Below are 56689 nucleotides of genomic sequence, written 5' to 3' on the forward strand. Positions count from 1 at the left end.
GGCGGCCTTTTGACCTGCAACGCAGCGACCAAAGCAATTGATGACAGGCCCTAGCGGCGCGCCTGGTCGAGCAGGCTGCAGACCTGCTCGATGCCGTCGAGCAGGCGCGGACCGGCGCGGGCCAGCCGGTCGGCGTCGATCGGATACAGCGCGCCGTGCCGGGCAGCCGGCGTCGAACCGAGCCGCGACCAGTAGGCACGGATGTCGGCCGCGTTCTCCTCGCCGCCGTACAGCACCACCTCCGGCGCGGCGGCCAGCATCGCTTCGGCCCCGACGGCGGCCGCCAGCGTCGGCAGCGTCGCGAACACGTTGACGCCGCCGCAGACCGCCATCGCCTCGGAGATCGGGCTTTTCGCGTTGACCGTGTAGGCCGGCGCGGTCTCGATCTGGTAAACGACGCGGATCGGCCGGTCATTCCGGTGCGCCGCCCGCAGCGCGGTCAGCCGCTGGCGGTAGGCGCTGGCGGCGGTGGCCGCCGCCGGGCCGGTGCCGAGCCAGCCGCCGACGGTTTCCAGCGCATCGGCCACGCCGTCGAGCGAGCTGATCGGCAGCGCCTCGACTCTGAGCCCGAGCTGGCGCAGCCGCGTGATGTTGGCGACCGGCGTGCCGCCGTCCCAGGCAATGATCAGGTCCGGCCGCTGGGCCAGCACCGCTTCCAGGTTCACCTGCCAGCCGTCGCCGATCACCGGCCGTTTCGCCAGCTGCGGCGGGAAATCGCTGTGCGCGGAAACCGCCACCAGCCGATCGCAGCCGCCGGCGGCACAGACCAGTTCGGCCAGATGCGGTGCCAGCGTCACCACGCGGCGCGCCTCGCCGTGCGCCACCCCGGTGGCCAGCAGCGTTGCCGCGATCAGCAGCGCGCTCCAGCGCATCCGGTTCACGACACCCAGGCGCCGGCGCTGAACATCGCCACCAGCGCCAGCAGGATCAGAGTCGCGCGGGTTTCCATGCGCAGCACCTCGGCCAGCGTAGCGTCGAGCGAGGAGGCGATCATCGGCCCGCTGTCCGGCGCGTCTTCCCAGTCGAGCGCGGCATTGGCGGTTTCCGCCAGCAGGCTCCAGCTGCGTCGCTGCCAGCCGTCGGTGCCGCTGACCGGTTCCCGCTGCACGCGACCGAACGCGTCGAGCGCGTCGTCCATGCTGCCGGCCATGCCGTAGAGCAGCGCCGTGATCCGCGCCGGCAGCCAGGCCATCAGGCCGTGCAGCAGCGCCGCTTGCCGCTGGGCGGCGGAGTCCTCGATCAGCACCGCCAGACGGCTGGCCACCCGGTACAGCACGGCGCCGGCCGGGCCCAGCACGATGAACCACAGGCAGGCGCCGAAGCGCCGCTCGTGGCTCTGGATGAACAGCGCGCCGAGCAGCGAGCGGTGATCGGCATCCGGCATCGGGCCCAGCTGCAGCACCCGGCTCAGCCGGGCGACGGTGGCGGCGTCGCCGGCGCTGCGGGCAGCGCGCAGCCGCTGCACGTCGTCGGCGAGATCGCGCGGGCCGAAGCAGATCAGCAGCACGGCGGCCGAGAACAGCATTTCCAGCAGCGCCGGCTGCAGCTGCCAGGCCAGCGCGGCCGTGACGGCGGCGGCGGCCAGCGCCAGCAGCCACGGCGCGCCGGCGACGTGGCGGACGGCCGCCGGCAGGCGCGGCCACAACCGCGCCAGTACCGGATCGGCCGAGCCGCTGCGGCGGCGCGACGACAGCAGCCGCTCGGCGCCCAGCGCCAGCAGCATCGCCAGCAGGATCATGCCGGGCTCCCGAGCGCTGCCCGCAGGCGCGGCCAGTCGAAATGCGGGCCGGGATCGGTCTTGCGGCCGGGGGCGATGTCGCTGTGGCCGGTGATCGCCGCCGGATGCAGGGTCGGATAGGCCGCCTGCAGCGCGCCGAGGGTGGCGATCAGCGCGGCGTACTGTGCTTCGCTGAACGGCCGGACATCGCTGCCTTCCAGTTCGATGCCGATCGAGAAATCGTTGGCGCGCGTGCGGCCGCGCCATTCGCTGACGCCGGCGTGCCAGGCGCGGCGGTCGAACGGCACGTACTGGGTGATCCGGCCGTCGCGGAAGATGCACAGGTGCGCCGATACCCGCAGGGCCGCGATGCCGGCGAAGTAGGGATCGGCCGCCGGATCGAGCCTGTTCAGGAACAGGTCGTCGATATAGCTGCCGTCCGGCGCCTCCGGGTGGGCGCCGTAGGTGTCCGGCGGCAGCGAGATGTTGTGGATCACGATCAGGCTCAGGTCGCGCGGATCGGGCCGCTCGTCGCAGTTCGGCGAGGCGCGATAGGCTGCGCCCGACAGGCGATGATCGAGCACCCGCAGCGGCGACGGAACGTCGGAGCTGACGCTGCGGTCAGACACGCGGATCGGCGTCGTCATCGGCCTTCCAGAACCACATCAACAAGGGCTTTTCCATGCGCGTGATTGTCACACTGGCTGCGGCGTTCTGCCTCGGCCTCGGGGCTGCTGCCGCTGCCGAACCGGTCAAGCCGGGCAAGACCGAAGCGGCCGGCCGCGCGGCGGCGCTGCCGTCGATCGACGTGCCGTACCAGAAATTCCGCCTCGCCAACGGTCTGACGGTGATCGTGCACGAGGATCACAAGGCGCCGCTGGTGGCGGTCAGCGTCTGGTACCACATCGGCTCCAAGGACGAGCCGGAGCGCCGCCACGGCTTCGCCCACCTGTTCGAGCACCTGATGTTCAACGGCTCCGAGCACTTCAACGACGAATTCTTCCGGGCGCTGGAACCGGCCGGCGCCACCGGCATCAACGGCACCACCAACCGCGACCGCACCAACTATTTCGAAACGGTGCCGACCGCCGCGCTCGATCTGGCGCTGTTCCTGGAATCCGATCGCATGGGCCACCTGCTCGGCGCGGTCGACCAGGCCAAGCTCGATGAGCAGCGCGGTGTTGTGCTCAACGAGAAGCGCCAGGGCGAGAACCAGCCGTACGGCAGCCTGCGGGAAATCCTGTCGAAGGAGGCCTACCCGCCCGGCCATCCGTATTCGTGGACCACGATCGGCTCCGACGAGGACCTCAACGCCGCCACGCTCGACGACGTGCGCGCCTGGTTCAAGCGCTACTACGGGCCCAACAACGCCACGCTGGTGCTGGCCGGCGACATCACCGTTGCCGAAGCCAGGGCCAAGGCGGAAGCCTATTTCGGCGCCATCCCGGCCAGCGAGCCGGTGTCCCACGCCAAGGCCTGGCCGGCGCCGATGGCCGGCGAGAAGCGGCTGGAGATCAACGATCAGGTGCCGCTGCCGCGGCTGTACGCGATCTGGAACGTGCCCGGCGATGGCGACCGCGACGTCGTGCTGCTCGGCCTGTTCGCCGATCTGCTGACCAACGGCAAGACCGGCCGGCTGTCCGAGCGGCTGGTCTATCGCGACCAGAGCGCCAGCGGCATCAGCGCCTCGGTCGACGCCGACGAGATCGCCGGCCAGTTCACCATCGTCGCCAGCGCCCGGCCGAGCGCCGATCCGAAAGCCAGCCTCGCCGTGATCGAAGCGAGCGTGCGCGAGGAACTGCAGCGTGCGCTCGAACAGGGTCCGACCGAAGCCGAGCTGGCGCGAATCAAGACCCAGCGCTACGCCGGGCTGCTGCCGGCCTTCGACGGCGTTGGCGCCAAGGGCCAGCTGCTGGCCGCCAACGAGGTCTTCCATGGCGATCCGGCCCATTACCAGCGCGAACTGCAGTGGGAGCGCGAGGCCACCGTCGCCGATGTCCGCGACGCGGCGCGGCGCTGGCTGGGCAACGGCAAGCTGGTGCTGCAGGTGCTGCCCGAGAACGGCCTGAAGGCGAGTGCCGAGACCGTCGACCGCACGAAGCTGCCGGTGCCGGCCGCATCGGCGGCGCTGCAGTTGCCGCCGATGGTCCGCGCCACGCTGGCCAACGGCCTGAAGCTGGCGGTGATCGAGCGCCGCGGCGTGCCGCTGGTCGAAATGGCGCTGATCGTCGATGCCGGCCGCGCTGCCGATGCGCCGGGTAAGACCGGCATTTCGGCGATGACCTTCGGCCAGCTCGACGAGGGCGCCGGCAATCTCGATTCGCTGGCGATCGCCCGCCGGCAGGCCGAGCTGGGCATCGAGATCGGCGCCTCGTCCGGCCGCGAGGCTTCAATGGTGACGCTGTCGGCGATCAAGCCGAGCCTGGGCGCGGCACTGGATCTGTACGCCACCATCATCCGCAAGCCGACCTTCCCGCAGGCCGATCTCGATCGCAGCAAGCAGAACCTGCTGTCGGCCATCGTCCAGGAAAAGGCGGCGCCGGGCGGACTGCTGCGGCGCGTGCTGTCGACCCAGATTTACGGCGCCGGCCATCCCTATGCCTATGTCGGCAGCGGCGAGGAAGCGGTGATCGCCGCCACCACGCGCGACGACCTGATCGCCTTCCACCGCCGCTGGCTGCGGCCGGACAACGCCACCCTGCTGGTGGTCGGCGACACCACACTGGCCGAGATCCGGCCGCAGATCGAAGCCCGCTTCGGCGACTGGAAGGCGCCGGCCGAGGCGAAGCCGGTGAAGGCCGTTCCGCCGGTGGCCCCTGCCACCGCGCCGCGCCTGTTCCTGCTCGACAAGCCGGGCGCCACGCAGTCGATCATCGCGGCGGCCAACATCGCGCCGGACGGCAAGAGCGCCGGCCAGGAGCCGATGTCGACCGCCAACACCGTGCTCGGCGGCCAGTTCATCTCGCGGCTGAACCTGAACCTGCGCGAAGACAAGCACTGGAGCTACGGCGCCAGTTCCAGCATCACCCGCACGCGCGGCCCGCAGGTGTTCCTGGCGCAGGCCCAGGTCGAGCGTGACCGCACGGCCGATTCGATCGTCGAGATGCAGAAAGAGCTGCGCGACATCGTTGCCAAGCGTCCGCCGTCGGCCGCCGAGATCGACGACGCCAAGCGCGCCGACCTGCTGGCCCTGCCCGGCAGCTTCGAGACCGCCGGCCAGGTCGCGTCGGCCTTCGCCAGCCTGATCGAACTGGAGCAGCCGGACGACTACTACAACCGGCTGCCGGCCCTGATCGCCGCGCAGACGCCGGACGCGGTGGCGGCGGCCGCGAAGGCGCTGGTCCGGCCGGACGCGCTGAGCTGGTTCGTGGTCGGCGACCTCGCGAAGATCGAGCCGGCGGTGCGCAAGCTCAAGCTCGGCGAGGTCAAGGTGCTCGATGCGGACGGGAAGGTGCTGCGCTGACCCAAGCAAAACCCCTGATTCCGGGGTTCGGAATCAGGGGTTTCCTGGGCTTGCTCCGGGTTCCGGCTTGCGCCGGGATGACCCGCCTTCGTCGGGTCAGTTCACGCCTTCGCCCAGCGGCCGCACGAAGGTGAACGCCGCCGGTTCGGTGACCAGCTTGTGGGCCGGGTCGGACACGTTGCCGGCCAGCGCCTGGAACGGCAGCGAGGCGACGAACACCACGGTGCCGATCACCGTCGCGGCCAGCCCCAGCGGCCGGGCGACCAGCAGGTCGACGGCCATCGCTGCCGCCGAAGGGGCACCGCCCGTGGTGGCTTCGTAGCCGGTGCCGTCCTGGGCACTCGCGGAGGCCGCCGCCAGCGACAATACGGCACCGGCCAACAACGACAGACCGCGTGTAGTCAGCGACATGACAAACCTCGAAGCAGATGGAAAACAGGGTGGCGGGAGCCTATGCGGGGGTCCCGGTGGCGTCAACCGAACGAGGGGGCGCGGCGACCGATGATCCACGTCGCGCTTTACCAGCCGGAAATCCCGCCGAACACCGGCAATGTCATCCGCCTGTGCGCCAACAGCGGCGCGCAGCTGCACCTGATCCGCCCGCTCGGCTTCGATCTCGACGACAAGAAATTGCGCCGTGCCGGGCTCGACTATCACGAGTACGCCAGGATGCAGGTCCACGCCAGCCTCGCGTCGCTGCAGGCAGCCTTGCCGGCGGCCCGCCTGTTCGCCTTCACCACCAAGGGCGCGTCGCGTTTCGACCAGGTGCGCTGGCAGGCCGGCGATCTGCTGCTGTTCGGCCCGGAATCGCGCGGCCTGCCGCAGGAGGTGCTTGACGCCATCCCGCCGGCGCGGCAGGTCTACCTGCCGCAGCAGCCCGGCATGCGCAGCCTGAACCTGTCGAACGCGGTGGCGGTGGCGGTCTACGAAGCCTGGCGGCAGTCGGGCTTCGTCGGCGCTGCCGCGCCTTGCTAGGCTGCGCGTTGTCCTTCCGTTGCCTTCCGCGCCGCCCAGGCTGCCTTGTCCCGTCTGTGCCGTGCAGCCCGAGCCGGCGTTCACGGCGCTGGAGATCGACCCGGCGCGCTACCGGCGGCTGGCGCGTCGCCCGCGGCCCTGGTAGCGCTGGCAGGCCGAGCGGGCGTTGCGCTCGCTGACCCAGCAGGATTTCGCGCGGATGATCGCCGGCGTCGGTGGTGCCGGCTCAGCCGCCGAGCAGCAGCCGCGACAAGCGCCATGACCAGGCGGCGGCGTTCGGTCGGCCATCGTCGAGATAGCTGATCAGCGCCGGCACGCTGGCCCGCCAGCGGGCATGCCCGGTGACGACATCGCGCAGCGCCTGTTCGCGCAGCTGCCGCAGTGCCGAGAAGTCCAGCGGAGTCGGGGCGTCCGGGTCGTACAGCCAGCCGTTCTCGCCGTGCCGGAGGTACTCGTTCATGGTCGCCCGGTCCGGCGCGATCACCGCCTGCCCAAGTGCCATCGCATCGAGCACCGACAGGCCAATGCCTTCGAGCAGGCGCGGCGCCATGAAGGCATTGCAGCCGCTGAGCAGGCGCAGGTAGTCGGCCTTCTCGAGCCAGTCCGGTACCTGCTCGATGCGGTATTCGGCACGCTCGGCCTCGGTCGGCAGCGCCAGCGTTTCGCCGGGATCGGCGACCGTGCGCAGCACGATCCGCTCCGGCCGGTGATCGCCGAGCAGCGCCTTCAGCGTCGGCCAGCCGGGCGTGCCGCGGCGCATCCAGAAGAACAGCCGCAGCGGTTCCTCGACGATCGCTGGCACGTCGTCGAGCGGCGCCGGCCAGTACTGCACGGCCTGCGATTCCAGCCCGGCGGCGCTGCAGTAGTCGTGCGCTTCGCGACAGAAACTGATCAGCCGCAGCCCGCTCGGCTTCAGCCGCCGCCACGGCCCGGGTGCCAGGCGGATGCCGTCGCGCATCGGTGCCCAGAACAAGCGCCGGCAGCGCAGCCGACGCAGCACGGCGCGCTTCGGCAAGGTCTGCCAGAACAGGATCAGGTCCGCCTCGTGGCGGTTCAGCTGATCGGCGGACAGCGGCGCACCGCCGGCCTGCCAGCTGTCGTCCCAGACCGTGCGCACCGCGAAGTGCGGGGCCAGAAGGTCGAGCAGGAAGCGGCTGCTGCCGGTCTTCAGGTGGAAGCTGTGGCCGACGAACAGCAGCTTCGGCAGGCTCATGCGCCAGCACCGTCGATGGCCGCGAGCACCCGTGCAGCCGGCAGTTCGTCGAGGCAGGCGGCGCGGCTGTCCTTGTGGCGGTCGCAACCTTCCAGCGAGCACGGCACGCAGGCTTTCAAGCCCTGCACGATCCGGACATTGCCCTGCTGCTGCAGCGGCGCGACGCGCTGCCAGGGCGTTTCGCCGCGCCCCGTCCGGCCGACTGGCCAGGGCCCCCAGACCTCCGGGTTGGTCGGTCCGAACAGCGTCACCACCGGCACGCCGCAGGCCGCCGCCAGATGGGTGACCGAGGTATCGGGGCCGACGAACAGCGCCGCGCCGCGAATCAGGTTGGCGAGGTCGCCGAGCTTCAGCTGCCCGATGACGTCGACCAGCGCAGCGTCGCCGTCCGGCGGCAGCAGTGCGCGCAGCGCATCGCCGAGTGCGCGGTCGCTGGCCGCCGGCCCGCCGCTGATCACCACACGCAGGCGGCGCTGCCGGAGCTGCGACGCCAATTCCGCCCAGTGCGCGGTCGGCCAGGCCTTGTAGCGGAACATCGGCGCCAGATGCAGCACGGCATAGGCGCCCTGGTCCGCACGGATCGGCAGCGCGGCGCTGCCGCACGGCGGCACCACGTCCGGATAGCGCGCGATACACAGCGCATCAGCCAGCTTCAGTGCCTGCTCGACCGTGTGGCGATGCACAGGATCGTTGTCGACTCGATACCGGCAGTGCCAGCGCTTCCAGCGTTCGGCGAGGGTCTGCGGGCCGGGCACGATGCCGGCGCGGACCCGGCCGGCGAGGAAGGCGATCAGGTGCGGCCGGTCGTTGGCCTGGGTCGTGATTGCCAGGTCATAGCTGCGCCACGGGAACGGCAGCTTGCGGCTGCCGGCTGGCATGGTCAGGCAGTGATCGAGATCGGGATTGCCTTCCAGCACGCCGTCAGTGCCCTTGAACACCAGCGCGTCGATGCGCGCCTGCGGATAGGCACGGCGCAGGCTGGCGATCAGCGGCGTACACAGCAGCACGTCGCCGAGCCGGCGCATGCAGATGACGAGAATGCTGCGGGGAGCGTGAAGGGGCATGCAGGGCGGGCGGTCGCGGCGGCTTCGGCAATTACCGTACGATAAATCTGTGCGCAGGAACGATCATCCGGCCGTTCCGCTGCCGCCTCCCGGGCCTGCGCCCGCGTCGTCCGTCCCTCGCCACCGATGCTGCCCGAACGCCTGAAGCCCCTGCTCCTCCCGCGCGGACTGCGCCTGCCGGAGACGCCGCCGCGGCGCCCCGCCGGCCTGCGCGATCCGCTGCCGACCTTGACCGTGGTGACGCCCTCGTACAACCAGGCGGCCTATCTGGAAACCACGATCCGCTCGGTGCTCGGCCAGGGCTATCCGGCGCTCGAATACTTCGTCATCGACGGCGGCAGTTCGGATGCCAGCCGCAGCATCATCGAGCACTACGCGCCGGCGCTCAGTGGCTGGGTGTCGGAGCGCGATCGCGGCCAGGTCGACGCGATCCTCAAAGGTCTGCACCGGGCGACCGGCGACTGGTTCATCTGGATCAACTCCGACGACGTGTTGGCCCCCGGCGCGCTGTGGACGGTGGCGGCCGCGATCCAGCAGGGCGAGGTCGATCTCATCGGCGGCGTCACCCAGCAGTTCGATGCGCACGGCAACCGCGGCAAGGTGGTCTGCCGGCAGCTCGACGTGCGCTCGCTGATCCTCGAACAGCTGCCGTCCGGCTGCCGCTGGCACCAGCCGGCCATCTGGATGCGCCGCCAGGCGATGATCGACAGCGGCATCGACACCAGCAGTCACTTCCGCTTCGACTACGAACTGCTGATCCGCTACCTGCATCGCTTCCCGCGCGTGCACTACCTGGCCGACACGCTGGCCTATTTCCGTTTCCACAGCGAATCGAAAACCATCAGCACCGGCCCGCGCTTCCGCGACGAGCATCTCGACGTGCTGGCGCGGCTGGCTCGCGAGCCGGCGTTCGCCGAGTACGCGGATGACCTGTCGCTCGGTCATCGGGCCGTGGCCTGGCTGCAGCAGGTCGATGCGCTGCTGGCCGACCGCGTCCGGCCGCGCTTCGAGCGGCTGGCCGAACTGCTGCGCGGCGCCCGCGCCGATCCGGATGCGCGCTGGACCCGCAACACCCGCCGCGCCGCCCGGCGCATCGCGCTGAAGGGCGGCCGATGAGCCTGCTACGCCGATGAACGTCGCGATCGTCCACTACAGCCTCCGGCGCGGCGGCGGCATGGAGTCCTATCTCGCCGATCTGGTGCGCGGCTTCCGGGCCGCAGGCGACACCGTGGATGTCTATGCCCGCGAGGTCGATGTCGACTGGGCGCGGACCATTGGCGCCAATGCCTTCCGGCTGCTGCCGCTGCCGTTGCCGCGGCGTTTCCGCAACCGGGTATTCGCGTCGCGCATTGCCCGCCTGGAACTGACCGATCGCTATCCGCTGGTGATCTCGCTGGCGCGCACGCGCGGCCAGCATCTGGCGATCAATGGCGGCGCCCATCCGGGTTACTGCGCAGCACTCGGCCGGCCCGATTCCGCGCATGACCGCAGCGAAACGCGCCTGGAGCGGGCGATGCTCGACAGTGCCGCCGTCGTCGTCGCCCATTCGCAGACGTTGGCGGAGCAGATCGGCCACTACTACCCGGAGGCCGCCGCCAAGACCCGGGTGATCTATCCGCCGGTCGACGACACCCGCTTCGCGCCGCGCGATGCCGCCAGTCGCGCGCGCACCCGCCAGGCGTTCGGGCTGGCGGCCGACGACATCGCCTTCGTGTTCCCGTCGATGGACCACGAGCGCAAGGGACTGGCGCCGCTGCTCGAAGCCTTCGCCCAGCTCGGCGACCGCCGCGCCCGGCTGCTGGTGGCCGGCCGCGCGGCCCGCAAGCAGCTGCCGCCGCGGGTGACGCCGCTCGGTTATGTCGACGACATGCCGGCGCTCTATGCCGCCGTCGACTGGACGGTGCTGCCGTCCCGCTACGAGCCGTTCGGGCTGGTGATCGCCGAATCGCTGGCCTGCGGCACACCGGCGATCATCGGCGGCGAGGCCGGCGTCGCCGAGCTGATGGGTCCGGACGACGGCATCCGGCTGCCGGAAATCAGTGCGCCGGCCATCCTGACCGCACTGCAGGCGGCCTGCGCCGCGCCGCGCCGGGTGGCGCCCGGCTTCATCGCCCGGCATGGCCTGCGCCGGGCCGAACACATCGAGGCGCTGAAGCGCTGCCTCCCCGTCGCCCGATGACTCCGAGGTCTGACATCCGGGCCGCGCTCGCCGCCGCCCGTCGGGTGCTGGTGATCGATCTCGGCGGCCTGGGCGACCACATCCACAGCCTGCCGGCGCTGTGGCTGATCCGGCAGAACGCGCCGCAGGCTGAACTCTGCGTGGTCGGCAACTCTGGCCTGTACGGGCCGCTGACGCCGTGGATCGACCGGCCGATCGTCTACCGCAAGGCCGGGCTCAAGGCCGATCTCGCCTTCATCGGCCAGCTGCGCCGGCTGCGCGCCGATGTCGCCATCGTCATTACCAGCAGCAATCACGCGGTGTCGTTCGGCGGCCTCAGTGGTGCGGCGCTGCGCATCGCCCGCAAGGCCGACGAGAACAAGCGCTGGTCCTGGCAGCCGTGGCTGCTGGACGTGGTCGCCGAGCACCCGTTCCACGAGATTCCGATGTACCGCCAGCGCTGGAACGCGCTGCGGGCGCTGGGCCTCGACGGCGAGCGGCCGGAGTTCCACGCCGCGATCGACGCAGGCCTGCGGCATGCGGCCGGCATCGCCGAGGCCGACGAAGGCCGCTACCTGCACCTGAGTGCCAGCGCCACCGACGATCGCCGCGACTTGCCGGTCGCGCAGATGATCGCCCTGTGGGATCGCCTGCGCGCCCGCTTTCCGGGCCGTCCGTTCGTGGTCAGCGGCCACGGCACCGAGCGTGGCCGCGCCAAGCTGGCGGCGATCCTCGCCGGCATCGGCTTCACGCCCGAGTACGTGTTCGACGGCGCGCTCGATGTCGCAGGCTTTATCTCGGTCGTGCAGGGCGCAGCGCTGCATGTCGGTCCGGATTCCGGCGGCCTGCATGTGGCGCGCCTGGCGGCAACACCATCGGTGTCGTGGTTCCGGCCCAACCATCACCTGAAGAACTGGTTCCCGGACGATCCCGGCCAGCACCGCGCTTTCGTGGCGCCGGAATCCCGCGACGACGGCCTGCACGGCTTCGATCTGCAGGTCTTCGTCGATGCCGCCGCCGAACTTCTGGACGCCGCGCGATGAGCCCGCGCGCGGTGCTGTTCGTGCCGCAGCACCAGGGCGGCGGCACCGGCGAGTTCTATCGGCTGCTGGCGGTGGCCGAGGCGCTGCACGCCCGCGACGCCACGGTGGAGATCCGCTTCCTGATGCCGCAGGCCTGCCCGCTGCGGGCGCGGCTGCCGTTCGCGTACACCGAAAGCGACCTGCCGGACCGCGAGCGCGCCCGCTTTCATGCGCGCGAGATCGCACGGCTTCAGCCGCCGATCGTGGTCTTCGACAAGACCTGCCGCGGCTCGCTGCTGCGTCACTGCCGGCGCCACGGCGCGCACGCGATCTGCATCTCCGATGAACCCGGCACCCTGGCCAAGGCGCTGCGCCTCGACTGGCTGTGGCAGCTGCCCGAGCACTGGCACCAGCGCTACCTGCTGGATCGGCCGGCGTTCAGCCGGGGCCAGCGGATCAAGGCCGCGTTCGGCAACACCCGGCATCTGCTGTTCGATGTCTGCCACGCCGAGGCCGAGCGCGCCGACAGCGCCGCATCGACCGCCACGCCGTACGTGCTGTGGGCACCCGGCGGCGGTGGCTATGTGCTCGACGGCCAGCCAGTGGCGGTGGTGTTCGCGGCTGCTGCCGATGCCGTGGCGCGGGCCACTGGCAGCCGCATGCTGATCGTCGGCGCCGAACGGCCGGCTGCCGACTCGCCGGTCGAAGCGATTCCGGCCCAGCCGCAGGCGGCGCTGATGCGGCTGGTGCAGCGCGCGACCCTGGTGGTCACCGGCGGCGGCCATCTGCTGCACCAGGCGATGAGCCTCGGCGTGCCGACGCTCACGCTGCCGCTCGGCGGTTCCGACCAGCAGGCGCGCATCGCCCGCTACGCCGACTGCGGCTGGACCGTCGCCGTACCGCCGGAGCCATCGGCCATCGCGCCAGCGACGCTGGCGCTGCTCGCCGATGACGGCCAGCGCCGGCAGATCCGCGAGCGGCTGGCGGTGCTCGGCCTGCGCAACGGCCTGCCGCTGATGGTCGAGGCCGTGCTGGCCAGGCTCGACGGCGCCAGCCGCTGACTCAGCCCAGCTCGGCCCGCTGCGGCCGTTCGGCCAGCCGCTTGACCGCTTCGATCGGACTGACGGTGCCGGCGATCACCGCACCTGCCATTTCGTGCAGCGGCATCTCGACGCCGAGCTTCGCCGCCAGCCGCAGCACTTCGGGCGCGGCACGCACGCCTTCCACGACCCCGTTGATGCCGGCCTTGGCCTGCTCCGGTGTGGCGCCTTCGCCGAGCTGCAGGCCGTAACGGCGATTGCGCGACTGGTTGTCGGTGCAGGTCAGCACCAGATCGCCGAGGCCGGCGAGGCCCATCAAGGTGGCCGGTTCGGCGCCGAGGGCGCTGGCCAGCCGGGTGATCTCGTTGAGGCCGCGGGTGATCATCGCCGCGCGGGTGTTGGCGCCGAGGCCGAGGCCGTCGGCAATGCCGACGGCGATCGCCAGCACGTTCTTGGCCGCGCCGCCGATTTCCACGCCGACCAGATCGCCGGACGTGTAGGCGCGGAAGCCGTCGCCGTGGAAGCGCAGCGCCATCCGTTCGGCAAAGGCCGGATCGTTGGCGGCCACGGTCACCGAGGTCGGCAGGCCGAGGCCCAGTTCCCGGGCGAAGGTCGGGCCGGATATCACCGCGATCGCGCGCGCCTTGCCGAGCACCTCGCCGATCACTTCATGGGCCAGCCGGCCGCTGCCCGGCTCCAGCCCCTTGGCGGCGCAGGCGATGCCCTGATCGTCGCGCAGCAGTGGCGCCAGCCGTTCGCAGGTCTCGCGAAGCGTGGGGCTGGGCGTGGAAATGACGATGTCGCAGGACGCCTGCACGGCGCGGGCGAGGTCGCTAGTGGCGACCAGCTTCGCCGGCAGCGCGATGCCCTTGAGGTAGCGCACGTTCTCGCGGCTTTCCTCCATCGTCGCCATGGTCGTGGCGTCGCGGCCCCACAGGAAGCCAGGCGCGCCGCGACGGGTCAGCTGGATGGCCAGCGCGGTGCCGAAGGCGCCGGCGCCGAGGACGGTGATCGGAGCCTGATCGGGCATGACGGACCTCGGATGGAGACGTGGGGGGGGGCGGGGCGGGGGGGGGGGCGGGCGTACCCACACCAACGTGGGGCGCGCGGGGGCCGGCCCCGGCCTCGCCGCAGTGGCAGCAGCCTTGTCAGGGTTGTCCGCGCGTCAGAGATCGCGCAGCAGCGCGTTGATGCCGACCTTGGAGCGGGTCTGGGCATCGACGGTCTTGACGATCACCGCGCAGTTGATGCTGTAGCGGCCGTTGTCGCGCGGCAGCGAGCCAGCCACCACCACCGAGCCGGCCGGCACCCGGCCATAGCTGATGGCGCCGGTGTCGCGGTTGTAGATCGGCGTCGACTGGCCGATGAAGACGCCCATCGACAGCACCGAACCCTTTTCGACGACCACACCTTCGACCACTTCCGAACGGGCGCCGATGAAGCAGTCGTCCTCGATGATCGTCGGCGCCGCCTGCAGCGGTTCCAGCACGCCGCCGATGCCGACGCCGCCGGACAGGTGCACGTTGGCGCCGATCTGCGCGCAGGAGCCGACCGTAGCCCAGGTGTCGACCATGGTGCCCTTGCCGACATAGCCGCCGATGTTGACGAAGCTCGGCATCAGGATCGCGCCCGGCGCGATGTAGGCGCCACGGCGTACCGAGGCCGGCGGCACCACGCGCGCACCCTGGGCCTTGAAGCGCTCGGCGGTCCAGCCGTCGTACTTCAGCGGCACCTTGTCGTAGCCGACCAGCGGGCCGGAGGCGAGTGGTAGGTTGTCGTGCAGGCGGAAGTACAGCAGCACGGCCTTCTTCAGCCAGTCGTTGACCTGCCAGCCCGACGCGACGGGTTCAGCGACGCGGGCGGCGCCGGAGTCCAGCAGTTCGATCGCCGCCTCGACGGCGGCGGCCACGGCCGTGTTCGAAGCATCGAGCGTGGCGCGGTCTTCCCAGGCGCGTTCGATGACGGCCTGCAGTTCGGTGTTGTTCAAGCGGAGAGTCCTGGCTGGTGTTGCGTGCGGTTACTTCGGGGTGCTTTCGCCGTTCGACAGCGTGCGGGTCAGCACTTCGCGCAGTTCGTCGACGGCCTTGTCGCTGGTGATCGGCTGGTGGCTGCGATCGGTGATGTAGAAGACGTCTTCGGCGCGTTCGCCGATGGTCGCGATCTTGGCGGCATCGAGCAGGATGCCGCGCTTGTGGAACACCCGGCCGACCAGGCTGAGCAGGCCCGGCTGATCGGCGCAGACCAGTTCCAGCATCGTGCGGTTGCGCAGCGTGTCCTGCGAGATGCTGACCGTGGTCGGCGTGTTGAAGTGGCGCAGCCGCGTCGGCCGCCGGCGGTTGACGTCGACCACCGAGATCGACGGATCGGCCAGCACCTTGCGCAGCGCCGCGCCGATCTCGTCGAAGCGATGGGCGTTCTCGATCGGCGAGCCATCGCTTTCGACAACCACGAAGGAGTCGAGCGCGTAACCGTCGGCCGAGGTGTTGATGCGGGCGTCGAGAATGCTCAGGCCCAGCTTGGCCAGCACGCCGGTCGACAGGCCGAACAGGTGGTCGCGGTCGCGCATGTAGACGAACACCGTGGTGCCGCGGCCGTCGAGCGTCTTGACCAGCACCAGCGGCAGATCGGCCTCGCTGCTCTGGGCGATGGCGTCGAGATGCCAGACCAGTTCCACCGGCGTGTGGCGCAGGAAGTAGTCGGCGTCGAAGCGGCCCCAGATGCGGTCGGTCAGCGCGCCGTCGATGTGGCGCGCGGCCGGCAGCGCATAAGCGGCGCGGCGCTGCTCGGCGACCCGCTCGGCGAGGGTGTAGGGGTTGTCGAGACCGCGGTCGAAGGCGCGCTTGGTGGAGTGGTACAGCTCGCGCAGCAGGCTTTCGCGCCAGGAGTTCCACAGCGCCGGGTTGGTGGCGCGGATGTCGGAGACGGTCAGCGCCAGCAAGTAGTCGAGCCGCGCGCGGTCGCCGACCTTCTGCGCGAAGGCGGTGACGATGTCCGGGTTGGAAATGTCCTGCCGCTGCGCGGTCAGCGACATCAGCAGATGGTTGCGCACCAGCCACGACACCAGATCGGCATCCGTGTGGCTCAGGCCGTGGTCGAGGCAGAACTTCTCCGCTTCCTTGGCGCCGACTTCCGAATGGTCGCCACCCGAGCCCTTGCCGAGGTCGTGGAACAGGCCGGCGACGAACAGCAGGTCCGGTCGGGCGACGCGGTGCATGACGTCGCTGAAGAACGGCAGCTCGTGGCGGAAGCGTTCCATGCGCAGGCGGCGCAGGTTGCGCACCAGCCGCAAGGTGTGTTCGTCGACGGTCAGCGTGTGGAACAGGTCGTACTGCATGTGGCCGATGATCTGGCCGAACACCGGCAGGTAGCGGCCGAGCACGCCGTAGCGGTTCATCCGCCGCAGCGCGCGGGTCAGGCCGTCGCCATGCTGGAACATGCCGATGAACATTTCCCGGGTGTGCACGTCGCCGCGCGTGGTCTCGATCAGCCGGCGGTCGCGGCGGATCAGGCGCAGGGTGGCGGTGGAAATGCCTTCGATCTTCGGGTGCTGCTGCATCAGCGCGAACACTTCCAGCAGCGCCCACGGCGCTTTCTGGAAGACGTCGTCGGCACGCGCTTCGATGTAGTTGCCACGCAGCTGGAAGCGGGCGTTCAGCGGCTTCGGTTCGAGGTTCTGGCCGCGGCCGAGGATGGCCTCGTCGAACAGCTGCAGCAGCATGTCGTTCAGGCAGCTCAGGGACTTGATGGTCCGGTAATAGAGCTGCATGAACTGCTCGACCGCGCGGTTGCGATCTTGGTCCTCGTAGCCGAACAAGGTGGCGATCTTGTTCTGGTGATCGAACAGCAGTCGGTCTTCGTGGCGGCCGGTGATCATGTGCAGCGCGAAGCGCACCCGCCACAGGAAATCCTGGCCGGCGAACAGCTCGTCGCATTCGGTCTTGGTCAGGAAGCCGCGCTCGCGCAGCTCGGTCAGCGACGAGGCGCCGAAATGACGCTTGGCGACCCAGGCCACGGTGTGGATGTCGCGCAGGCCGCCGGGGCTTTCCTTGACGTTCGGCTCCAGCTTGTAGGCGCTGTCGTCGTACTTGGCGTGGCGGGCCTGCTGCTCGGCAACCTTGGCGCGGAAGAAGGCGTCGACCGGCCACATCGCTTCCGGGCGCATCGCCACGTTCAGCGCGGTGAACAGCGACAGGTCGCCGATCAGCGGGCGCGCCTCGGTAAGGTTGGTGATGACGCTGACATCGCTGGCTGCCAGTTCCGCGCACTGGGTGACGCTGCGGACGGCCGAGCCGACATCGAGGCCGATGTCCCAGAGGAAGGCGAAGAAGTTCTCCAGCCGCGACTTCGCGCCTTCGAGCGCCGCCTCGTCGTAGAGCACCAGCAGATCGATGTCGGAATGCGGCAGCAGTTCGCCGCGGCCGTAGCCGCCGACCGCGATCAGCGCCAGACCGCCGTCGGTCTGCGGCAGGAAAAGGGTCCAGGCTTCGCGCAGCACCTCGTCGACCAGATGCGCGCGGGCGTGGACCAGCGAATCGGCCGGCGTGCCTTCGTGGAACAGGCCGACCAGCCGCTCGCGGCCCCAGGCCAGCGTTTCGCGGAATGCGGCGACCGGCTTGCCGCCGTCGGCGCGCAGCCGGCTGCGCACGCGGCGCGCCGAGAAGACGGCGACGCTGTCGTCTTCGCTGATATCGATCTCGGCACCCACGTCAGACGGTCTCGTCTTCGCGCAGCGTCAGGATTTCATAGCCCGTTTCGGTTACCAGCACCGTGTGCTCCCATTGCGCCGACAGCGAGTGATCCTTGGTGACGACGGTCCAGCCGTCCGGCAGCAGCTTCACTTCGCAACGGCCGGCATTGAGCATCGGCTCGATCGTGAAGGTCATGCCCGGCACCAGTTCCATGCCAGTGCCCGGCCGGCCGTAATGGACGACCTGAGGGTCTTCGTGGAACACCCGGCCGATGCCGTGGCCGCAGTAGTCGCGCACCACCGAGTAGCCACGCGCTTCGGCGATCGTCTGCACCGCCGCGCCGATGTCGCCCAGGCGGGCGCCGGGCCGCACCTTGCGGATGCCGGCCAGCATCGCTTCGCGGGTCGTCTCGGTCAGCCGGCGCGCCAGGATCGACGGCTCGCCGATGTAGAACATCTGGCTGGTGTCGCCGTGCCAGCCGTCCTTGATCACGGTGATGTCGATATTGATGACGTCGCCGCGCTTCAGCGCCTTGTTGGCCGGAATGCCGTGGCAGACGACGTGGTTGATCGACGTGCAGATCGACTTCGGGAACGGCATCCGGCCACCGCCGCCGCCGTAGCCCAGCGGCGCCGGCACGCCCTTGAGCGTGTCGACGATGTAGTCGTGGCAGATGCGGTCGAGTTCTTCGGTGGTCACGCCGGCTTTGACGTGCGGCGCGATCATGGTCAGGACCGATGCGGCAGCCTTGCCGGCCGCGCGCATTCCGTCGCGCTCTTCCGGATTCTTGATGGTGACCGACATGATGTTCGTGCGTGCCTGCTGCGTGAGGGAGGGCGTGGGGTAAGGCTGCGCCCGATGCAGATGGGGCCGCGGTGCGGGTGGTAAGCCGACAGCCGCCTATGGTATAAAGCGCGCCGCCGCAAGGCAACGACGCGAAATGCAAGCAGATTTTGCCCGATTTCGCGATCTCATCCGCGCACGTCCCTGGGTGTCCATCGAGCGATCAACGCTCGCGGATTCCACGTTGCGCGGTCAGCCCAACCCAAGGAGATTGCACCATGTCGTCGATCACGATGCGTCAGCTGCTGGAAGCCGGCGTCCACTTCGGACACCGCACCCGTTACTGGAACCCGAAGATGGAGGCCTACATCTTCGGCGACCGCAACAAGATTCACATCATCAACCTTGAGAACACGCTGCCGCTGCTCAAGGACGCCTGCAATTTCGCCGGCAAGCTGGCCGCCAACGGTGGCCGCATCCTGTTCGTCGGCACCAAGCGCGCCGCCCGCGACGCGATCCGCGACGAAGCCGTGCGCGCCGGCATGCCGCATGTCAGCCAGCGCTGGCTCGGCGGCACGCTGACCAATTTCAAGACCGTGAAGGGCTCGATCAAGCGCCTGCACGAGATGGAAAAGCAGGTCGCCGACGGCACCGTCAACCGCCTGTCGAAGAAGGAGCAGCTGCTGTTCACCCGCGAGCTGGAAAAGCTGCAGCGCTCGCTGGGCGGCATCAAGGACATGCCGGCGCTGCCGGATGCGCTGTTCATCATCGACACCGGCTACGAAAAGATCGCCGTGTCGGAAGCCAAGAAGCTCGGCATTCCGATCATTGCCGTGGTCGACACCAACAACAATCCGGACGGCATCGACTGCGTGATCCCGGGCAACGACGACGCGATCCGCGCGATCAAGGTCTACACCCAGTGCATCGCCGACGCGATCATCGAGGGCCGTGGCACCAACACCGTCAATGTCCGCGCCGAGGAATTCGCCACCGCCGGTGATGACGACGCTGCGCCGGCACGTCCGCGCCGCCCGCGTTCGGGCAAGCCGGGTGGCCGCGGCGAGCGCGCCGACGCCTGATGCTGTACGGCGCGGCGGATGCCCTCCGCCGCGCCACATTCCGGAGCGGGCGAGGCGGCGCGACAGCGCCGTTTCGCGTTCCGGGATCAGCCCGCCGGACTTGTTCCGGGGCTGACACACGAACACCGTATCGTCGGCCCGCGACGCTACTTCCCCCACATTCGAATCAAGGTTGAACCGACATGAGCACTCCCGTCACTGCTGCCCTCGTCAAGGAACTGCGCGACCGTACCGGCGCCGGCATGAGCGACTGCAAGAAGGCGCTTGAGGCGACCGGTGGCAATGTCGACGCGGCGGCCGAAAAGCTGCGCGTCGATGGCATGGCCAAGGCCGACAAGAAGGGTAGCCGCACGGCCGCTGAAGGCGTGATCTCGATCGCCGTCGGCGCCGATGCCATCGTGCTGGTCGAGACCAACAGCGAAACCGACTTCGTGTCGAAGGGCGACGACTTCAAGGCGCTCGGCGATGCCGCTGCCAAGGCCGCGCTGGCTGCCCGTCCGGCGGCGCTGGCGGACCTGCTGGCGCTGAAGGCCGCCGACGGCCAGACGATCGAGGAAATCCGCCGTGGCCTGGTGGCCAAGATCGGCGAGAACATCACCGTGCGTCGCTTCGAGATCATCGAGAAGGCTGCCGGCCCGATCAGCTACTACCTGCACGGCTCGAAGATCGGCGCCGTCGTGGCGCTGAACACCGGCGACGAGGAACTGGCCCGCGATCTGGCCATGCACGTGGCCGCCAGCGCGCCGCGCTTCCTCGACACCACGCAGATTCCGGCCGAGGTCGTCGAAGCCGAAAAGCGCGTCATCGAAGAAACCATGGCCCGCGAGCAGGCCGAGGCGCAGGCCGAGTCCGACCGTTTCGGCGGCTTCCTGAAGGAAATGGACGCCGAGCGCAGCAACGGCCACTACGACTCGCTCGACGCCGAAGGCAAGAAGAACTGGGACGACGAGTACGCCGGCGTGAAGAAGAAGTTCGGCGGCGGCTACAAGCCGAAGCCGGCCGAGATCCTCGCCAAGATGGCGACCGGCAAGATCGCCAAGTTCGTCAACGACATCACGCTGGTCGGTCAGCCGTTCGTCAAGGATCCGGACCAGACCGTCGAGAAGCTGCTGAAGGCCAAGAACGCCAGCGTCGCGCGTTTCGTCCGCCTTGCGGTCGGCGAGGGCATCGAGAAGAAGACCACCGATTTCGCGGCCGAAGTGGCCGCCGCGACCCAGGTCTGAGACTGCGTGGGGACCTGAAATTCAGGTAAAGTATTGGTGATCGAGGCCCCGGAAACGGGGCCTTTTGGTAGCTGAACCCACCTGCTGCCGCGGGTCGTCTGTTTGAAGCAAGTGCCTGAATTTCAAGTGGCATTCGGTCTGACGGCCGGCGATCCCGACAGCTGACTGACCCGGAGCCCCGTCATTGAATCAACAGACCGCCGCTGAACCGGCCCGGCCGGCCTACAAGCGCATCCTGCTGAAGCTTTCCGGCGAAGCGCTGATGGGCGATCTCGGCTTCGGCATCTCGCCGTCGGTGATGAGTTTTCTGGCCGATGAACTGAAGGAGATCGTCGATCTCGGTGTCCAGGTCGCGCTGGTCGTCGGTGCCGGCAACATCTTCCGTGGTGAAGGTCTGGCCCGCGCCGGCATGGACCGCGTCACCGGCGACCAGATGGGCATGCTGGCGACCGTGATCAACGCGCTGGCGATCCAGGACGCTATCGAGCGGGTCGGCCTCGAAGCCCGCGTGCAGTCGGCGATCCGCATCAACGAGGTCTGCGAGGACTTCATCCGCCGCAAGGCCATCCGCCACCTCGAAAAGGGTCGCGTGCTGGTGTTCGCGGCCGGCACCGGCAATCCGTTCTTCACCACCGATTCGGCTGCAGCGCTCCGCGCGATCGAGATCTCCGCCGACCTGATGCTGAAGGCGACCAAGGTTGATGGCGTCTACACCGCTGACCCGAAGAAGGACCCGACGGCCACTCGCTATGCCGAACTGACCTACGACGAGGCGCTCGACCGCCGGCTCGGCGTCATGGACCAGACCGCACTGGTGCTGTGCCGCGACCACAAGATCCGGCTGAAGGTCTACGACATGGACCGGCCGAAAGCCTTGCTGCGCATCGTCACCGGCGACAATTCGCTGGGCACGCTGGTCAAGGTCTGAACCGTTTCGCGCCGATCGCCCGACCTGCGCCAGCCCGTCATGGGTGCCTGCCGACGCTGCGACCTGTCACGCTGTATCCCGTACCTGAACCGTTTTCCCCGGAACTGAACCGATGATCGAAGACATCAAGAAAGACGCGACGGCTCGCATGCAGAAGACCGTCGATGGCTTGAAGGCCTCGTTTTCCAAGCTCCGCACCGGCCGTGCCTCGACGGCCATCCTCGACCATGTGCGGGTCGACTACTACGGCTCGGAGTCGCCGCTGTCGCAGGTGGCCAGCGTGGTCGTCGAGGACGCCCGCACGATTTCGATCGCGCCCTGGGACCGCAACATGATCGGCGCCATCGAAAAGGCGATCCTGGGTTCCGACCTAGGCATCACGCCGAACACGGCGGGCACCACGATCCGCATCAACATGCCGCCGCTGACCGAGGAACGCCGCAAGGACCTGGTCAAGGTGGTGAAGTCGGAAACCGAGAACGCACGCGTGGCGATCCGCAACGTGCGCCGCGACGCCAACCAGTCGATCAAGGAATTGGCCAAGGAAAAGATCATCACGGCGGACGAGGAAAAGGGCGCCGAAGCGGCGATCCAGAAGCTCACCGACCAGTTCATCGCCAAGGCTGATGAAACCATGAACTCGAAAGAAAAAGAGCTGATGGCGGTCGGATGACCTGCAAGCTGCCGAATCTGCCGGATGCGCGGATTCCGGGGCACGTCGCCGTCATCATGGACGGCAACGGCCGCTGGGCGAAACAACGCCTGCGGCCGCGCGCCTACGGTCACCAGGTGGGTGTGCGCTCGGCGCGTCGCATCGTGCGGGCCTCGCATCGGGCGGGGGTCAAGGCGCTGACCCTGTTCGCGTTCAGCCAGGAGAACTGGCAGCGCCCGCTGACCGAAGTGTCGCTGCTGATGAGCCTGTTTGTGCGCACGCTGCGGCGCGAGGTCGGCAGCCTGCATCGCAGTGGCGTGCGCATGCGCTTCATTGGCGATCACGCCGAGTTCCCGGCCGAGCTCAGGACGCTGATGCACGACGCCGAGACGCTGACCCGCGACAACAGCGGTCTGCAGCTGGTCATCGCGGTCGGTTACGGCGGTCACTGGGATGTTGCCCAGGCGGCCAGCAGCCTGTGCCGGGACGGCCTGCCGATCACCCCGCAGGCAATCGAATCGCGGCTGGCGGTCGCCGACCTGCCGCATCCCGACCTGCTGATCCGCACCGGCGGCGAGAAGCGGCTGTCGAACTTCCTGATGTGGCAGCTGGCGTACACCGAGCTGCATCTGGTCGACACGCTGTGGCCTGACTTCGATGAAGCCGCATTCGCTGCTGCACTTTCCTGGTACGCCTCGCGCGACCGTCGCTACGGCCGCGTGCCGGAAGCCAGCTGAGGGACATGCCATGCTGAAGCAGCGGGTCGTCACCGCCTTGATCCTGCTGCCCCTGATCCTCGGGCCGATCATCTGGTTCCCGACGCCGTGGCTGTACGTGTTCCTCGCCGGCCCCGGCCTGATCGCCGCCTGGGAATGGACCGCGCTGATGGGCTTGGTCACGTCGACCGTCCGTTTCGGCTATCTCGCACTGGTGGCCGCCTTCCTGGCGCTGGCCTGGTACGCGGCCACACTCGATCGGGCCGTCGGCGTGCTGGTGCTCGGCGCCGCCTGGTGGGTCCATGCGCTGCGGCTGATCAGCGGCTATCCGGACAACTTCCGCCGCCGGCCGCCGGCGCTCGCGACAATGGCGGTCTACGGCCTGCTGATGCTGGTGCCGGCGCTGCTTGGGCTGGCGCTGCTGCACGGGGCGGCGAACGGCCCTCGGCGCATCTTCTTCCTGTTCGAACTGGTCTGGATGGCCGACATCGGCGCGTACTTCGCCGGCCGCCGCTTCGGCCGCCGCAAGCTGGCCGTCGAGGTCAGCCCCGGCAAGTCGGTCGAAGGCGCGATCGGTGGCTTCGTCGCCGCGATGCTGGTGGCGGCGCTGTCGGCGCCATGGGTATTCGGCGCCGGCCGGTTCGACTGGCTGCCGCTGCTGCTGCTGTGCGCGCTGGTGATCGGTGTGTCGATCATCGGCGACCTCACCGAAAGCCTGTTCAAGCGCCATCGCGGTGTGAAGGACAGCGGCACCCTGCTGCCGGGCCACGGCGGCGTGCTCGACCGGGTCGACAGCGTGCTGGCGGCCGCACCGGTGCTGGCGCTGGGCCTGCTGCTGGCGGGCATCTGAACGTGATCGAGCGGCGGGGCATGAACCCAATCGAGGCTGCCGTGGTCGAAGCGGCGCGTTCGTTCCTTTCGCGACCCTGACCCATGCTCGATACCCTGCATTCCGCCGGTTCCTTCATCGTTGCCATCGGCGTCCTGGTGGCCTTCCACGAGTTCGGCCATTTCTGGGTCGCTCGGCGGTTCGGCATCAAGGTCCTGAAATTCTCGATCGGCTTCGGCCGGCCGCTGTGGTCGCGGCGCGGCAAGGACGGCGTCGAGTACATCGTCGCGATGATTCCGCTGGGCGGCTACGTGAAACTGCTCGACGAGCGCGACAGCGACGTCGTGATTCCGCCTCAGGACCTGCCGCGCGCCTTCAACCGGCAATCGGTCTGGAAGCGGATCGGCGTGTTTGCCGCCGGGCCGGCGTTCAACTTCCTGTTGGCGATCAGCTTCTACTGGCTGCTGTACATGGTTGGCGTGCCGGGCATGAAGCCGGCGATCGACGAGCCGCCCGCCAATACCGTGGCGGCGCGTGCCGGCCTGCATGCGGGCGAGCAGATCGTCGCGCTCGACGACCATCCGATCGCGACCTGGTCGGTGCTGCGCGGCGAATTGCTCGAGCAGGCGCTGAACCACGGCAAGACCCGCTTCACTGTGCGTGCGACCGATGGCCAGACCCGCAGCCTTGACGTCGACCTGAGCGCGGTACGCATCGACCCGGCACTGCTGTTCGAGGATCTGGGCTTGGCGCCGTTCGATCCGCCGTTGCCGGCCGTGGTCGGCGACGTGGTGCCCGGTAGCGCTGCGGCCCAGGCCGGCTTCCAGTCGGGCGACAAGGTCCTGAGCCTCGATGACGAGCCGGTGCCGTCGTTCCAGGCGCTGCGCCGGGCAGTGACGGCGCGGCCGGGACAGGCGATCCGGTTCGGCATCGAGCGGGCCGGCCAGCGCCAGGAACTGACCGCCATCGTCGGCTCCGAAGGCAGCGGCAGCAAGGTCGTCGGACGCATGGGATTCACCGTGCAGCGCGTGGCGGGGCAGGGTGATTTGTGGCAGGATTTGCGCGCCGAAGTGCGGCTGGATCCACTCGCCGCGGCCTCGGCAGCACTGAACCAGACCTGGCAGGTTTCCGCCCTGACCCTCCGCTTGCTGTACCGGATGGTGGTCGGGGAAGTGTCGGTCAAGAACGTCAGCGGACCGATCCAGATCGCGCAAGCGGCGGGCTTCTCGGCCAGCGCCGGAATTGTCGCGTTCGTGACGTTTGTGGCGTTGGTCAGTGTCAGCATCGGCATCTTCAATCTGCTGCCGATTCCGATGCTTGACGGTGGGCAGATCCTGTTCGGCCTGATCGAGGCGGTGAAAGGTTCGCCGCTGTCGGATCGCGTGCAGATGGCGGGACAGCAGGTCGGCATGACCTTGTTGCTGCTGCTGATGGGGCTGGCGTTTTACAACGATGTGGCCAGCGTGATCGGCTGACAACGACATTGGGTTCACGAGGGGAAGAGTTCTGAAACGTCTACGCTACACGGCACGCGGAGCGCTGCTGAGTCTGATCGCGATCCTCGTCGCCTCGCCGGCTGCGTGGGCTTTCGAGCCGTTCGTCATCAAGCAGGTTCGCGCCGAAGGGCTGCAGCGCCTGGAACTGGGCACGGTGCTGACCTATTTCCCGCTGTCGGTCGGCGACGAGATGACCGAATCGGCATCGCGCACCGCCATTCGCAGCCTCTACAGCTCTGGCCTGTTCCTCGACGTGCAGCTGGCACGCGATGGCGATGACCTGGTCATCAAGGTGCAGGAACGTCCGGCGATCGCCACTTTCAAGCTGGAAGGCAACGAGAAGGTCGGCGGCGACGACCTCAACAAGTCGCTGAAGGAAGCCGGACTGGCTGAAGGCGAACTGTTCAAGCGGGCGCTGCTCGATTCGGTCGAACAGGAACTGCGCCGCCAGTACTACGCCAACGGCTATTACGACGTGGCCATCGAGGCAAAGGTCACCGAGCTGCCGAACAATCGCGTCGACATCAACATCAAGGTCACCGAGGGCAAGGTCACCAAGATCAAGGAGATCAACATCATCGGGAACAAGGCCTTCCCGAAGGATGTGCTGCTCAGCCAGCTGAAGCTGGAGAAGACCAACTGGATGCCGTTCCAGAAGACCGACCGCTACTCCAAGCAGCAGCTGGGCGGCGACCTCGAAGGGCTCAGCTCGTTCTACCAGGATCGCGGCTACCTGCAGTTCAACGTGTCGTCGGTGCAGGTGGCGCTGTCGCCGGACAAGCAGGACATCTACATCACGATGACGGTCGATGAAGGCGCCGTCTACAAGGTCTCGAGCCACCGGTTTTCCGGCGAGATCGTGCTCAACGAAAAGTTTCTCGATGCGCTGACGTCCACCAAGGACGGCTCGACGTTCTCGCGCAAGGAAGCCACCGAATCCGGCACCCGCATCGAAGGCGCGCTGTCGGACATCGGCTATGCGTTCGCCAAGGTCACGCCGCTGCCGGAAGTCGACGAGCCCAAGCGCGAAGTGGCGCTGAACTACTTCATCGAGCCCGGCAAGCGCGCCTACATCCGGCGCATCAACTTCCAGGGCCATACCGGCACCAACGACGAGACGTTGCGCCGCGAGATGCGCCAGCTGGAAGCCGCGCCTTTCTCGAAGACTGCCGTCGAGCGTTCCCGCGTGCGTCTGGCCCGTCTGCCGTTCATCGAGGAAGCGGAGGTCGAGACCAAGCCGGTCCCGGGCTCCGACGATCTCGTCGACATCGAGTTCAAGGTCAAGGAGCGCGCGCCCGGTTCGATCCAGTTCGGCGTCGGCTTCTCCGGCGCCCAGGGCTTCCTGATCAACGCCAGCATCACCAACACCAACTTCCTCGGCACCGGCAACCGCGTGCAGCTGTCGGCCGACACCAGCAGCTTCAACCGCTCGGTGTCCGTGAGCCTGACCGATCCGTACTTCACGCAGGACGGCATCAGCCAGACGGTGTCGGCGTTCTTCCGCAAGTCGCAGTCGGTGATCCGCTTCTCGTCGGGCTTCGACACCAATGTCGTCGGTGGCGATCTCACCTACGGCATCCCGCTGTCGGAATTCACCTCGCTGCGTCTGGGCGGTGGTGTCAGCCAGACGGCGGTGAAGACTTTCCCCGGCGCATCGAGCAACGAAATCCTCGATTTCGTGATCCGCAACGGCACCTCGTTCACCGAGTTCGAGCTGCGCACCGGTATCGCCCGCGATACCCGCAACCGCACCTTCTTCGCCACGGCCGGCGCGCTGACGCGCTTCAATCTCGACGTCAACATTCCGCTCAGCGACCTGACGTTCTACAACGCCAGCGTCTCGCACGAGCAGTACATCCAGCTGCCGTTCAAGTTCTTCACCCGGCACAGCGCCACGGTCGGCTATGTTGACGGCTACGGCAAGAAGAACGACGTGCCGCCGTACGAGCTGTATTTCGCCGGCGGCGCCAACACCGTGCGCGGCTATCGCGACGGCTCGCTCGGGCCGCGCGACTTCCCGAACAACAACCCGTTCGGCGGCCGCCTGCGCGCTACGGCGCAGAACGATCTGGTGCTGCCGATCCCGGTGGTCAGCGACAACAAGACCACCCGCGCCAGCGTGTTCTTCGACGTGGGCAACGTCTACGCCAAGCCCGGCGATTTCCGGGTCTCGAGCCTGCGCCAGGCCTACGGCCTGAGCTTCAGCTTCTTCACGCCGATCCTCGGCCTGCTGAGCCTGAGCTACGCTTTCCCGCTGAACGATCAGGTCGGCGATTTCACCGACGCCTTCCAGATCAACTTCGGCACCGGCTTCTGAGCGCGCCCGCGCGCCACCGCCTTTTCTTGCAGCACCCTGTGAAACCCAACGAGAGATCAACATGATTCAGTCCCGCATCCTTGCCGCCATTGCCACCTGCGCCACGCTGGCGCTGTTTGCCGCGCCGACGGTGGCCCAGGCGCAATCGAAGGTTGCCGCCATCCGCTTCGACGACGCCGTGCGCGCGTCGCCGCAGTACAAGCAGGCCGATTCCAAGATGACCGCCGAGTTCTCGAAGCGGAAGTCGGATCTGGAAGCGCAGTCGAAGCAGTTCGAATCCGACGTCGAGAAGTTCAAGCGCGACCGCGTCACCATCAGCCCGGACGCCCAGGCCAAGACCGAAAAGGATCTGGCCGCCCGCCAGGTCGACCTGACGCAGGCCGGCCGCAAGTTCCAGGAAGATGCCCAGACCCGTCAGCGCGAACTTACCAACGACGTCGTCGGCAAGGTCCGTGATGCTGTGGTCGCCGTGGCCAAGGAAAAGGGTGTCGACATGGTCGTCGCCGACCCGGTGTATTCGACCACCGCGCTCGACATCACCGACGACGTGGTCAAGAAGCTCGGCGGCACCGCCGGCAAGTAAGGCCGCGCGCTGCCAGACCGATGCCCGCAGCCACTGCGGCCATTGCGCTGGGCGTGCTGGCCGAGCGCCACGGGCTTGAACTCCGTGGCGATCCGGCAACGCTGATCGACGGCGTCTGCGCGCTGGCCCCCGGCCAGCCGGGACGCCTCGGTTTCTGTGCCGATCCCAAGCTTCGCCCCCAGCTGGCGGTGACGCAGGCCAGCGCGGTGATCGTCACCGCGCGGGATGCAGACAGTTTCGGCGGCAATCGCCTGGTCGCGGCCGATCCGGCGGTGGCCTTCGCCGCCGTCGCCCGCGATTTCGATCGCGCCGAAGAATTTCCGGCGGTCTTCCACCCGAGCGCGACGATCGACCCCTCGGCGCGCCTCGGCGAAGGCTGCGGCGTGGGGCCCGGCGCGGTGATCGAAGCCGATGTCGAGATCGGCGCCGGCAGCTACATCGGTCCGAACTGCATCGTTCGCCGCGGGGCGGTCATCGGCGATGGCGCCCGGCTGGAAGCGCAGGTCTACATCGGCCCGGATTGCCGGCTCGGCGCCCGCGCAAGGCTGCTGCCCGGCGCGGTGATCGGCGGCCGCGGCTTCGGGCTGGCGCGCACCCGGGCCGGCTGGATCGAAGTGCCGCAACTGGGTCGGGTGGTGATCGGTGACGACGTCGAGATCGGCGCCAACACGACGATCGACCGTGGTGCGCTTGATGACACGGTGATCGAGGACGGCGTCAAGCTCGACAACCAGATCCAGATCGCCCACAACTGCCGGATCGGCGCCGGCACGGCGATTGCTGCCTGCGTTGGTATCGCCGGGTCCACCACCATCGGCCGCAACTGCATGATCGGTGGCGCGGCCGGTATCGGCGGCCACCTGGAAATCGTCGACAACGTGGTGGTCCTCGGACTGGCCATGGTCACCAAGTCGCTGACGGCACCGGGCGTGTATGGCTCGGGGCAGCCGGCGCAACCGGCGCGGGAGTGGCGCCGGGAAGTGGCGCGGATCCGGCGCTTGCCGAAGCTTGACGAACGTCTGGCCGCGATCGAAAAACTGCTGGACATGACTCCGTCAACGGGAGATGAGAACGGTGAGCAAGGCGATTTTTGACATTCGCGACATCATGGCGATGCTGCCGCACCGCCAGCCCTTCCTGCTGGTCGACAAGATCATCGAGCACGATCCGGGCAAGTCGCTGGTGGCGATCAAGAACGTCACCTACAACGAGCCGTTCTTCCTCGGTCATTTCCCGACCGTGCCGACCATGCCGGGCGTGCTGATCATCGAAGCGCTGGCCCAGGCCTGCGGCCTGCTGACGGCGATCGAGACCGGCATCAAGCCGGATTCGGGGATGATCTTCTACTTCGCCGGCATCGAAGACGCCCGCTTCAAGCGCATCGTCGAACCGGGCGACCAGCTGCGTTTCGAGGTCAGCCTCGACAAGGTCAAGCGCAACCTGCGGCGCTTCAAGGCGCGGGCGCTGGTCGACGGCGAACTGGCTTGCGAAGCGACCCTGATGTGCGTGCTGAAGGACGCTTCGCGCGGCGCGCCGGCGGACGCGGGCGCCGCCTGAGCGCTGCGATGAGTACCGCCCTGATCCATCCAACGGCGATCGTCGACGCGGCCGCCCGTCTGCACCCGACGGTTTCGGTCGGTCCGTACTCGATCATCGGGCCGGGTGTGGAGATCGGCGAGGGCACGAGCGTCGGCCCGCACGTGGTGCTGAAGGGGCCGATGCGGATCGGCCGCGACAACACCATCTTCCAGTTCGCAAGCCTCGGCGAGATCAGCCAGGACAAGACCGCGAAGGTCGACGATGCCACGCGCGTGGAGATCGGCGACGGCAACACGATCCGCGAGTACGTGACCATCCAGCGCGGCACGCTGAAGACGGCCGATGGCCTGACCAAGGTCGGCGACCGCAACTGGATCATGGCCAACGTCCACATCGCCCACGACTGCATCGTCGGCAGCGACAACATCCTGGCCAACGGCACGACCCTGGCAGGCCACGTCACCATCGAGGACTGGACCGGCCTCGGCGGCTACACGCTGATCCACCAGTACTGCCGCATCGGCGGCCATGCCTTCACCGGCGGCGGCAGCGTCATCCTCAAGGACGTGCCGCCGTTCATGATGATCGAAGGCCAGCCGGCCAAGGCGCGCGGCATCAACAGCGAGGGCCTCAAGCGGCGCGGCTTCTCGAACGATGAAATCGGCGCAGTGAAGGACGCCTACAAGCTGATCTACATGTCGGAGCTGCTGATGGCTGACGTCAAGCTGAAGCTGGCCGAGATGGCGGTGGAATCGCCGCATTGCGCGCGTCTGCTGGCGTTCATCGAAAGCTCGACGCGGTCGATCGTCCGCTGAACCACGGGCCGGCAGCGAGCCGTCCATGCACATCGCGCTGATCGCGGGCGAAGCCTCTGGCGACCTGCTCGGCGGCGCGCTGATTCCCGCGCTGCGCGCCCGGTTCCCCGACGCCCGCTTCAGCGGCGTGACCGGGCCCCGGATGCGCGAGGCCGGCTGCGACACCATCGCCAGCATCGATCGCCTGTCGGTGATGGGCATCGCCGAAGTGCTGCCGAAGCTCCCGGATCTGTTCCGGCTGCGCGCCGAGCTGGTCGCGCAGCTGTCGGCCGAGCGGCCGGACGTGGTGATCGGCATCGATGCGCCGGACTTCAATCTCGGCCTCGAACGGCGGTTGCGCAACTGCGGCCTCAAAGCTGTGCATCTGGTCAGCCCGACGGTCTGGGCCTGGCGGCAGGGGCGGGTGAAGACCATCGCGCGTTCCGCCGATCTGGTGCTGTGCCTGTTCCCGTTCGAGCCGAAGTTCTACGCCGGCCACGGCGTGCGCGCCGAGTACGTTGGCCATCCGCTGGCCGAGGAGCTGGCCGATCCGCCGCCCCAGGTCGAGGCCCGCCGCGCGCTGGGCCTGCCGGTCGATGGCCCCTGTCTGGCCGTGCTGCCCGGCAGTCGCGGCGGCGAGCTGAAGCAGCTGGCGGTGCCGTTCGCGCAGACCGCCGCGCAGCTGGCCGCGCGCCTGCCGGGGCTCAAGCTCGTCACGCCGATCGCCAAGCCAAGCCTGCGGCCGGCGATGGCGCAGGCGATCGCCGAGCACGCGCCGGGCCTGGACTGGACCCTGGTCGACGGTCATTCCCGCGAAGCGATGCGCGCCGCCGACGCGGTGTTGCTGGCCTCCGGCACCGCCACCTTGGAATGCCTGCTGCTCGATCGGCCGATGGTGGTCGGCTACCGGATGTCGGCGTTCACCGCCTTCCTGCTCGACACGCTCGGCATGCTCAAGGTGCGCTACGTCAGTCTGCCGAACCTGCTGAGCGCCGACGCGGTGGTGCCCGAGTTCCTGCAGCGGCGCCTGCAGCCGGCGGCGATGGCCGAAGCGCTGGCGCAGCTGCTGGCCGACCCGGCCGCTGCCGGGCGGCAGCGGGCGCAGTTCGCGGCGGTGCGCAGCGAGCTGCGCCGCAATGCCGCGCAGGCGTCCGCAGCCGCCATCGCCGAGCTGATCGCGGCCCGATGAACATCGCTGGCATCGACGAAGTCGGCCGCGGTTGCCTGGCCGGGCCGGTCTATGCGGCAGCCGTGGTATTGCCGGATGGTCATGGCCTGATCGGCCTGAAGGATTCCAAGGCGCTGAGCGCGCGCCAGCGCGAGCGGCTGGTGCCGGCGATCAAGGCGGTGGCACTGGATTGGGCGATCGGCATCGCTACGCCGGAGGAAATCGACGCGATCAACATCCTGCAGGCCACGTTTCTGGCCATGCGACGGGCCGTCGAAGCCCTGAAGACCGTGCCGGCGCTGTGTCTGGTCGACGGCAGTCAGCGGCCTGCGCTGCCGGTCCCGGTTCGCATGGTCGTTGGCGGTGACCGATCGGAAGCCGCGATCATGGCGGCGGCGATCATCGCCAAGGTCGCGCGCGATGCCGAGCTGGACCGGCTCGACGCGCAGTTCCCCGGTTACGGTCTGGCGCAGCACAAGGGCTACGGCACCCCGGTGCACCTGAAAGCCTTGCGCGAACAAGGGGCTAGCCGCATCCACCGGATGAGCTTTGCGCCCTGTGCCGAAGCGGCGAAGTGCGCTCGGTAGAATTCGCGGACGGCGCGTTCCCGCGCTCGTTCACCGCCTCCGGCCTGATGTTCGTCCACCTTCATCTGCACACCGAATTCTCGCTGGTCGACAGCCTGATTCGCGTCGAGCCGCCGGCGCGCAAGAGCGCGGGCGCCAATGTGCAGACCCTGACCGGCTTCGCCGCCAAGCTCGGCCTGCCAGCCGTCGCCGTCACCGATCAGGACAACCTGTTCGCGATGGTGAAGTTCTACAAGCTGGCCGAGGGCGCCGGCGTCAAGCCGATCATCGGTGCCGATGTCTCGCTGCAGGAATTCGGCGATTCCGAGGCCGCCGAAAGCGTGACCCTGCTGGTGCAGAACCAGACTGGCTACCGCAACCTGACCCGGCTGGTATCGCGCGCCTACAGCGAAGGACAGTCTCGTGGCCGACCGCGCATCCAGCGCAGCTGGCTGGCCGAGGCCAGCGACGGCCTGATCGCGCTCGGCGGCCGCGACAGCGAGATCGGCAAGGCGCTGCTGGCGGGCCGGCTCGATCATGCCCGCGCCGTCACCAGCTGGTGGGCCACGCATTTCCCGGATCGCCTGTACCTGGAAATCACCCGTTGCGGTCGCCGCAACGACGAGGATCACCTGATCGCGGCGGTCGATTTCGCACGCAGCGCGAACCTGCCGGTGGTCGCCAGCAACGATGTGCGCTTTCTGGAGCGCGGCGACTACGACGCCCACGAGGCGCGTGTCTGCATCAACCAGGGCCGTGTCATCAACGACGAGCGCCGGCCGCGCGACTACACGCCGGAGCAGTACCTGAAGTCGGCCGAGGAAATGGCCGCGCTGTTTGCCGATCTGCCGGAAGCGATCGAGAACAGCCTGCAGATCGCCCGCCGTTGCACCTTGAGCCTGAAGTTCGGCGAGAACCATCTGCCCGATTACCCGGTGCCGGAAGGCGTCACCGTCACCGAGCATCTGCGCCACGAGGCCGAGGCCGGGCTCAAGCGCCGCTTCGAGACGCAGGGCGCCAGCCAGCCGGTCGAGGATTACCAGAAGCGCCTCGATTACGAGCTGGCGATCATCGAGCGCATGGGCTTCGGCGGCTACTTCCTGGTGGTGGCCGACTTCATCCGCTGGGGCAAGGGCAACGGCGTGCCGGTCGGCCCCGGGCGCGGTTCCGGTGCCGGCAGTCTGGTGGCCTACGCGATCGGCATCACCGATCTCGATCCGCTGCCGTATAACCTGCTGTTCGAGCGCTTCCTGAATCCGGAGCGCGTGTCGCTGCCGGACTTCGACGTCGATTTCTGCATCGAAGGCCGAGACCGGGTGATCGCCTACGTCGCCGAGAAATACGGCCGCGAGCGGGTCAGCCAGATCATCACCTACGGCTCGATGGCGGCCCGCGCGGTGGTGCGCGACGTGACCCGGGTGATGGGCCATCCCTACGGCATGGGCGACCGGATTGCCAAGCTGATTCCCGGCGCGCCGGCGTTCAAGGCGGACGCCGAGAAAGCCGGTCGCTCGTCGCTGGAGCACGCGCTGGTCGAGGTGCCGGAACTGAAGGCCGCGTATGACGCCGAGGAGGAACTGCGCGAGATCATCGACCTCGGCATGGCGCTGGAAGACCTGACCCGCGGCGTCGGCATCCACGCCGGTGGCGTGGTGATCGCGCCGAAGCCGCTGACCGAGTACTCGCCGCTGTTTTGCGAAGCCGGCGGCGCCGGTCTGCGCACGCAGTTCGACATGAAGGACTGCGAGACCATCGGCTTGGTCAAGTTCGACTTCCTGGGCCTGCGCACCCTGACCATCATCGAATCAGCGGTGCAGCAGATCAACGCCCGCTATCCGTCGATGAATCTCGACGTGCTGAAGCTGCCGCTGGACGACAAGGAGGCCTACCGGCTGTACGCGGAAGGGCAGACCACGGCGGTGTTCCAGATGGAATCGCAGGGCATGCAGCGCGCCTCGGTGGACCTGAAGCCCGACTGCTTCGAGGACATCATCGCGCTGATCTCGCTGTACCGGCCGGGGCCGATGGACCTGATTCCGCAGTACTGCCGGCGCAAGCACGGGCTCGAGCCAGTCAGCTACCTGCACCCGGACATGGAAGGCGTGCTGAAGCCCACCTACGGCAACTTCGTCTACCAGGAACAGGTGATGCAGATGGCGCAGGTGCTGGCCGGCTACACGCTGGGCGGCGCCGACCTGCTGCGTCGCGCGATGGGCAAGAAGAAGCCCGAGGAGATGGCCAAGGAGCGCGGCAAGTTCGAGAGCGGCGCCCAGGCGCGCGGCATCGACCAGGCCACCGCGTCTTCGGTGTTCGACCTGATGGAGAAGTTCGCCGGCTACGGCTTCAACAAGTCGCATGCCGCCGCCTACGCGCTGGTGTCGTACCAGACGGCCTGGCTGAAAGCCCATTACCCGGCCCAGTTCATGGCGGCGGTGATGTCGGCGGAAATGAGCCACACCGACACCGTGGTGGTGATGCTCGAAGAATGCCGGCGCATGAAGCTGACCGTGCTGCCGCCGGACGTGAACTCATCGGAATACCGCTTCACGGTGAACCTCAAGGGCGAAATCCTCTACGGCCTCGGCGCCGTGAAAGGCGCCGGCGAGGGCGCCATCGAAGGGATCATCCAGGAGCGCCGCAGCAACGGCCGCTACGCTGACCTTTTCGATTTCTGCCGCCGCATCGACACCAAGAAGGCCAACCGGCGGGTGCTCGAAGCGCTGATCGGCGCCGGGGCGATGGACGCTTTCCAGCTAAATCGCCCAAGCCTGATGAAGACGCTGCCGAAGGCGCTGCAGCTGGCCGAGCAGACCGCCGCCAGCGCCGGTGCCGGCATCGCCGACCTGTTCGGCCTGGGCAGCGCCGGCGAAGTGGCCAGCGCGCCGAGCGTCGCCGCCGAGATCGAGCCGGACTGGGAAGCCAACGAGCGGCTGGCGATCGAGAAAAAGGTGCTGGGCCTGTATCTGTCCGGCCATCCGGTGACCGCCTTCAAGTCGATCATCGACCAGGTCTGCAGCGGCACCATCAAGACGCTGATCGACGAGAATGCGGTACCGCCGGAATACGCTGGCAGCGCGGGTGGTGGTGGCGACGACGAGGATGGTGCGCCAGCACCGCCGCGCCGCCGGGGCGGACGCAAGCAGGTGATGCTGGCCGGCTGGCTGACCGACATCCGCACCATCATGGGCGACCGGCCGGGCAAGATCCTGATCCTCGACGACCGTACCGCGCAGCTGGTCTGCTGGCTGGATTTCCAGGACTGGCAGCGCTTCCAGACCCTGCTCAAGCCGGACACGCTGGTGTTCGCGACCGGCTCGATCAGCGCCTCGCAGCGCGAGGGCCGGGAGCTGGAGTACCGCCTGCAGGCGCGCAGCTTCTACGATCTGGACAGCCTGATGCGCGAGCGCACCGAGCGCGTTACCCTCAACTGGCGCAAGCCATCGGTGGCGGTTCCGGCGCTGGCGCAGCGGCTGACGCCTTTCCGCAGTCCGAATGGCGCGACCGTTGCAGTGGAATACTGGAACGGCGTGGCGCGAGCGGTGCTCGACTGGGGAAGCAGCTGGCGTCTGAAGTACGACACGGCGGCCGAAGCCGAATTCAAGCGCCTGCTGGGTCCGGACAGCGTCAGGGTCGAATATCGGCGCTGGGTGGCACCGGTTTCATCCAATCAGAGGTCTAGGGCAGAATACGACGATGGCGAATAACTTGACGTACCTGGATTTCGAGCAGCCGATTGCCGACCTCCAGAAGAAGATCGAAGAGCTGCGTTTCATGACCGGCGGCTCAGAACTCAACCTGACCGACGAGATCTCCCGTCTCGAGTCCAAGATCGGCGAGGCGACCAAGTCGATCTTCGCCAACCTCACGCCCTGGCAGATTGCCCAGCTGGCCCGCCATCCGCAGCGGCCGTACGCGCTCGATTACGTGCACGGCGTCTTCACCGAATGGGAAGAGCTGCACGGCGACCGCCATTACGCCGATGATCCGGCGATGGTCTGCGGCGTCGCCCGGCTGGAAGGGCGCGCGGTGGTGGTCATCGGCGAGCAGAAAGGTCGCGATGCCAAGGAACGCGTCTACCGCAACTTTGGCATGCCGCGCCCCGAGGGCTACCGCAAGGCGCTGCGGGTCATGAAACTGGCCGAGAAGTTCAACCTGCCGATCGTCACCTTCATCGACACGCCGGGTGCCTATCCGGGCATTGGTGCCGAAGAGCGCAACCAGTCGGAAGCAATCGCTCGCAACCTGTTCGAACTGTCCAAGCTGCGCGCGCCGATCGTCTCGACGGTGACCGGCGAAGGCGGCTCCGGCGGTGCGCTGGCCATTGGCGTGGCCGATCACGTGATGATGCTGCAGTACGGCATCTACTCGGTGATCTCGCCGGAAGGCTGCGCCTCGATCCTGTTCAAGAAGGCCGAGCGCGCCAAGGAAGCGGCCGAAGCGATGCGCGTCACCTCCAAGGATCTGCTGGAGTTCAAGCTGATCGACGAGATCGTGCCGGAGCCGCACGGCGGTGCCCATCGCGATCCGGCGCTGATGATGGCGACGCTGAAGGAGCGCATCGTCCACCACGTCGAGCGCCTGTGCCGGGTGCCGATGACCAAGCTGCTGTCGGACCGCTACGGTCGCCTGATGACCTACGGTACCTTCGAGGAACCGGGCGAGCTGCCGGTGTCGAACTCCGCCGCCGCCTGAGCATTTCGCGGCGTCACGGTTGCTGTCGAAAAGCCCGCTTCGGCGGGCTTTTTCGTGGCCGCGCCGCGCTGCCTACACTGGCGTCATGTCTGCTCCACCGTCCGTCCCGTCGCCCGCCCTGATTCCGCCGCTGCCGGCGCTGCCGGCCGGCGCGCGGGTGCTGTTGGCCTATAGCGGCGGGCTCGATTCGACGGTGCTGTTGCACGCGCTGGCGGCGCGGCGGACACGAGGCCTGATCGCGGTGCATGTCCACCATGGCCTGCAGGCCGCCGCCGATGGCTGGGCTGCTGCCGCCGCCGCCGGCTGCGCCGCGCTGTCAGTGCCGCTGATCGTCCGCCGTGCCGCAATCGCCGAGCGCGCCGCCGCCGGCCCGGAAGCGGCCGCCCGTGAAGCGCGCTACGCGCTGCTGCGCGGCGAGATGCGGCCGGGCGACCTGCTGGTCACCGCCCACCACCGGGACGACCAGGTGGAAACCGTGCTGCTGCGGCTGATCCGCGGCGTCGGCGTGCACGGGCTGGCGGCGATGCGGCCGCTCAGCGACTTCTCGCCGGGCCTGCTGTGGCGGCCGCTGCTCGACCAGCCGCGCGCCGCGCTGCAGGCGTACGCACGGCAACACGCGCTGCAGTGGATCGACGACCCGCACAACGAAGACCCGCGCTACGCGCGCAGCTGGCTGCGTCAGGCGCTGCTGCCGGGCCTGCGGGCGCGCTTTCCGCAGACCGATGACAGCCTGGTGCGGACGGCGCGGCTGGCGGGCGAAACCGCTGGGCTGCTGGACGAACTGGCAGCCGGTGACCATGCCGGCGCCGCCGCCGGCGCGGCCTTGTCGGTCAGTGCGCTGCTGGCGCTGTCAGCGGCCCGCCGCCACAACCTGATCCGCTGGTGGCTGACGCGCCAGCAGTTCCGTGCGCCGTTCGCGGTCACGCTTGATCGCATCGACCGCGAACTGCTGGCGGTCGCGGCCGACGCCGAGCCGCTGATCCACTGGCCCGGCTGCGAACTGCGGCGCCATCGCGACCGGCTGTTTGCGATGGCGCCGCTGGCAGCGCCGCCGCCGCGCGGCACCTGGGGGATCTGGCAGGCGAATGCGCTGCCGGTACTGCCGCCCGGTTGCGGCCGTCTGCTCGGCGCGCCGCCGCCGCAGCCGATCCGCATCCGCAGCCTGGAGCCGGGCGAAGCGATCCGGCTGGCCGGCCAGCACCACCGCAAGACCTGCCGGAATCTGTTTCAGGCGCAGGGCCTGCCGCGCTGGGTGCGGACCCGGCTGCCGGTGCTGGAAGTGGGCGACGAGGCCCGCTGCATTGCCGGTATCGGTGCGACCGAAGGCTGGCAGGCGTTCCTGGCGGCGAGCGGCTGGCGCGGGCACTGGCATCCCGATCTGGTGGGTTTGCCGCCATGCATTGCGCTGACGGCCGCTCCGCTCGCCCCCGATTGCCCGTAAAATCCGCGCTTCTTTCGCGCCCCGCTTTCGCCCATGCCCGACGTTTCCCAGGCCCCAGCCCTCGCGGCGGGTCAGACCCGTTTCATTTTCGTCACTGGCGGCGTGGTGTCGTCGCTCGGCAAGGGCATCGCGGCGGCCAGCCTCGGCGCGATTCTCGAGTCGCGTGGCCTGACGGTGTCGATGATCAAGCTCGACCCGTACATCAACGTCGACGCCGGCACCATGAGCCCGTTCCAGCACGGCGAAGTGTTCGTCACCCAGGACGGCGCCGAAACCGACCTCGACCTCGGCCACTACGAGCGTTTCCTGCGCGGCAAGACCAGCCGCCTGTCGAACGTCACCACCGGCCAGATCTACCGCCACGTGCTGGAGAAGGAGCGCCGCGGCGACTACCTCGGCCGCACCGTGCAGGTGATTCCGCACATCACCGACGAGATCCAGAACCGCATCCGCGATGGTGCCCGCGGCGCCGACATCTGCCTCGTGGAGATCGGCGGCACGGTCGGCGACATCGAGTCGCTGCCGTTCCTGGAGGCGATCCGCCAGATGGGCGCCGAACTCGGCCACAAGCTCTCGATGTTCGTCCATCTGACTCTGCTGCCGTACGTGAAGTCCTCAGGTGAGCTGAAGACCAAGCCGACGCAGCACTCGGTCAAGGAACTGCGCTCGATCGGCATCCAGGCCGACGTGCTGCTGTGCCGCTCCGAGAAGCCGATTCCGGATGGCGAGAAGCGCAAGATCGCGCTGTTCACCAACGTGCCGTACCGCAACGTGATTTCGGCGGTCGACCTCGACGACATCTACAAGATCCCGGGCTGGCTGCACCAGCAGGGCTTCGACGATCTGGTCGTCGAGCATTTCGGCCTGCAGTGCCGCCCGGCCGATCTCAGCGCCTGGGAGCGCGTGGTCGAGGCGCGCGCCGAACAGGATGTCGAAGTGCAGGTGGCGATGGTCGGCAAGTACGTCGACCTGGCCGATGCCTACAAGTCGCTGAACGAGGCGCTGTATCACGCGGGCCTGCATACCGGCACCCGGGTCAAGATCCGCTTCATCGAATCGGAAACCGTCGAAAGCCAGGGCCTGTCCGTGCTGCAGGGGGCCGACGCGATCCTGGTGCCTGGAGGCTTCGGCGAACGCGGCATCGAAGGCAAGATCGAAGCGGCGCGCCATGCCCGCGAGAACCGCATTCCGTATCTCGGCATCTGTCTCGGCATGCAGGTGGCGGCCATCGAATACGCCCGCAATGTCTGCGGCCTCGACGGGGCCCATTCCACCGAATTTGCGCCGACCTCGCCGCATCCGGTGATCGCGCTGGTCACCGAGTGGAAGGACGCCACCGGCCGCATCGAGACGCGCAGCGAGAACTCCAACCTCGGCGGCACCATGCGCCTCGGCATCCAGACCTGCCGGCTGATCGCCGGATCGAAGTCGCGGGCGTTGTACAACTCCGAGCTGATCGGCGAGCGCCACCGCCACCGCTACGAGTTCAACAACAATTACCGCGACCTGCTGCAGGGCAGCGGCATGAAGATCGCCGGCACCTCGGAAGACGGCGAACTGGTCGAGATCCTCGAACTGCCGGATCACCCGTGGTTCATCGGCTGCCAGTTCCACCCCGAGTTCACCTCCACGCCGCGTGACGGCCATCCGCTGTTCGAGGGCTTCGTCCGCGCGGCGCGCGAGCAGCATCTGGCCCACCAGGCCCCCGAACCCAACAAGGTGAACGGATGAAACTCTGCGGACGCGACATCGGCATCGACCAACCGCTGTTCCTGATCGCCGGCCCGGACACGCTGGAATCGCTCGATCTGGCGCTGGAAGTCGCGTCCCACATCAAGGCGATCGCCGATCGCCTCGGCATCCTGTACGTGTTCAAGGGCTCGTTCGACAAAGCCAATCGCTCCTCCGGCCGCAGCTATCGCGGCCCGGGCCTGGAGGAGGGCCTGAAGATCATGGAGACGGTCAAGGCCAAGGTTGGCGTGCCGGTGCTGACCGATGTCCACGAGGACACGCCGGTGACCGAAGTGGCGGCAGTGATCGACGTGATCCAGACGCCGGCCTTCCTGTGCCGGCAGACCAACTTCATGCAGAAGTGGGCGATGAGCGGCCGGCCGATCAACGTCAAGAAAGGCCAGTTCATGTCGCCCTGGGAAATGGGCAATGTCATCGACAAGATGACCGACGTGGTTCCGGCCGGCCATGTCGAGCAGAGGCCGTTCATGCTCTGCGAGCGCGGCTTCAGCTTCGGCTACAACAACCTGGTCGCCGACATGCGCGGGCTGGCGATCATGCGCAAGTTCGCACCGGTGGTGTTCGATGCCACCCATACCGTGCAGCTGCCGGGCGGGCAGGGCACGGCGTCCGGCGGCATGCGTCCGATGATTCCAGTGCTGGCCCGCGCCGCCGTGGCTGCCGGGGTCACCGGCGTGTTCATGGAAACCCATCCGAAGCCGGACGAGGCGCTGTGCGATGGCCCGAATTCGCTGCCGCTGTCGGAAATCGGCGACCTGCTGGAAACCCTGGTCGCGATCGACCGGCTGGTGAAGGGCAAGCCGCTGCTGGAAGCGCGGCTCAAGGCCTGATGCAATCCCGATCACGCTGCGCGGCCCCGCTGTCATGGCGGGACTGCTGGGCGCGACGTAGAATTTCGAAAATTTCCCCCTGAAACAAAACCAACAAGAGGTTTGCTGATGTCCGAGATCGTCCGCGTCCTGGCCCGTGAAATCATCGATTCGCGCGGCAACCCGACGGTGGAAGCCGAAGTGTTCCTGGCCAGCGGATTTTCCGGACGTGCCGCCTCGCCGAGCGGCGCCTCGACCGGCACTCGCGAAGCCGTCGAGCTGCGCGACGGTGACAAGAAGCGCTACTTCGGCAAGGGCGTGCTGAAGGCGGTCAAGCATGCGGAAACCGAGATCGCCAAGGCGGCGGTCGGTCGCGATGCCCAGGATCAGGTCGGCCTCGACGAAGCGCTGATCAAGCTCGACGGCACCGAGAACAAGTCGCGCCTCGGCGCCAACGCCATCCTCGCGGTGTCGCTGGCCACGGCGCACGCCGCCGCCGCCGAGAACGACCAGCCGCTGTTCCGCCACCTCGGCGGCCTGCAGGCCGACACCTTGCCGGTGCCGATGATGAACGTCATCAACGGCGGTGCGCATGCCGACAACAACATCGACATCCAGGAATTCATGATCCTGCCGGTCGGTGCCAGCAGCTTCTCGGAAGCGATGCGCACCGGCGCCGAGATCTTCCACACGCTGAAGAAGGTGCTGCATGGCCGCAAGCTGAACACGGCCGTCGGCGACGAAGGCGGCTTCGCGCCGAACCTGGAATCCAACGAAGCTGCGCTGGCGGTGCTGATGGAAGCGATCTCGGCCGCCGGCTACAAGCCGGGTGTCGATGTCTTCCTCGGCCTGGATGTCGCCTCCAGTGAATTCTTCAAGAAGGGCAAGTACCACCTCGAAGGCGAGGGCAAGCAGTTTTCGGCCGACCAGTTCACCGACTACCTCGCCGGCCTCGTCGACCGCTACCCGATCATCTCGATCGAAGACGGCTGCGCTGAAGGCGACTGGAAGGGCTGGGGCCTGCTGACCGAGAAGCTCGGCTCGAAGGTGCAGCTGGTCGGCGACGACCTGTTCGTCACCAACACCAAGATCCTCGCCGAAGGCATCATCCGAGGCATCGCCAATTCGATCCTGATCAAGCCGAACCAGATCGGCACCCTGACCGAAACCCTGGCCGCGATCCGCATGGCCACTGACGCCGGCTACTCGGCCGTGGTCTCGCACCGCTCGGGTGAAACCGAGGACGCGACCATCGCCGACATCGCCGTCGGCACCGCCGCCACCCAGATCAAGACCGGCTCGCTGTGCCGCTCGGATCGCATGGCCAAGTACAACCAGCTGCTGCGCATCGAACGCACGCTCGGCAGCCGCGCCAAGTACCCGGGCGCTGCCGGCTTCCCGGTCGCGGTCGGCAAGTAAAACAGGGCCATGCCATGAACCGCCGCGCCGCTGTCCTCATCCTGAGCGTGATGCTCGCCGGGCTGCAGTACCGGTTCTGGATGGGTGACGGCGGGGTCTACGAAACCGGCCGCCAGCGCGTGGCGGTGGAATCGCGGATCGCCGACAACGCGCGCCTGCAACTGCGCAATGCGGCCCTGCAGGCGGAAGTCGACGACCTGCGGGCCGGCGGTGCGGCGATCGAAACTCATGCCCGCAAGTCGCTGGGCATGGTCAAGCGCGACGAAACCTTCTTCCTCGTCGTCAACGCGACTGCCGGCCGCGATGTCGCCACGCCCTGATCGGCCGCTGCCGATCCTGCGATGACCGCCAGCCCGCGCCGCAACGGCGGCCCGACACCGCGTTACTGGGCCGTGCTGCCATCGGCCGGCGGCGGCGCCCGCATGGGGCTCGGCAAGCCCAAGCAGTACCTGAACCTGCGCGGCCGGGCGCTGCTCGAATGGAGCCTGGCGCCGTTCCTCGATGCCGGCTGGATCGACGGCGTGGCGCTGGTGCTGGCACGCGGCGACAGCGAGTTCGCCAAGCTGCCGATCGCCCGTCATCCGAAGATCATCACGGTGACCGGCGGCGCGGCCCGGGTCGATTCGGTGCTCGCCGGCCTGGCGGCGATCTCGGCGGTCAGCCAGCGCCTGCAGGCGCCGGTCTTCACGCTGATCCACGATGCGGCGCGTCCCTGTCTGACGGTCGAGGACATCGAGCGCCTGCGCGACGAGGCCAGCGACGACAACGGCGGTCTGCTGGCGCTGCCGCTGACCGATACGCTGAAGCGGGCCGCGCGCGAGCGCAGCGCCGCCACCCTGGATCGTGCGGATCTCTGGCGGGGCCAGACGCCGCAGCTGTTCCGGCTCGATCTGCTGCGCAATGCGCTGGAACGCAGCCGTGGCCGGACGCCGGCGTTCGACGACGAGGCGGCAGCGATGGAGGCCGCCGGCTACAAGCCGCTGCTGCTGCGCGGCCGGGAGTCGAACCTCAAGGTCGTCTGGCCGGAAGATTTGCCGCTGGCCGAGTTCTGGCTGTCGCGGCAGGAATACGCGCGCTGAGCGCTCACGGCGCCTCCAGCCAGATTCGCCAGGTTTCGCTGCCGTTGACCTGCAGCGAATAGGTGCCCGGTTTCTCGATCAGGTAGATATCCTCGCCGCCGCCGTGCAGCACGATGTTCTGCGCGACCTTGCCGTCGCCGTCGCGCAGGTACATCACGAAGATCGCGCCGTCGCTCTGGTAGCGCAGGCGCTGCGGTCCGGCAATCGTGAACGGCTCGGTGGTGACGCCGTGGCGGCCGGCAAAGCGGGGCGGTGAATGGCGCACCGCCAGCGCGTCGAAGCAGAGCAGCCTTGGCGCCGGATCGACCAGCGCCCGGCAGGCCTGCAGCTCGCCGGGGATGTCGATGCTGCCGGCCGCTGCACGCTGCGTGATCGCCAGCAGCAGCGCCAGCGTCCGCAGGCCGGCGGCCGGCGTGATCGGCACGCTCACTTCGCGGGTTTCGCCTGGCCTTCCTCCCAGGCCTTGGTGCCGGTCTGCCAGTGCTGCGGGCAGCCGGTGCAGCCCTCCATCAGCGCGTCCTGGAAGATCGCGAAGCGGATCAGCGCGCCTTCCATCGTCGCGTTCGACAGGTTGGCCTCGTAGAACTTGGTTTCCTGCAGATCGGTGCTGATGAACTTCGCACCGTCGAAATTGGCGCCCTTGGCCATCGCCTTTTCGAGCGTGGCGGCGGTCAGGTCGGCGCCGCTCAGGTCGGACTTGGCCATCCGCACGAAGCGCAGGTCGGCGCCGCGCAGGCTGGCCTTGGCGAGCTTGGCGCCGCCCATGAAGGCAATTTCCAGACGGGCGCCGTCGAGATTGGCACCGTTGAGCCGGGCGCCGTTCAGGTTGGCGTGACGCAGGTCGGCCCGGGCCAGGTTGGCGCCGTCGAGCTGCGCGCCTTCGAGGTTGGCGTGGCGCAGGTCGGCATGGCGCAGGTCGACTCCCGGGCATTCGGTTTTCGGTGCGATCAGGCAGCCGTTGATGACCCAGGGATCGGGTCGCTCGATGGTATTGACGATGACATCCACGGCTTCGGCAGGCAGCGCCAGCGCGAAGCCGATCAGCACGGCAGGAAGGAATTTCATGGTGCGGGTCCTCGAAAAAAAATCAGCCGGCCGTCCGTTGCACGGAAGGCCGGCCGAATCTAGTTAAGGTCGTGACCTTGCCTAGAGGAGTCGTGACGGTGCCGGTTCTGGCGAACGGCGGCACCGCGGGGAATGAGGCTCAATCGGCGCGGGCAACCGCCTTGTCGCTGCCGCCGTCGGCGACGCTCTGCGGAATCTCGAAGACCCAGAACGAGCCGCCCTGCGAGACCGGCTTGGTCAGGTCGGCCATGTCGCCGCCCCACAGCGGCACGGCGCCGCCGTAGCCGGAGGCCACACCGAGGTACTGGCGGCCGCCTTCTTCCCAGGTGATCGGCGAGGACACCACGCCGGAGCCGGTCTGGAATTTCCACAGTTCCTTGCCGGTCTTGGCGTCGAAGGCCTTGAAGTAGCCGTCGCTGGTGCCGGTGAACACCAGGTTGCCCTTGGTCGCCAGGGTGCCCGACCACAGCGGCAGCGGCTCCTTGGCTTCCCAGACGATCTTGCCGCTCTTCGGGTCCATCGCCCGCAGCACGCCGACGTGGTCATCGAACTGGCGCTTGATGCGGAAACCCTGGCCGAGATATGCCGCGCCTTTCTTGTAGGTGACGTTCTCGGTCCAGTAGTCCTCGCTCCAGTCGTTGGAGCCGATGTAGAACAGGCCGGTCTCCGGGCTGTAGGACATCGGGTTCCAGTTCTTGCCGCCGAGGAAGTTCGGCGTGACCTGGATGGTCTTGCCCTTCGATTCACCGGCCTCCGGCTGCGGCGGACGCTGGCCCGGGTTCTCGATCGGCCGGCCGGTCTTCAGGTCGAAGCCCTTGGCCCAGCTGATGTTCGGCACGAACGGGTAGGCGCCGATCAGCGAGGTCGGCTTGTTGATCTTGCCGTCGCGGGCGGTCAGCTTGTCGGTATCGGTGACGAAGAAGAAGCCGTTGCGGTCGGCGTGGGCGCCGGCGCGGATCTTCTTGCCGTCCTTTTCCAGGTCGAACAGGATGATTTCGTTGTTGCCGGAGAAGTCCCAGGCATCGTTCGGCGTGTGCTGGAAGAAGCCGACCGGCTCACCCGTCGACGGGTCGATGTAGACCTGGCCGGAGGTGTACAGCGAGTCGCCCGGCGTGCGCTTCCAGGTGTTCCACGGCGCCGGGTTGCCGGTGCCGACGACGATGGTGTTGGTCTTCTCGTCGAACGCTGCGGTCTGCCACGGCGCACCGCCGCCGTGATGCCAGGCCTCGACCTTGGTCTTGCCGTCCTTCTCGTTCGGCCAGCTCGGCGCCTTGGCGTCGCCGGTGGTGGTCGAGTCCTTGCCGTTCAGGCGGCCCATGTGGCCTTCGACCAGCGGCCGCATCCAGATTTCCTTGCCGGTGTCCGGATCGCGGGCGTACAGGCGGCCGACAACGCCGAATTCGTCACCCGAGGAGCCGTGGATCAACAGCACCTTGCCGCTCTTCTGATCCTTGATGATGGCCGGCGCGCCGGTCATCGTGTAGCCGGCCGTGTGGTCTTCGAACTTCTCCGACCAGACCACCTTTCCGGTCTTGGCGTTGAGCGCGACGATGCCGGCGTCGAGCGTGCCGAAGTAGACCTTGTCGCCGTAGATCGCGGCGCCGCGGTTGACCACGTCGCAGCAAGGGCGGATGTCGTCCGGCAGCCGGTGCGAGTACGACCACAGCTTCTTGCCGGTCTTGGCATCAAGCGCGAACAGGCGCGAGTACGAGCCGGTCACGTAGATCACGCCGTCGTGCATCAGTGCCTGGCTTTCCTGGCCGCGCTGCTTCTCGTCGCCGAAGGAGAACGACCACTTCGGCGTCAGCGAGGCGACGTTGCCGGTGTTGATCTTCTCGGCCGGGCTGAAGCGCTGCGCCTTCGGGCCGAAGCCATAGGCCAGCACGTTCTCGGTGCTCGCCTGGTCGTTCTGGATGTCTTCCCAGGTGACCAGCTTGTCGGCCCGGGCGCTGCCGCCGGCGGCCATCGCGATCAGTCCTGCGGAAATGGCGGCGGCCAGCGGCTGCAGGCGGCGCGGCTTGGGATGCGTCATGGATGTCCTCCTGATGTGTATTTGTCTTGGCGTCCGGTGGGCTTGCGTCACCGTGCGGGAGGACTGTAGGGAGGGCTGCATGAGGGGCGCCTGAGACAGGTCTGAGAAGCTTCTCAGGCGCTGCCTGCTGCGGGGTCGAGGTTGCCGGCGTCGGGTGCCAGGCCGATGCGGCAGCCGATGCCGCGCACGGTGGCGATCTCGGTTTCGCTGCCGTGGGCTTTCAGCTTGCGACGCAGATAACCGAGATAGACGTCGACGGTATTGATGCTGAGCTCGCCGTTGTTGCCCCAGGCACCGGCCAGCAGGCGTTCGCGGCTGACCACTTCGCCGGCGTGGCGGGCCAGGTACAGCAGCAGGTCGAACTCGCGGCGGGTCAGGCTGATCAGCTGGCCGGCGCAGCTGACTTCGCGGGCACGCACGTCGATTGACAGGTCCGCCACCTGCAGCAGGCTGCGTTCCGGGCCGGCGGAGCCGCGCCGCGCCAGCACCTTGACTCTCGCCAGCAGCTCGTCGAACGCGAACGGCTTGGTCAGGTAGTCGTCGGCGCCGTTGCGGAAGCCGTCGAGCTTCTCGTCGAGCGAATCGCGCGCCGTGAGCATCAGGATCGGCACCATCTGGCCGGCCTCGCGCAGGTAGCGCGCCAGCGAGCAGCCGTCGCCATCGGGCAGCATCAGATCGAGGATCAGCACCGCATAGTCGGCGCCGGTCAGTTGTCGTGGCACGCCGCTGATGCCGCGCAGCCATTGCACGCTGAAACCTTCTGCGGCCAGGCCGCGCGTGACGAAGCGGCCGATGCCGGGATCGTCCTCGACTAGCAGGATGCTGTTGCCGTTCACCGCGCCTCCTCGACCGGAAATTCCATGCGTACCACCAGACCGCCGTCGTAGGCGTTGCGGGCGCTGATCCGCCCGCCATGCTGTTCGCTGACCCAGCGCGCCACCGCCAGGCCCAGGCCGGCGCCGCCACGTTCGCGGCCGTCGACGGTCTGGTAGTACGGGTCGAAGATCTTCGGCAGCATTTCCGCCGAGATGCCCGGCCCCTGATCGGCGATCTCGATCGCATGGCCCTGCGGACCGTGCTCGATCCGGGCACTGACCCGGCCATCGGCCGGAGAGAACTTCACCGCGTTGTCGATCAGCGCCAGCGTCGCCTGCCGGATCCAGCTGGCATCACCGATGATCCAGGCCGGCTCGCTGCCGGCGTCGGTTTCCAGGAATACGCTGCTCGACCGCGCGTAGGCCTCGGCTACCGTGGCGGCTTCGCGCAGGCCGTCGCGCAGGCTCATGCGTTCGCGCTCGATCTGCACGCGGCCGTCTTCCGAGCGGGCCAGACCGATCAGGTCATTGAGCCGGCGGCGCAGATAGCCACTGGTGGCCAGGATGTGCTCGAGCGCACTGCGGTAGCCGTCGACCGATTCGTCGCGGCTGCGCAGCGCCACCTCGGCTTCGCCGCTGAGCACGGTCACTGGAGTCCGCAGTTCGTGGCTGATCTTGCCGAAGAACAGCCGGCGGCTGGCGTCGATCGCGCGCAGGCGTTCGCTGGATTCCTCCAGCTGCCGCGTGCGCTGCCGCACGGTGTCCTCCAGCGCTTCGTTGACGCGGGTCAGATGCGCCTGCTGCTCGGCCAGCCGGCGCGCCATGGCGTTGCACTGGCGGGCGAGGTCGGCCAGCTCCAGCGGCCGGACGACGTTGATCCGGTGGCCGAGATCGCCATCGGTGAAACGCCGCACGCCGACCCTGAGGTCGCGCACCGGGCTCATGATCAGCGCGTGGATCAGCGCCATCGACAGCACCGCGCCCAGTGCCGCCAGCAGTCCGGCCAGCGGCGTGCCCCATTCCAGCCGCTGGCGCAGCCGCTGCATGTCGGCCAGGGTCTGCTCGACTTCCTCCGCCTCGTCGGCCGAGACCGAGCGGACCAGCCGGTCGATGCGCGCGGTGTCGCCGCGGACCGTCTGCTCGAAGAACGCCTGCACGGCGGCGGCGGCGTCCTGGCGGGTGCTGGCCATCGATGGCTGTTCCAGGCGCATGTGCAGCTGCGCGAACAGGGTGCGCATCGCCTCGGCGTTGCGGATCTCGCGCACCCGGTCGTCGCGCGAGGTGCCGTGGCGCTCGAATTCCTCGTCGATCAGCACCAGCAGGCGCTTGAACAGCGGCTCCACCGCCTCGGCGGTCGGCCGGCCCAGTTCGGGCATCGCGTTGGGGCTGGCCAGGGTTTCCATCTCGGCCAGCAGCAGGCGGCCGAATTCCGCTTCCAGTCGGTTGATGATCGCCAGCTGTTCATAGGAATTGCGGGCATCGCCCAGATGTTCGCTGGCGCGCTGCACGCTGAGCGTGGCCAGCGCCGCCATCAGCCAGACCAGCAGCACGGCGCCGGCCGCCGTGGCGATCAGCACCGCGCGCACCGACAGCACCGGTGCCGGCAGGGCGGATTCGAGTGGAGGCGAGGGCGGGAGGGTCATCGGCATTCGGTGGTCGGCCGGCGCACTGATCGACGCTGCCCCGGCGACCGTGGGTTATAGGAGGTCGATGCCGGGCCCGGAATGGGAAAAGCTCACGGCGCAAGGGTTTGCGCGACGGCCGACGTGCGCCGGGGGAACGCGGCTTGCACCGCTGGCCGCGCGCGCCGCATCACCGCCGCCGCGTCGCGACAGCGGCGTCGGAAATCCGTTGGCATTGCAATGGAATTCCGTGAGGATTCGGCCGTTGTCGGCTGGCATGGTCGCGTCGAACCGGATGCCCGGCGCTGCACCGCCCGCGACCCATCAACCCTAGTCCGAGGACAACATGACCAAGAAGTGCCTGCCTGCCATCGCTGTTGCCGCCCTGCTGACCCTGCCGCTGCCGGCCGCCTGGGCATTGCCCGATCTGGCGGTCGGCGTGACTGCCGGCACGGCCGGCATCGGTGGTCAGCTGACCACCCGGCTGCTGCCATTCGTCAACCTGCGCGGCTCGATCCAGGGGCTCGGCTACAACCGCTCGCTGAGCAAGGACGGCATCGATTACGACGGCAAGCTCAAGCTGCTGACCTACGGCGGCTTTGTCGATGTCTACCCGTTCATCAAGGGGCCGCGCCTGTCCGCCGGTCTGATCGGCAACGCCAACAAGGTGCAGCTGCGCGCCAGCTGCCCGGGAAGCTGCGAGGTCGGCGACCTGATGGTGGCCGGCGACAGCGCCCGCGTCGATGGCCGGCTCGGCTTCCGCAATGTCGCACCGTACCTGGGCCTGGGCTTCACCAACCCGATGCAGGGCCTGCCCTTCTTCGTCGGCTTCGACGCCGGTGTGATGTTCCACGGCAAGCCGAAGCCGAAGCTGGCGGCATCCGGCACCGGCTCGGTCACCGACAGCAGCGGCAATACCCGCGACAACGTCGACCTGGCCACCGATCCCGACGTCCAGGCGGCGATCGGCGACGAGGAGGCCAATCTGGCCGCCGATGTCAACCAGTACTCGCTGTATCCGGTGGTCCAGCTGAGCCTCGGCTGGCGGTTCTGAGCGCCGGCGGCCGGCAGACGGCAGCGCGGTCGGCCGCCGGCCGTGCCGAGCGGCTAGACTCCGCCGCGCCATGAGCCTGCCGTCCGATCCGCTGCCGCCTGTCCTCGCCATTTCCGGCCCCACGGCGGCCGGCAAGAGCGGGCTGGCGATGGCGCTGTGCGAGCGGCTGGCCGGCCGGGCGGAGATCGTCAGCGTCGATTCCGCGCAGATCTATCGCGGCATGGACATCGGCAGCGCCAAGCCGGATGCCGAGGCCCGCGCCCGCGTGCCGCATCACCTGCTCGACATCCTCGACCCCGCCGAGCCGTACTCGGCGGCCCGCTTCGCGGCCGATGCGGCCGAGGTGATCGAGGCGATTCGCGGTCGCGGTCGGGTGCCGGTGCTGGTCGGCGGTACCCTGCTGTACTTCCGGGCGCTGTTCGACGGCCTGAGCGAACTGCCGTCGGCCGACCCGGCGTTGCGCGCCGAGTTGGAAGACGAACGCGCCCGGATCGGCCCGGATGCCCAGCATGCCCGGCTGGCGGCGGTCGACCCGGTGACGGCGGCGCGCCTGCACCCGAACGATGCCCAGCGCGTTCAGCGGGCGCTCGAAATCCAGTTGCTCAGCGGCCGGCCCGCATCGCAGTGGCATGCCGATCCGAAGCCGCAGGGCCGGGTGCCGGGACGGCTGCTGCGTTTCGCCGTCCAGCCGCCGCCGAAAGCGCTGTTCGATCAGCGGATCGCAGCGCGGTTCTCGCAGATGGTCAGTGCCGGCCTGATCGACGAGGTGTCGACATTGCGCGCACGCGGCGATCTGCATCTGGACCTGCCGTCGATGCGTGCGGTCGGCTACCGGCAGGTCTGGCAGCACCTCGACGGCGCCTTCAGCCGGGCCGAGGCGATCCGGCGCGGCGTCATCGCCACCCGCCAGTACGCCAAGCGGCAGATGACCTGGCTGCGTGGCGAGGGTGAACGCTGGCGATGGATCGATCCTGCGGAACCGTCCGCACTGGACGCGGTCTTGTCAGCGGCGGGATCATGACCCTGGTCATCTCCCGGCCACCTCATTGCGCTGCGGCCGTCGGATTGACCTTGATTCGGTGCTAGACTTTTTCGCCGCTGGTGCGCTGTTCACGCCCTCAAAAAACTCAAATAAAGGTAGCTGACATGTCAAAAGGACAGACTCTGCAGGAGCCATTCCTGAATGCCCTGCGCAAGGAGCGCATCCCGGTTTCGATTTATCTGGTCAACGGTATCAAGCTGCAGGGCCAGATCGAGTCGTTCGACCAGTTCGTGGTGCTGCTGAAGAACACCGTGAGCCAGATGGTCTACAAGCACGCGATCTCGACGATCGTGCCGGCACGGTCAGTGCGCATCTCGGACGGTGACGGCGACGACGCCCAACCGGCCGGCGTTTGACCCACAATCCTCCGCCGTACGCGACTGCCGACGACACGGCGGCAGCCGCACAGGTCACGCGCCAGAAAGCGGTTCTGGTGCATCTGGAATTCCCCGGTACCGATTTCGACGCCGACCGCATCGAATTCGTCGAGCTGGCCCGTTCGGCCGGCCTTGACGTGGTGGGCGTGATCGGCGGCAAGCGCGAACGCCCGGACGCCGGCACCTATGCCGGCAGCGGCAAGGTCGACGAAGTGGCGCTGGCCGCCAAGGCGGCCGGAGCGCAGTTGGTGGTGTTCAACCACGACCTGAGCCCGAGCCAGGAGCGCAACCTCGAAAAGCGCTTCGAGTGCCGGGTGATCAACCGCGCCGGGCTGATTCTCGACATCTTCGCGCGCCGCGCCCGTTCGCACGAAGGCAAGCTGCAGGTCGAACTCGCCCAGCTCAACCATATGGCGACCCGCCTGGTGCGGGGCTGGACCCATCTCGAACGGCAGAAGGGCGGCATCGGCCTGCGCGGCGGCATGGGCGAGACGCAGCTCGAAATCGACCGCCGCCTGCTGCGTGGCCGGGTCGACACGCTGAAGAAGCAGCTCGAGGCGGTCAAGAGCCGCCGCGCGCAGAACCGCCACGGCCGCAGCAAATCCGATATCCCGACGGTGTCGCTGGTCGGTTACACCAATGCCGGCAAGTCGACGCTGTTCAACGCCATGACCGGCGACGCCACCTTCGCGTCGAACCAGCTGTTCGCCACGCTCGACACCACGGTCCGCCGGGTGGAACTGAAAAGCGGCGAGACTGCCGTGCTGGCCGATACCGTGGGTTTCATCCGTGATCTGCCGCATGACCTGATCGCGGCGTTCCGGGCCACGCTGGAAGAGTCGCGTGAAGCCGACCTGCTGCTGCATGTCGTCGACGCTGGCGATCCGGAGCGCGGTGCGCGGATCGAGCAGGTCGAGGCAGTGCTGAAGGAAATCGGCGCCGACGAGGTGCCGCGCCTGCAGGTCTACAACAAGATCGACCTGCGCGAAGGCGAGACCGCGCACGTCGAGACCGATGCCGACGGCGTGCCGCAGCGGGTATTCGTGTCGGCACGCAACGGCGAAGGGCTGGAAGCGCTGCGCGACGCCATCGCCCGGCGGCTGTATCCGGACCTGGCCGATGAAACCCTGGTGCTGCCGCCACGGGCCGCAAAGCTGCGCGCCCAGCTGTTTTCGCTGCACGTGGTGAAATCCGAATCGATCGACGAGGAAGGCAATTGCCATCTGGTCGTCAGGCTTCCGGCCGCGCGCCTGGATCGCCTGTGCCGCGAGGCCGGCATCACGCCGCCGGTCCGTACCTCGGGCCCGGCAGTGCACTAAAATCGACGACGCGCGGAATACCTCTTTCCCCTTGTGGGCATCGTCACCGCGGCACGCCTGCGAACCGCTGCGATGCACGCCAATACTGGAGTAGTCACCTGATGGCTTGGAACGAGCCCGGCCCCGGCCGCGATCCGTGGAACCAGAATCCCGGCGGCAAGCGCGGCAAGGAAGGGCCTCCCGACCTCGACGCCATGCTGAAGAAGCTCAAGGAGCGCTGGTTCGGCAAGGGCGGCGGTCGCGGTCCGGCCAGTGGCGACGCCGGCGTCCCGAAGGGCTTCGCCGGCCTGCTGCTGGTCGTGTTCGCCGCCTTCTGGCTGTACATGAGCTTCTACACGGTCGAAGAGCAGCAGCGCGCCGTGATCACCCGCTTCGGCGCCTATGCCGGTACCACCGGCCCCGGCCTGCACTGGGCGACCTGGCCGATCGAGCGCGTCGAGGCGGTCGGCTTCACGCAGGTGCGCCAGGCCAACGAGAAGGCGACGATGCTGACCCAGGACGAGAACATCGTCGACGTCGACCTGTCGGTGCAGTTCCGGGTGTCGTCGGCCGAGGAGTTCGTGTTCAACATCCGCAAGCCGGAAGACACGCTGCGCCAGGCCACCCAGGCGGCGATGCGCGAGGTGGTGGGCCGCTCGACGATGGACTTCATCCTGACCGACGGCCGTCAGGCCGTCGCGGACCAGATCAAGGCCAGCCTCCAGGAGCGACTGAACGACTACAAGGCCGGGCTCGTGGTCACCGAAGTCAACCTGCAGCAGGCGCAGCCGCCGGACCAGGTGCTCGACGCGTTCGCCGACGCGATCAAGGCGCGCGAGGACAAGGAGCGCCTGCAGAGCGAGGCCGAGGCCTACGCCAACGATCGCCTGCCGCGCGCCCGTGGCGAAGCAGCGCGCCGGATTGCCGAAGCCACCGCCTACCGTGACCAGACCGTGGCGCGTGCCCAGGGTGATGCGGCGCGCTTCACCGCGCTCTACGACGAGTACCGCAAGGCGCCGCAGATCACCCGCAAGCGCATGTACTACGACGCGATGACCGAGGTCTACGGCAACACCAGCAAGGTGCTGATCGACATCGACAAGGGCAATCCGGCGTTCTACCTGCCGCTGGAGCAGCTGCTGCGCAACGCTCAGAAGTCGGCAGCCGATCCGGGCAGCGATTTCAACGGCGGTTCGCAGCGCAGTTCGCCGACCCGCAACAGCGCCGACGATGCCGCGCGTTCGCGCGATCGCAGCCGCTGAAGGAGTCTTGAAAACCATGAATACCAGCAACAAGCAGACGTTCGTCCTGGCAGCGGTGATCGCCGGCCTCCTGCTGCTCGTCAACAGCGTGTTCGTCGTCGACCAGCGCGAAAAGGCGCTGCTGTTCAAGTTCGGCGAAGTGCAGCGCTCCGATTTCACGCCGGGCGTGCATTTCAAGCTGCCGATGATCGAATCGGTCAAGAAGTTCGATGGCCGCCTGCTGACGCTCGACAACAAGACCGAGACCTTCCTGACCGTCGAGAAGAAGAACGTCGAGGTCGACTTCTTCGTCAAGTGGCGGATCAAGGACGTCGGCAACTACTACCGCGCCACGGGTGGCGACGACCTGGTCGCCGAGAACCGCCTCGCGGCGATCATCAACCCGGGCCTGCGCGCGGAGTTCGGCAGCCGCACGATCCAGCAGGCGATCAGCGGCGAGCGCGACGAGATCATGACCGCGCTGGAAAAATCGGCGACCTCGAAGGTCAGCGAGCTGGGCATCGAGCTGGTCGACGTCCGCATCAAGAGCATCAACCTGCCGCGCGCGGTCAGCGAGTCGGTCTACCAGCGGATGCGCGCCGAGCGTACCCGGGTGGCGTCAGACCTGCGCGCCCGTGGTTTCGAGGAAGCCGAGAAGATCAAGGCCGAGGCCGATCGCAGCGCCCAGACCTCGATCGCCGACGCCTATCGCGAAGCCGAAAAGCTGCGCGGCGAGGGTGATGCCAAGACCGCCGAGATCTCCGCCAAGGCCTATGGCAGCGACCAGGAGTTCTACGCTTTCTACCGCGCGCTGAATGCCTACCGCGACAGCTTCCGCGACCAGAAGGACGTGCTGGTGCTGGAGCCGGATGGCGAGTTCTTCAAGTACCTGAAGCAGAGCGGCGAGGGCGGTGGCCCGCGCCGATGATGGTGGATGTATTGCGTGCACTGGCGCTCGTGCTGGTGCTGGAAGGTGCCGTGCTGTTCCTGATGCCCCAGGGCATGAAGGAAGCCTGGAAGCGGATGATCGAAAGCCATGAGCGCGTGCTGCGCACCATCGGCCTCGGACTGATGGTGACCGGCCTGCTGGCGCTGCAGATGATTGCCTGGAACGCTTGAACGTGACTCGACCCTGGATGCTGCCCGATGGCGTGGAAGAAGCCCTGCCGACCACCGCCTGGCGGGTCGAAGGCCTGCGCCGCGTGCTGCTCGACCATTACCGCGCGCACGGCTACGACCTGATCCTGCCGCCGCTGATCGAGCATCTCGACACCCTGCTCAGCGGCGCCGGCAGCGACCTGGAAGATCAGACCTTCAAGCTCACCGATCCGGTCGGCGGTCGTCTGCTCGGCCTGCGCTCGGACATGACGCCGCAGGCCGCACGGATCGCCGCCCGGCATTTCGCCGATGTGCCGGTGGTGCGCCTGTGCTACCTCGGCACGGTGCTGCGCACGCGGCCGGACAGCCTCGGCGGCTCCCGGGCGCCGCGCCAGGTCGGCTGCGAAGTGTTCGGCGAACGCGCGATCGGTGCCGATCTGGAAATCCTCAAGCTGATGCTCGACACGCTGCGGCTGGCCGGCATCGGCGACGCCCACCTCGATCTCGGCCATGTCGGCATCTACCGGGCACTGGCCTCCCAGCTGGCGCTCGACGAGGACGACGAAACCGCCGTGTTCGACATCCTGCAACGCAAGTCGCAGCCGGACCTGCGCGATTTCGCCTCGGCGCGTTCGCTGCCGCAGCGAACCGCCAGCGGCCTGTCGGCGCTGATGGAGCTGAATGGCGACGTCAGCGTGCTGCAACGTGCGCGGCAGACACTGGACATCGGCGAGCCGGCGATCGCCGAGGCACTGGCGCAGCTGGAAGCCGCCGCCGACTACCTGACCCGGCTCGAACACCCGGCGCCGCTGCACATCGATCTGGCCGAGCTGCGCGGCTACCGCTACCAGACCGGCCTCGTGTTCGCCGCCTTCGTGCCCGGCCACGGCCGTGAAGTGGCACGCGGCGGGCGCTTCGACGGTGCCGGCTCGGCACGGCCGGCGACCGGCTTTTCGGCGGATGTCAACGAACTCCTGCGGCTCGGCGATTGCTGACCGCGATCGCGGCCGGCAAGGCCGCGGCTCACAAAGTGGAATGGAACGGGAACATGGGTAAATCAGTCGTTGTTATCGGGGCCCAGTGGGGTGATGAAGGCAAGGGCAAGATCGTCGATCTCTTGACCGACAAGGTCGAGGCCGTGGTCCGTTTCCAGGGCGGTCACAATGCCGGCCACACGCTGGTCATCAACGGCGTGAAGACCGCACTGAACCTGATCCCCAGCGGCATCATGCGGCCGGGTGTGGCCTGCCTGATCGGCAACGGCGTGGTGCTGTCGCTGCCGGATCTGATCAAGGAGATCGAGAAGGTCGAGGCGACCGGCGCTTCGGTGCGCGATCGCCTGAAGATCTCCGAGGCGGCACCGCTGGTGCTGCCGGTGCACGCCAAGCTCGACCAGGCGCGCGAGCGCGCCCGCGGCGAAGCCAAGATCGGCACCACCGGCAAGGGCATCGGCCCGGCCTACGAGGACAAGGTCGCGCGCCGCGCGATCCGCGTTTCCGACCTGTTCCACCGCGAAGTGCTGGCCGCCAAGCTCGGCGAGCTGCTGGCTTACCACAACTTCGTGCTGGTCAATTACTTCAAGGAAACGCCGGTCGATTTCCAGGCCACGCTCGACGACCTGCTGCGGTATGCCGAAGTGATCCGGCCGATGGTCGCCGATGTCACCGAGCTGCTGCGCCTGCAGTTGGCCAAGGGCGACAACGTGCTGTTCGAGGGCGCGCAGGGCGCGCTGCTCGACATCGACCACGGCACCTATCCGTTCGTGACGTCGAGCAACACCACGGCGGGCGGTGCGGCGACCGGCTCCGGCGTCGGCCCGCGCAACCTCGATTACGTG

Annotated in this window: 52 protein-coding genes (1 of these 52 cut by a window edge); 37 read left to right on the forward strand and 15 right to left on the reverse strand. The window is 68.1% G+C overall.

Annotation, left to right across the window (positions count from 1 at the left end; translation table 11 throughout):
* Positions 1 to 50: 50 nt before the first annotated feature.
* From ACTIGJ_RS13500 to ampD, 3 genes are read right to left on the reverse strand one after another with little or no spacing between them, the layout of a single operon-like run.
* On the reverse strand, positions 51 to 872 hold the full coding sequence (locus ACTIGJ_RS13500) for a helical backbone metal receptor (RefSeq protein ID WP_439640950.1): 822 nt from the start codon (positions 870 to 872) through the stop codon (positions 51 to 53).
* Positions 873 to 877: 5 nt separating this feature from the next.
* Complete coding sequence (locus ACTIGJ_RS13505) at positions 878 to 1738, reverse strand: regulatory signaling modulator protein AmpE (RefSeq protein ID WP_439640850.1); 861 nt, start codon at positions 1736 to 1738, stop codon at positions 878 to 880.
* The gene (ampD, locus tag ACTIGJ_RS13510) at positions 1735 to 2364 is read right to left on the reverse strand and encodes a 1,6-anhydro-N-acetylmuramyl-L-alanine amidase AmpD (RefSeq protein WP_439640851.1); all 630 of its coding nucleotides are present in this window, start codon (positions 2362 to 2364) and stop codon (positions 1735 to 1737) included. The genes ACTIGJ_RS13505 and ampD overlap by 4 nt, the downstream gene beginning before the upstream one ends.
* A gap of 35 nt (positions 2365 to 2399) precedes the next feature.
* Here ampD and ACTIGJ_RS13515 point away from each other — a divergent pair, with 35 nt between their 5' ends.
* Complete coding sequence (locus tag ACTIGJ_RS13515; RefSeq protein WP_439640852.1) at positions 2400 to 5180, forward strand: M16 family metallopeptidase; 2781 nt, start codon at positions 2400 to 2402, stop codon at positions 5178 to 5180.
* A gap of 96 nt (positions 5181 to 5276) precedes the next feature.
* Here the strand turns inward: ACTIGJ_RS13515 and ACTIGJ_RS13520 are convergent, their stop codons facing one another.
* Positions 5277 to 5591 (reverse strand): hypothetical protein, encoded by a 315-nt coding sequence (locus ACTIGJ_RS13520; protein ID WP_439640853.1) that lies wholly within the window; start codon positions 5589 to 5591, stop codon positions 5277 to 5279.
* 90 nt (positions 5592 to 5681) lie between these two features.
* Here ACTIGJ_RS13520 and ACTIGJ_RS13525 point away from each other — a divergent pair, with 90 nt between their 5' ends.
* Entirely contained in the window at positions 5682 to 6155 is a 474-nt protein-coding gene (locus tag ACTIGJ_RS13525; RefSeq protein WP_439640854.1) for a tRNA (cytidine(34)-2'-O)-methyltransferase, read from the forward strand.
* A gap of 226 nt (positions 6156 to 6381) precedes the next feature.
* Here the strand turns inward: ACTIGJ_RS13525 and ACTIGJ_RS13530 are convergent, their stop codons facing one another.
* Together ACTIGJ_RS13530 and ACTIGJ_RS13535 are read right to left on the reverse strand one after the other, a co-directional pair.
* The gene (locus ACTIGJ_RS13530; RefSeq protein WP_439640855.1) at positions 6382 to 7368 is read right to left on the reverse strand and encodes a glycosyltransferase; all 987 of its coding nucleotides are present in this window, start codon (positions 7366 to 7368) and stop codon (positions 6382 to 6384) included.
* Positions 7365 to 8432 carry a glycosyltransferase family 9 protein gene (locus ACTIGJ_RS13535; protein WP_439640856.1) on the reverse strand — a complete coding sequence of 356 codons (1068 nt, stop codon included), beginning with the start codon at positions 8430 to 8432 and terminating at the stop codon, positions 7365 to 7367. Before ACTIGJ_RS13535 ends, ACTIGJ_RS13530 begins: the two co-directional genes overlap by 4 nt.
* A gap of 126 nt (positions 8433 to 8558) precedes the next feature.
* Between ACTIGJ_RS13535 and ACTIGJ_RS13540 the strand changes: the two genes are divergently transcribed.
* Genes ACTIGJ_RS13540 through ACTIGJ_RS13555 form a run of 4 tightly spaced genes read left to right on the forward strand, consistent with a single transcriptional unit; the run spans position 8559 to position 12673 of the window.
* Complete coding sequence (locus ACTIGJ_RS13540) at positions 8559 to 9548, forward strand: glycosyltransferase family 2 protein (protein WP_439640857.1); 990 nt, start codon at positions 8559 to 8561, stop codon at positions 9546 to 9548.
* A gap of 13 nt (positions 9549 to 9561) precedes the next feature.
* Positions 9562 to 10611 carry a glycosyltransferase family 4 protein gene (locus ACTIGJ_RS13545; protein ID WP_439640858.1) on the forward strand — a complete coding sequence of 350 codons (1050 nt, stop codon included), beginning with the start codon at positions 9562 to 9564 and terminating at the stop codon, positions 10609 to 10611.
* Complete coding sequence (locus ACTIGJ_RS13550; protein ID WP_439640859.1) at positions 10608 to 11633, forward strand: glycosyltransferase family 9 protein; 1026 nt, start codon at positions 10608 to 10610, stop codon at positions 11631 to 11633. Before ACTIGJ_RS13545 ends, ACTIGJ_RS13550 begins: the two co-directional genes overlap by 4 nt.
* A complete protein-coding gene (locus ACTIGJ_RS13555) occupies positions 11630 to 12673 on the forward strand; it encodes a hypothetical protein (RefSeq protein ID WP_439640860.1) in 1044 nt (347 codons plus the stop codon). The genes ACTIGJ_RS13550 and ACTIGJ_RS13555 overlap by 4 nt, the downstream gene beginning before the upstream one ends.
* 1 nt (position 12674) lies before the next feature.
* On the opposite strand, the gene ACTIGJ_RS13560 is transcribed toward ACTIGJ_RS13555, so the two are convergent.
* The 4 genes from ACTIGJ_RS13560 to map form a co-directional block, all read right to left on the reverse strand.
* Positions 12675 to 13682, reverse strand: a complete 1008-nt coding sequence (locus ACTIGJ_RS13560) for an NAD(P)H-dependent glycerol-3-phosphate dehydrogenase (RefSeq protein WP_439640861.1) — start codon at positions 13680 to 13682, stop codon at positions 12675 to 12677.
* Between the two features lie 135 nt (positions 13683 to 13817).
* The gene (gene dapD / locus ACTIGJ_RS13565; protein ID WP_439640951.1) at positions 13818 to 14624 is read right to left on the reverse strand and encodes a 2,3,4,5-tetrahydropyridine-2,6-dicarboxylate N-succinyltransferase; all 807 of its coding nucleotides are present in this window, start codon (positions 14622 to 14624) and stop codon (positions 13818 to 13820) included.
* Positions 14625 to 14669: 45 nt separating this feature from the next.
* Entirely contained in the window at positions 14670 to 17357 is a 2688-nt protein-coding gene (glnD, locus tag ACTIGJ_RS13570) for a [protein-PII] uridylyltransferase (RefSeq protein WP_439640862.1), read from the reverse strand.
* Position 17358: 1 nt separating this feature from the next.
* Entirely contained in the window at positions 17359 to 18144 is a 786-nt protein-coding gene (map, locus tag ACTIGJ_RS13575) for a type I methionyl aminopeptidase (protein WP_439640863.1), read from the reverse strand.
* 257 nt (positions 18145 to 18401) lie between these two features.
* Here map and rpsB point away from each other — a divergent pair, with 257 nt between their 5' ends.
* From rpsB to ispD, 22 genes are all read left to right on the forward strand, one after another.
* The gene (gene rpsB / locus ACTIGJ_RS13580; RefSeq protein WP_439640864.1) at positions 18402 to 19205 is read left to right on the forward strand and encodes a 30S ribosomal protein S2; all 804 of its coding nucleotides are present in this window, start codon (positions 18402 to 18404) and stop codon (positions 19203 to 19205) included.
* A 182-nt stretch (positions 19206 to 19387) separates the two neighbouring features.
* A complete protein-coding gene (tsf, locus tag ACTIGJ_RS13585; protein WP_439640865.1) occupies positions 19388 to 20428 on the forward strand; it encodes a translation elongation factor Ts in 1041 nt (346 codons plus the stop codon).
* A gap of 262 nt (positions 20429 to 20690) precedes the next feature.
* Complete coding sequence (pyrH, locus tag ACTIGJ_RS13590; RefSeq protein ID WP_439640952.1) at positions 20691 to 21356, forward strand: UMP kinase; 666 nt, start codon at positions 20691 to 20693, stop codon at positions 21354 to 21356.
* A gap of 112 nt (positions 21357 to 21468) precedes the next feature.
* Entirely contained in the window at positions 21469 to 22029 is a 561-nt protein-coding gene (gene frr, locus ACTIGJ_RS13595) for a ribosome recycling factor (RefSeq protein ID WP_439640866.1), read from the forward strand.
* Entirely contained in the window at positions 22026 to 22745 is a 720-nt protein-coding gene (gene uppS, locus ACTIGJ_RS13600) for a polyprenyl diphosphate synthase (protein WP_439640867.1), read from the forward strand. Before frr ends, uppS begins: the two co-directional genes overlap by 4 nt.
* Before the next feature lie 10 nt (positions 22746 to 22755).
* The gene (locus ACTIGJ_RS13605; protein WP_439640868.1) at positions 22756 to 23574 is read left to right on the forward strand and encodes a phosphatidate cytidylyltransferase; all 819 of its coding nucleotides are present in this window, start codon (positions 22756 to 22758) and stop codon (positions 23572 to 23574) included.
* An 83-nt stretch (positions 23575 to 23657) separates the two neighbouring features.
* Positions 23658 to 25028: an RIP metalloprotease RseP gene (rseP, locus tag ACTIGJ_RS13610; protein WP_439640869.1), complete on the forward strand. Its 1371-nt coding sequence runs from the start codon at positions 23658 to 23660 to the stop codon at positions 25026 to 25028.
* A gap of 82 nt (positions 25029 to 25110) precedes the next feature.
* Positions 25111 to 27366 (forward strand): outer membrane protein assembly factor BamA, encoded by a 2256-nt coding sequence (gene bamA, locus ACTIGJ_RS13615; protein WP_439640953.1) that lies wholly within the window; start codon positions 25111 to 25113, stop codon positions 27364 to 27366.
* A gap of 61 nt (positions 27367 to 27427) precedes the next feature.
* Complete coding sequence (locus ACTIGJ_RS13620; RefSeq protein ID WP_439640870.1) at positions 27428 to 27949, forward strand: OmpH family outer membrane protein; 522 nt, start codon at positions 27428 to 27430, stop codon at positions 27947 to 27949.
* 20 nt (positions 27950 to 27969) lie between these two features.
* Positions 27970 to 29043 carry a UDP-3-O-(3-hydroxymyristoyl)glucosamine N-acyltransferase gene (lpxD, locus tag ACTIGJ_RS13625; RefSeq protein ID WP_439640871.1) on the forward strand — a complete coding sequence of 358 codons (1074 nt, stop codon included), beginning with the start codon at positions 27970 to 27972 and terminating at the stop codon, positions 29041 to 29043.
* Positions 29015 to 29506: a 3-hydroxyacyl-ACP dehydratase FabZ gene (gene fabZ / locus ACTIGJ_RS13630; protein WP_439640872.1), complete on the forward strand. Its 492-nt coding sequence runs from the start codon at positions 29015 to 29017 to the stop codon at positions 29504 to 29506. Before lpxD ends, fabZ begins: the two co-directional genes overlap by 29 nt.
* An 8-nt stretch (positions 29507 to 29514) precedes the next feature.
* The gene (gene lpxA / locus ACTIGJ_RS13635; protein WP_439640873.1) at positions 29515 to 30303 is read left to right on the forward strand and encodes an acyl-ACP--UDP-N-acetylglucosamine O-acyltransferase; all 789 of its coding nucleotides are present in this window, start codon (positions 29515 to 29517) and stop codon (positions 30301 to 30303) included.
* Positions 30304 to 30328: 25 nt separating this feature from the next.
* Positions 30329 to 31471 (forward strand): lipid-A-disaccharide synthase, encoded by a 1143-nt coding sequence (gene lpxB, locus ACTIGJ_RS13640; protein ID WP_439640874.1) that lies wholly within the window; start codon positions 30329 to 30331, stop codon positions 31469 to 31471.
* Complete coding sequence (locus ACTIGJ_RS13645) at positions 31468 to 32037, forward strand: ribonuclease HII (protein ID WP_439640875.1); 570 nt, start codon at positions 31468 to 31470, stop codon at positions 32035 to 32037. The genes lpxB and ACTIGJ_RS13645 overlap by 4 nt, the downstream gene beginning before the upstream one ends.
* Positions 32025 to 35720 carry a DNA polymerase III subunit alpha gene (gene dnaE, locus ACTIGJ_RS13650; protein ID WP_439640876.1) on the forward strand — a complete coding sequence of 1232 codons (3696 nt, stop codon included), beginning with the start codon at positions 32025 to 32027 and terminating at the stop codon, positions 35718 to 35720. The genes ACTIGJ_RS13645 and dnaE overlap by 13 nt, the downstream gene beginning before the upstream one ends.
* Positions 35710 to 36708 carry an acetyl-CoA carboxylase carboxyltransferase subunit alpha gene (locus ACTIGJ_RS13655; RefSeq protein WP_439640877.1) on the forward strand — a complete coding sequence of 333 codons (999 nt, stop codon included), beginning with the start codon at positions 35710 to 35712 and terminating at the stop codon, positions 36706 to 36708. Before dnaE ends, ACTIGJ_RS13655 begins: the two co-directional genes overlap by 11 nt.
* 85 nt (positions 36709 to 36793) lie before the next feature.
* Positions 36794 to 38149 (forward strand): tRNA lysidine(34) synthetase TilS, encoded by a 1356-nt coding sequence (gene tilS, locus ACTIGJ_RS13660; protein WP_439640878.1) that lies wholly within the window; start codon positions 36794 to 36796, stop codon positions 38147 to 38149.
* Between the two features lie 33 nt (positions 38150 to 38182).
* Positions 38183 to 39880, forward strand: a complete 1698-nt coding sequence (locus tag ACTIGJ_RS13665) for a CTP synthase (RefSeq protein ID WP_439640879.1) — start codon at positions 38183 to 38185, stop codon at positions 39878 to 39880.
* On the forward strand, positions 39877 to 40731 hold the full coding sequence (gene kdsA / locus ACTIGJ_RS13670; protein ID WP_439640880.1) for a 3-deoxy-8-phosphooctulonate synthase: 855 nt from the start codon (positions 39877 to 39879) through the stop codon (positions 40729 to 40731). The genes ACTIGJ_RS13665 and kdsA overlap by 4 nt, the downstream gene beginning before the upstream one ends.
* 108 nt (positions 40732 to 40839) lie before the next feature.
* Positions 40840 to 42129 (forward strand): phosphopyruvate hydratase, encoded by a 1290-nt coding sequence (gene eno, locus ACTIGJ_RS13675; RefSeq protein ID WP_439640881.1) that lies wholly within the window; start codon positions 40840 to 40842, stop codon positions 42127 to 42129.
* A 14-nt stretch (positions 42130 to 42143) separates the two neighbouring features.
* Positions 42144 to 42449, forward strand: a complete 306-nt coding sequence (locus tag ACTIGJ_RS13680; RefSeq protein WP_439640882.1) for a septum formation initiator family protein — start codon at positions 42144 to 42146, stop codon at positions 42447 to 42449.
* Positions 42450 to 42470: 21 nt separating this feature from the next.
* A complete protein-coding gene (gene ispD / locus ACTIGJ_RS13685) occupies positions 42471 to 43208 on the forward strand; it encodes a 2-C-methyl-D-erythritol 4-phosphate cytidylyltransferase (RefSeq protein WP_439640883.1) in 738 nt (245 codons plus the stop codon).
* 4 nt (positions 43209 to 43212) lie between these two features.
* Here the strand turns inward: ispD and ACTIGJ_RS13690 are convergent, their stop codons facing one another.
* The 5 genes from ACTIGJ_RS13690 to ACTIGJ_RS13710 all read right to left on the reverse strand — a co-directional run bounded on the left by ACTIGJ_RS13690 (position 43213) and on the right by ACTIGJ_RS13710 (position 48763).
* Complete coding sequence (locus ACTIGJ_RS13690) at positions 43213 to 43638, reverse strand: hypothetical protein (RefSeq protein ID WP_439640884.1); 426 nt, start codon at positions 43636 to 43638, stop codon at positions 43213 to 43215.
* Entirely contained in the window at positions 43635 to 44273 is a 639-nt protein-coding gene (locus ACTIGJ_RS13695) for a pentapeptide repeat-containing protein (RefSeq protein WP_439640885.1), read from the reverse strand. The genes ACTIGJ_RS13690 and ACTIGJ_RS13695 overlap by 4 nt, the downstream gene beginning before the upstream one ends.
* Positions 44274 to 44412: 139 nt before the next feature.
* Positions 44413 to 46305 carry a methanol/ethanol family PQQ-dependent dehydrogenase gene (locus ACTIGJ_RS13700; RefSeq protein ID WP_439640886.1) on the reverse strand — a complete coding sequence of 631 codons (1893 nt, stop codon included), beginning with the start codon at positions 46303 to 46305 and terminating at the stop codon, positions 44413 to 44415.
* A gap of 113 nt (positions 46306 to 46418) precedes the next feature.
* Positions 46419 to 47141, reverse strand: a complete 723-nt coding sequence (locus ACTIGJ_RS13705) for a response regulator transcription factor (protein WP_439640887.1) — start codon at positions 47139 to 47141, stop codon at positions 46419 to 46421.
* Entirely contained in the window at positions 47138 to 48763 is a 1626-nt protein-coding gene (locus tag ACTIGJ_RS13710; protein ID WP_439640888.1) for an ATP-binding protein, read from the reverse strand. The genes ACTIGJ_RS13705 and ACTIGJ_RS13710 overlap by 4 nt, the downstream gene beginning before the upstream one ends.
* A 325-nt stretch (positions 48764 to 49088) precedes the next feature.
* Between ACTIGJ_RS13710 and ACTIGJ_RS13715 the strand changes: the two genes are divergently transcribed.
* From ACTIGJ_RS13715 to ACTIGJ_RS13755, 9 genes are all read left to right on the forward strand, one after another.
* A complete protein-coding gene (locus tag ACTIGJ_RS13715; RefSeq protein WP_439640889.1) occupies positions 49089 to 49796 on the forward strand; it encodes a hypothetical protein in 708 nt (235 codons plus the stop codon).
* Positions 49797 to 49866: 70 nt separating this feature from the next.
* Entirely contained in the window at positions 49867 to 50817 is a 951-nt protein-coding gene (gene miaA / locus ACTIGJ_RS13720) for a tRNA (adenosine(37)-N6)-dimethylallyltransferase MiaA (protein ID WP_439640890.1), read from the forward strand.
* 125 nt (positions 50818 to 50942) lie between these two features.
* Positions 50943 to 51194: an RNA chaperone Hfq gene (hfq, locus tag ACTIGJ_RS13725; protein ID WP_439640891.1), complete on the forward strand. Its 252-nt coding sequence runs from the start codon at positions 50943 to 50945 to the stop codon at positions 51192 to 51194.
* A gap of 74 nt (positions 51195 to 51268) precedes the next feature.
* Positions 51269 to 52534, forward strand: a complete 1266-nt coding sequence (gene hflX / locus ACTIGJ_RS13730) for a ribosome rescue GTPase HflX (RefSeq protein ID WP_439640954.1) — start codon at positions 51269 to 51271, stop codon at positions 52532 to 52534.
* A gap of 101 nt (positions 52535 to 52635) precedes the next feature.
* Entirely contained in the window at positions 52636 to 53775 is a 1140-nt protein-coding gene (gene hflK, locus ACTIGJ_RS13735) for an FtsH protease activity modulator HflK (protein WP_439640892.1), read from the forward strand.
* Positions 53776 to 53791: 16 nt separating this feature from the next.
* Entirely contained in the window at positions 53792 to 54682 is an 891-nt protein-coding gene (gene hflC, locus ACTIGJ_RS13740; protein ID WP_439640893.1) for a protease modulator HflC, read from the forward strand.
* Complete coding sequence (locus tag ACTIGJ_RS13745) at positions 54679 to 54873, forward strand: DUF2065 family protein (protein WP_439640894.1); 195 nt, start codon at positions 54679 to 54681, stop codon at positions 54871 to 54873. The genes hflC and ACTIGJ_RS13745 overlap by 4 nt, the downstream gene beginning before the upstream one ends.
* A 2-nt stretch (positions 54874 to 54875) precedes the next feature.
* On the forward strand, positions 54876 to 55847 hold the full coding sequence (locus ACTIGJ_RS13750) for an ATP phosphoribosyltransferase regulatory subunit (protein ID WP_439640895.1): 972 nt from the start codon (positions 54876 to 54878) through the stop codon (positions 55845 to 55847).
* A 53-nt stretch (positions 55848 to 55900) separates the two neighbouring features.
* Positions 55901 to 56689: the 5' portion of an adenylosuccinate synthase gene (locus ACTIGJ_RS13755; RefSeq protein WP_439640896.1), read on the forward strand. 504 nt of this gene lie beyond the right edge of the window; 789 of the gene's 1293 nt are visible here — the first part of the coding sequence; its start codon is at positions 55901 to 55903; its stop codon lies off the right edge, out of view.

It is taken from the genome of Nevskia sp. (genome assembly GCF_051860985.1).
Lineage (GTDB): Bacteria > Pseudomonadota > Gammaproteobacteria > Nevskiales > Nevskiaceae > Nevskia.

Bases quoted from the DNA above. Each gene is read 5' to 3' on its own strand.
- ACTIGJ_RS13695 (WP_439640885.1), bottom strand. From the start codon at position 44,273: ATGAAATTCCTTCCTGCCGTGCTGATCGGCTTCGCGCTGGCGCTGCCT.
- ACTIGJ_RS13555 (WP_439640860.1), top strand. From the start codon at position 11,630: ATGAGCCCGCGCGCGGTGCTGTTCGTGCCGCAGCACCAGGGCGGCGGC.
- ACTIGJ_RS13560 (WP_439640861.1), bottom strand. From the start codon at position 13,682: ATGCCCGATCAGGCTCCGATCACCGTCCTCGGCGCCGGCGCCTTCGGC.
- ACTIGJ_RS13655 (WP_439640877.1), top strand. From the start codon at position 35,710: ATGGCGAATAACTTGACGTACCTGGATTTCGAGCAGCCGATTGCCGAC.
- ACTIGJ_RS13500 (WP_439640950.1), bottom strand. From the start codon at position 872: ATGCGCTGGAGCGCGCTGCTGATCGCGGCAACGCTGCTGGCCACCGGG.
- ampD (WP_439640851.1), bottom strand. From the start codon at position 2,364: ATGACGACGCCGATCCGCGTGTCTGACCGCAGCGTCAGCTCCGACGTT.
- ACTIGJ_RS13520 (WP_439640853.1), bottom strand. From the start codon at position 5,591: ATGTCGCTGACTACACGCGGTCTGTCGTTGTTGGCCGGTGCCGTATTG.
- ACTIGJ_RS13515 (WP_439640852.1), top strand. From the start codon at position 2,400: ATGCGCGTGATTGTCACACTGGCTGCGGCGTTCTGCCTCGGCCTCGGG.
- lpxD (WP_439640871.1), top strand. From the start codon at position 27,970: ATGCCCGCAGCCACTGCGGCCATTGCGCTGGGCGTGCTGGCCGAGCGC.
- frr (WP_439640866.1), top strand. From the start codon at position 21,469: ATGATCGAAGACATCAAGAAAGACGCGACGGCTCGCATGCAGAAGACC.
- ACTIGJ_RS13680 (WP_439640882.1), top strand. From the start codon at position 42,144: ATGAACCGCCGCGCCGCTGTCCTCATCCTGAGCGTGATGCTCGCCGGG.
- ACTIGJ_RS13540 (WP_439640857.1), top strand. From the start codon at position 8,559: ATGCTGCCCGAACGCCTGAAGCCCCTGCTCCTCCCGCGCGGACTGCGC.
- ACTIGJ_RS13710 (WP_439640888.1), bottom strand. From the start codon at position 48,763: ATGACCCTCCCGCCCTCGCCTCCACTCGAATCCGCCCTGCCGGCACCG.
- rseP (WP_439640869.1), top strand. From the start codon at position 23,658: ATGCTCGATACCCTGCATTCCGCCGGTTCCTTCATCGTTGCCATCGGC.
- lpxA (WP_439640873.1), top strand. From the start codon at position 29,515: ATGAGTACCGCCCTGATCCATCCAACGGCGATCGTCGACGCGGCCGCC.
- ACTIGJ_RS13505 (WP_439640850.1), bottom strand. From the start codon at position 1,738: ATGATCCTGCTGGCGATGCTGCTGGCGCTGGGCGCCGAGCGGCTGCTG.
- ACTIGJ_RS13530 (WP_439640855.1), bottom strand. From the start codon at position 7,368: ATGAGCCTGCCGAAGCTGCTGTTCGTCGGCCACAGCTTCCACCTGAAG.
- ispD (WP_439640883.1), top strand. From the start codon at position 42,471: ATGACCGCCAGCCCGCGCCGCAACGGCGGCCCGACACCGCGTTACTGG.
- hflC (WP_439640893.1), top strand. From the start codon at position 53,792: ATGAATACCAGCAACAAGCAGACGTTCGTCCTGGCAGCGGTGATCGCC.
- pyrH (WP_439640952.1), top strand. From the start codon at position 20,691: ATGGGCGATCTCGGCTTCGGCATCTCGCCGTCGGTGATGAGTTTTCTG.
- ACTIGJ_RS13535 (WP_439640856.1), bottom strand. From the start codon at position 8,432: ATGCCCCTTCACGCTCCCCGCAGCATTCTCGTCATCTGCATGCGCCGG.
- tsf (WP_439640865.1), top strand. From the start codon at position 19,388: ATGAGCACTCCCGTCACTGCTGCCCTCGTCAAGGAACTGCGCGACCGT.
- ACTIGJ_RS13645 (WP_439640875.1), top strand. From the start codon at position 31,468: ATGAACATCGCTGGCATCGACGAAGTCGGCCGCGGTTGCCTGGCCGGG.
- eno (WP_439640881.1), top strand. From the start codon at position 40,840: ATGTCCGAGATCGTCCGCGTCCTGGCCCGTGAAATCATCGATTCGCGC.
- ACTIGJ_RS13715 (WP_439640889.1), top strand. From the start codon at position 49,089: ATGACCAAGAAGTGCCTGCCTGCCATCGCTGTTGCCGCCCTGCTGACC.
- ACTIGJ_RS13550 (WP_439640859.1), top strand. From the start codon at position 10,608: ATGACTCCGAGGTCTGACATCCGGGCCGCGCTCGCCGCCGCCCGTCGG.
- ACTIGJ_RS13700 (WP_439640886.1), bottom strand. From the start codon at position 46,305: ATGACGCATCCCAAGCCGCGCCGCCTGCAGCCGCTGGCCGCCGCCATT.
- miaA (WP_439640890.1), top strand. From the start codon at position 49,867: ATGAGCCTGCCGTCCGATCCGCTGCCGCCTGTCCTCGCCATTTCCGGC.
- lpxB (WP_439640874.1), top strand. From the start codon at position 30,329: ATGCACATCGCGCTGATCGCGGGCGAAGCCTCTGGCGACCTGCTCGGC.
- uppS (WP_439640867.1), top strand. From the start codon at position 22,026: ATGACCTGCAAGCTGCCGAATCTGCCGGATGCGCGGATTCCGGGGCAC.
- tilS (WP_439640878.1), top strand. From the start codon at position 36,794: ATGTCTGCTCCACCGTCCGTCCCGTCGCCCGCCCTGATTCCGCCGCTG.
- ACTIGJ_RS13745 (WP_439640894.1), top strand. From the start codon at position 54,679: ATGATGGTGGATGTATTGCGTGCACTGGCGCTCGTGCTGGTGCTGGAA.
- fabZ (WP_439640872.1), top strand. From the start codon at position 29,015: ATGAGAACGGTGAGCAAGGCGATTTTTGACATTCGCGACATCATGGCG.
- map (WP_439640863.1), bottom strand. From the start codon at position 18,144: ATGTCGGTCACCATCAAGAATCCGGAAGAGCGCGACGGAATGCGCGCG.
- ACTIGJ_RS13545 (WP_439640858.1), top strand. From the start codon at position 9,562: ATGAACGTCGCGATCGTCCACTACAGCCTCCGGCGCGGCGGCGGCATG.
- ACTIGJ_RS13665 (WP_439640879.1), top strand. From the start codon at position 38,183: ATGCCCGACGTTTCCCAGGCCCCAGCCCTCGCGGCGGGTCAGACCCGT.
- rpsB (WP_439640864.1), top strand. From the start codon at position 18,402: ATGTCGTCGATCACGATGCGTCAGCTGCTGGAAGCCGGCGTCCACTTC.
- ACTIGJ_RS13525 (WP_439640854.1), top strand. From the start codon at position 5,682: ATGATCCACGTCGCGCTTTACCAGCCGGAAATCCCGCCGAACACCGGC.
- ACTIGJ_RS13605 (WP_439640868.1), top strand. From the start codon at position 22,756: ATGCTGAAGCAGCGGGTCGTCACCGCCTTGATCCTGCTGCCCCTGATC.
- hfq (WP_439640891.1), top strand. From the start codon at position 50,943: ATGTCAAAAGGACAGACTCTGCAGGAGCCATTCCTGAATGCCCTGCGC.
- ACTIGJ_RS13620 (WP_439640870.1), top strand. From the start codon at position 27,428: ATGATTCAGTCCCGCATCCTTGCCGCCATTGCCACCTGCGCCACGCTG.
- hflK (WP_439640892.1), top strand. From the start codon at position 52,636: ATGGCTTGGAACGAGCCCGGCCCCGGCCGCGATCCGTGGAACCAGAAT.
- kdsA (WP_439640880.1), top strand. From the start codon at position 39,877: ATGAAACTCTGCGGACGCGACATCGGCATCGACCAACCGCTGTTCCTG.